Annotated in this window: 58 protein-coding genes (2 of these 58 cut by a window edge); 40 read left to right on the forward strand and 18 right to left on the reverse strand. The window is 40.6% G+C overall.

All coding sequences use genetic code 11. The features are described from left to right. On the reverse strand, window positions 1–289 hold the 5' portion of the coding sequence (gene ppk1 / locus CH352_RS03435) for a polyphosphate kinase 1 (RefSeq protein ID WP_423789684.1). 1,829 nt of this gene lie to the left of the window's left edge; only the first 289 of its 2,118 coding nucleotides appear in the window; its start codon is at window positions 287–289; its stop codon lies beyond the left edge, outside the window. Between the two features lie 410 nt (window positions 290–699). Between ppk1 and CH352_RS03445 the strand changes: the two genes are divergently transcribed. The 6 genes from CH352_RS03445 (at window position 700) to CH352_RS03470 (ending at window position 10,477) form a co-directional block, all read left to right on the forward strand. Further along, window positions 700–1,497 carry a hypothetical protein gene (locus CH352_RS03445; protein ID WP_100705643.1) on the forward strand — a complete coding sequence of 266 codons (798 nt, stop codon included), beginning with the start codon at window positions 700–702 and terminating at the stop codon, window positions 1,495–1,497. Between the two features lie 149 nt (window positions 1,498–1,646). Continuing rightward, a complete protein-coding gene (locus tag CH352_RS03450) occupies window positions 1,647–5,156 on the forward strand; it encodes a PAS domain-containing protein (RefSeq protein ID WP_100705642.1) in 3,510 nt (1,169 codons plus the stop codon). Next, window positions 5,146–5,553, forward strand: a complete 408-nt coding sequence (locus CH352_RS03455; protein ID WP_100705641.1) for a response regulator — start codon at window positions 5,146–5,148, stop codon at window positions 5,551–5,553. Before CH352_RS03450 ends, CH352_RS03455 begins: the two co-directional genes overlap by 11 nt. A 150-nt stretch (window positions 5,554–5,703) precedes the next feature. Next, window positions 5,704–7,464: an acyl-CoA dehydrogenase family protein gene (locus tag CH352_RS03460; RefSeq protein ID WP_100705640.1), complete on the forward strand. Its 1,761-nt coding sequence runs from the start codon at window positions 5,704–5,706 to the stop codon at window positions 7,462–7,464. A gap of 70 nt (window positions 7,465–7,534) precedes the next feature. Further along, on the forward strand, window positions 7,535–9,478 hold the full coding sequence (fliD, locus tag CH352_RS03465; protein ID WP_100705639.1) for a flagellar filament capping protein FliD: 1,944 nt from the start codon (window positions 7,535–7,537) through the stop codon (window positions 9,476–9,478). 30 nt (window positions 9,479–9,508) lie between these two features. Further along, window positions 9,509–10,477, forward strand: coding sequence for a hypothetical protein (locus CH352_RS03470; protein ID WP_100705638.1), 969 nt, complete (start codon window positions 9,509–9,511; stop codon window positions 10,475–10,477). On the opposite strand, the gene CH352_RS03475 is transcribed toward CH352_RS03470, so the two are convergent. Both CH352_RS03475 and CH352_RS03480 read right to left on the reverse strand, forming a co-directional pair. Beyond that, the gene (locus CH352_RS03475; RefSeq protein ID WP_100705637.1) at window positions 10,474–12,264 is read right to left on the reverse strand and encodes a SpoIIE family protein phosphatase; all 1,791 of its coding nucleotides are present in this window, start codon (window positions 12,262–12,264) and stop codon (window positions 10,474–10,476) included. The genes CH352_RS03470 and CH352_RS03475 overlap by 4 nt on opposite strands. Further along, window positions 12,261–14,006, reverse strand: a complete 1,746-nt coding sequence (locus CH352_RS03480; RefSeq protein ID WP_100705773.1) for a SpoIIE family protein phosphatase — start codon at window positions 14,004–14,006, stop codon at window positions 12,261–12,263. The genes CH352_RS03475 and CH352_RS03480 overlap by 4 nt, the downstream gene beginning before the upstream one ends. 219 nt (window positions 14,007–14,225) lie before the next feature. On the opposite strand from CH352_RS03480, the gene CH352_RS03485 reads away from it, so the two are divergent. Further along, window positions 14,226–14,783 (forward strand): hypothetical protein, encoded by a 558-nt coding sequence (locus CH352_RS03485; protein ID WP_100705636.1) that lies wholly within the window; start codon window positions 14,226–14,228, stop codon window positions 14,781–14,783. Between the two features lie 24 nt (window positions 14,784–14,807). On the opposite strand, the gene CH352_RS03490 is transcribed toward CH352_RS03485, so the two are convergent. After that, on the reverse strand, window positions 14,808–15,740 hold the full coding sequence (locus tag CH352_RS03490; protein WP_100705635.1) for a bifunctional riboflavin kinase/FAD synthetase: 933 nt from the start codon (window positions 15,738–15,740) through the stop codon (window positions 14,808–14,810). A gap of 35 nt (window positions 15,741–15,775) precedes the next feature. On the opposite strand from CH352_RS03490, the gene CH352_RS03495 reads away from it, so the two are divergent. Further along, window positions 15,776–16,399: an LIC10729 family protein gene (locus CH352_RS03495; RefSeq protein WP_100705634.1), complete on the forward strand. Its 624-nt coding sequence runs from the start codon at window positions 15,776–15,778 to the stop codon at window positions 16,397–16,399. A gap of 3 nt (window positions 16,400–16,402) precedes the next feature. Here CH352_RS03495 and CH352_RS03500 read toward each other — a convergent pair whose 3' ends face one another. Next, the gene (locus CH352_RS03500) at window positions 16,403–16,735 is read right to left on the reverse strand and encodes an STAS domain-containing protein (protein WP_008595407.1); all 333 of its coding nucleotides are present in this window, start codon (window positions 16,733–16,735) and stop codon (window positions 16,403–16,405) included. Window positions 16,736–16,852: 117 nt separating this feature from the next. Between CH352_RS03500 and CH352_RS03505 the strand changes: the two genes are divergently transcribed. From CH352_RS03505 to CH352_RS03520, 4 genes are read left to right on the forward strand one after another with little or no spacing between them, the layout of a single operon-like run. After that, window positions 16,853–17,545: an LIC_12936 family protein gene (locus tag CH352_RS03505; RefSeq protein ID WP_100705633.1), complete on the forward strand. Its 693-nt coding sequence runs from the start codon at window positions 16,853–16,855 to the stop codon at window positions 17,543–17,545. 27 nt (window positions 17,546–17,572) lie between these two features. After that, a complete protein-coding gene (locus CH352_RS03510) occupies window positions 17,573–18,241 on the forward strand; it encodes a J domain-containing protein (protein WP_100705632.1) in 669 nt (222 codons plus the stop codon). A gap of 6 nt (window positions 18,242–18,247) precedes the next feature. Beyond that, window positions 18,248–19,234, forward strand: coding sequence for a type I phosphomannose isomerase catalytic subunit (locus CH352_RS03515; RefSeq protein ID WP_100705631.1), 987 nt, complete (start codon window positions 18,248–18,250; stop codon window positions 19,232–19,234). Between the two features lie 3 nt (window positions 19,235–19,237). After that, entirely contained in the window at window positions 19,238–19,528 is a 291-nt protein-coding gene (locus CH352_RS03520; RefSeq protein ID WP_100705630.1) for an HNH endonuclease, read from the forward strand. A gap of 227 nt (window positions 19,529–19,755) precedes the next feature. Here the strand turns inward: CH352_RS03520 and CH352_RS03525 are convergent, their stop codons facing one another. Continuing rightward, window positions 19,756–22,242 carry an ATP-binding protein gene (locus CH352_RS03525; RefSeq protein ID WP_100705629.1) on the reverse strand — a complete coding sequence of 829 codons (2,487 nt, stop codon included), beginning with the start codon at window positions 22,240–22,242 and terminating at the stop codon, window positions 19,756–19,758. A 185-nt stretch (window positions 22,243–22,427) separates the two neighbouring features. Between CH352_RS03525 and CH352_RS03530 the strand changes: the two genes are divergently transcribed. The 3 genes from CH352_RS03530 (at window position 22,428) to CH352_RS03540 (ending at window position 25,985) form a co-directional block, all read left to right on the forward strand. After that, the gene (locus tag CH352_RS03530) at window positions 22,428–22,766 is read left to right on the forward strand and encodes a DUF1292 domain-containing protein (protein ID WP_100705628.1); all 339 of its coding nucleotides are present in this window, start codon (window positions 22,428–22,430) and stop codon (window positions 22,764–22,766) included. Window positions 22,767–22,859: 93 nt separating this feature from the next. Next, complete coding sequence (locus CH352_RS03535; protein WP_243396231.1) at window positions 22,860–24,347, forward strand: potassium/proton antiporter; 1,488 nt, start codon at window positions 22,860–22,862, stop codon at window positions 24,345–24,347. A 12-nt stretch (window positions 24,348–24,359) separates the two neighbouring features. Then, window positions 24,360–25,985 carry a hypothetical protein gene (locus CH352_RS03540; protein ID WP_100705626.1) on the forward strand — a complete coding sequence of 542 codons (1,626 nt, stop codon included), beginning with the start codon at window positions 24,360–24,362 and terminating at the stop codon, window positions 25,983–25,985. 166 nt (window positions 25,986–26,151) lie between these two features. Here the strand turns inward: CH352_RS03540 and CH352_RS03545 are convergent, their stop codons facing one another. Beyond that, entirely contained in the window at window positions 26,152–26,883 is a 732-nt protein-coding gene (locus CH352_RS03545; RefSeq protein WP_100705625.1) for a motility protein A, read from the reverse strand. A gap of 291 nt (window positions 26,884–27,174) precedes the next feature. On the opposite strand from CH352_RS03545, the gene CH352_RS03550 reads away from it, so the two are divergent. The 8 genes from CH352_RS03550 to CH352_RS03585 all read left to right on the forward strand — a co-directional run bounded on the left by CH352_RS03550 (window position 27,175) and on the right by CH352_RS03585 (window position 34,892). After that, window positions 27,175–28,719 (forward strand): cellulose synthase family protein, encoded by a 1,545-nt coding sequence (locus CH352_RS03550; protein ID WP_100705624.1) that lies wholly within the window; start codon window positions 27,175–27,177, stop codon window positions 28,717–28,719. A gap of 92 nt (window positions 28,720–28,811) precedes the next feature. Beyond that, window positions 28,812–29,093 carry a hypothetical protein gene (locus CH352_RS03555; RefSeq protein ID WP_100705623.1) on the forward strand — a complete coding sequence of 94 codons (282 nt, stop codon included), beginning with the start codon at window positions 28,812–28,814 and terminating at the stop codon, window positions 29,091–29,093. An 8-nt stretch (window positions 29,094–29,101) separates the two neighbouring features. Continuing rightward, window positions 29,102–30,253, forward strand: coding sequence for a 4Fe-4S dicluster domain-containing protein (locus CH352_RS03560; protein WP_100705622.1), 1,152 nt, complete (start codon window positions 29,102–29,104; stop codon window positions 30,251–30,253). Then, window positions 30,243–31,127, forward strand: a complete 885-nt coding sequence (locus tag CH352_RS03565; RefSeq protein WP_100705621.1) for a hypothetical protein — start codon at window positions 30,243–30,245, stop codon at window positions 31,125–31,127. The genes CH352_RS03560 and CH352_RS03565 overlap by 11 nt, the downstream gene beginning before the upstream one ends. Beyond that, on the forward strand, window positions 31,124–31,579 hold the full coding sequence (locus CH352_RS03570) for a PTS sugar transporter subunit IIA (RefSeq protein WP_100705620.1): 456 nt from the start codon (window positions 31,124–31,126) through the stop codon (window positions 31,577–31,579). The genes CH352_RS03565 and CH352_RS03570 overlap by 4 nt, the downstream gene beginning before the upstream one ends. Window positions 31,580–31,591: 12 nt before the next feature. Continuing rightward, window positions 31,592–32,494, forward strand: a complete 903-nt coding sequence (locus tag CH352_RS03575; protein ID WP_100705619.1) for an ABC transporter permease subunit — start codon at window positions 31,592–31,594, stop codon at window positions 32,492–32,494. Beyond that, on the forward strand, window positions 32,491–33,261 hold the full coding sequence (locus tag CH352_RS03580) for an ABC transporter permease subunit (protein ID WP_100705618.1): 771 nt from the start codon (window positions 32,491–32,493) through the stop codon (window positions 33,259–33,261). The genes CH352_RS03575 and CH352_RS03580 overlap by 4 nt, the downstream gene beginning before the upstream one ends. Beyond that, window positions 33,258–34,892, forward strand: a complete 1,635-nt coding sequence (locus CH352_RS03585) for a PEGA domain-containing protein (RefSeq protein WP_100705617.1) — start codon at window positions 33,258–33,260, stop codon at window positions 34,890–34,892. The genes CH352_RS03580 and CH352_RS03585 overlap by 4 nt, the downstream gene beginning before the upstream one ends. Here CH352_RS03585 and CH352_RS03590 read toward each other — a convergent pair. Further along, window positions 34,876–36,087, reverse strand: a complete 1,212-nt coding sequence (locus tag CH352_RS03590) for a glutamate ligase domain-containing protein (protein ID WP_100705616.1) — start codon at window positions 36,085–36,087, stop codon at window positions 34,876–34,878. The genes CH352_RS03585 and CH352_RS03590 overlap by 17 nt on opposite strands. Before the next feature lie 21 nt (window positions 36,088–36,108). After that, window positions 36,109–36,975, reverse strand: a complete 867-nt coding sequence (gene aroE, locus CH352_RS03595) for a shikimate dehydrogenase (protein ID WP_100705615.1) — start codon at window positions 36,973–36,975, stop codon at window positions 36,109–36,111. Window positions 36,976–37,042: 67 nt separating this feature from the next. Between aroE and CH352_RS03600 the strand changes: the two genes are divergently transcribed. Then, the gene (locus CH352_RS03600; RefSeq protein WP_036090145.1) at window positions 37,043–37,435 is read left to right on the forward strand and encodes a hypothetical protein; all 393 of its coding nucleotides are present in this window, start codon (window positions 37,043–37,045) and stop codon (window positions 37,433–37,435) included. A gap of 27 nt (window positions 37,436–37,462) precedes the next feature. Here the strand turns inward: CH352_RS03600 and CH352_RS03605 are convergent, their stop codons facing one another. Further along, window positions 37,463–38,233: a glycosyltransferase family 2 protein gene (locus CH352_RS03605; RefSeq protein ID WP_165780145.1), complete on the reverse strand. Its 771-nt coding sequence runs from the start codon at window positions 38,231–38,233 to the stop codon at window positions 37,463–37,465. Beyond that, complete coding sequence (locus CH352_RS03610; RefSeq protein WP_100705613.1) at window positions 38,230–38,922, reverse strand: ATP-binding protein; 693 nt, start codon at window positions 38,920–38,922, stop codon at window positions 38,230–38,232. The genes CH352_RS03605 and CH352_RS03610 overlap by 4 nt, the downstream gene beginning before the upstream one ends. A gap of 26 nt (window positions 38,923–38,948) precedes the next feature. Between CH352_RS03610 and CH352_RS03615 the strand changes: the two genes are divergently transcribed. From CH352_RS03615 to CH352_RS03640, 6 genes are all read left to right on the forward strand, one after another. After that, window positions 38,949–40,304 carry an amidohydrolase family protein gene (locus tag CH352_RS03615; RefSeq protein WP_100705612.1) on the forward strand — a complete coding sequence of 452 codons (1,356 nt, stop codon included), beginning with the start codon at window positions 38,949–38,951 and terminating at the stop codon, window positions 40,302–40,304. Further along, entirely contained in the window at window positions 40,301–41,452 is a 1,152-nt protein-coding gene (locus CH352_RS03620) for a S1 RNA-binding domain-containing protein (RefSeq protein ID WP_100705611.1), read from the forward strand. Before CH352_RS03615 ends, CH352_RS03620 begins: the two co-directional genes overlap by 4 nt. Further along, window positions 41,453–41,914, forward strand: a complete 462-nt coding sequence (locus tag CH352_RS03625; protein WP_100705610.1) for a tRNA (cytidine(34)-2'-O)-methyltransferase — start codon at window positions 41,453–41,455, stop codon at window positions 41,912–41,914. Between the two features lie 73 nt (window positions 41,915–41,987). Then, entirely contained in the window at window positions 41,988–42,653 is a 666-nt protein-coding gene (locus CH352_RS03630) for an ATP-binding protein (RefSeq protein ID WP_100705609.1), read from the forward strand. A gap of 59 nt (window positions 42,654–42,712) precedes the next feature. Next, window positions 42,713–44,710, forward strand: a complete 1,998-nt coding sequence (uvrB, locus tag CH352_RS03635) for an excinuclease ABC subunit UvrB (protein WP_100705608.1) — start codon at window positions 42,713–42,715, stop codon at window positions 44,708–44,710. Beyond that, window positions 44,707–45,315 (forward strand): rhomboid family intramembrane serine protease, encoded by a 609-nt coding sequence (locus CH352_RS03640; RefSeq protein ID WP_100705607.1) that lies wholly within the window; start codon window positions 44,707–44,709, stop codon window positions 45,313–45,315. The genes uvrB and CH352_RS03640 overlap by 4 nt, the downstream gene beginning before the upstream one ends. A 22-nt stretch (window positions 45,316–45,337) precedes the next feature. Here CH352_RS03640 and cutA read toward each other — a convergent pair whose 3' ends face one another. Beyond that, window positions 45,338–45,670, reverse strand: coding sequence for a divalent-cation tolerance protein CutA (cutA, locus tag CH352_RS03645; protein WP_008593982.1), 333 nt, complete (start codon window positions 45,668–45,670; stop codon window positions 45,338–45,340). A 69-nt stretch (window positions 45,671–45,739) separates the two neighbouring features. After that, window positions 45,740–46,216 carry an LIC_10730 family protein gene (locus CH352_RS03650; RefSeq protein WP_100705772.1) on the reverse strand — a complete coding sequence of 159 codons (477 nt, stop codon included), beginning with the start codon at window positions 46,214–46,216 and terminating at the stop codon, window positions 45,740–45,742. 199 nt (window positions 46,217–46,415) lie between these two features. On the opposite strand from CH352_RS03650, the gene CH352_RS03655 reads away from it, so the two are divergent. From CH352_RS03655 to CH352_RS03680, 6 genes are all read left to right on the forward strand, one after another. Further along, complete coding sequence (locus CH352_RS03655) at window positions 46,416–47,687, forward strand: serine hydrolase domain-containing protein (protein WP_100705606.1); 1,272 nt, start codon at window positions 46,416–46,418, stop codon at window positions 47,685–47,687. Beyond that, entirely contained in the window at window positions 47,688–48,437 is a 750-nt protein-coding gene (locus CH352_RS03660; RefSeq protein ID WP_100705605.1) for a type 1 glutamine amidotransferase domain-containing protein, read from the forward strand. 84 nt (window positions 48,438–48,521) lie between these two features. Beyond that, on the forward strand, window positions 48,522–49,223 hold the full coding sequence (locus tag CH352_RS03665; RefSeq protein WP_100705604.1) for an HAD-IA family hydrolase: 702 nt from the start codon (window positions 48,522–48,524) through the stop codon (window positions 49,221–49,223). A 77-nt stretch (window positions 49,224–49,300) separates the two neighbouring features. Then, window positions 49,301–49,846 carry an NADPH-dependent FMN reductase gene (locus tag CH352_RS03670; protein WP_100705603.1) on the forward strand — a complete coding sequence of 182 codons (546 nt, stop codon included), beginning with the start codon at window positions 49,301–49,303 and terminating at the stop codon, window positions 49,844–49,846. Between the two features lie 189 nt (window positions 49,847–50,035). Beyond that, a complete protein-coding gene (locus tag CH352_RS03675) occupies window positions 50,036–50,671 on the forward strand; it encodes a peroxiredoxin (RefSeq protein WP_100705602.1) in 636 nt (211 codons plus the stop codon). 198 nt (window positions 50,672–50,869) lie between these two features. Beyond that, entirely contained in the window at window positions 50,870–51,211 is a 342-nt protein-coding gene (locus tag CH352_RS03680) for an LA_3696 family protein (RefSeq protein WP_100705601.1), read from the forward strand. A 15-nt stretch (window positions 51,212–51,226) separates the two neighbouring features. Here CH352_RS03680 and CH352_RS03685 read toward each other — a convergent pair whose 3' ends face one another. Then, window positions 51,227–51,922: a DJ-1/PfpI family protein gene (locus CH352_RS03685; protein WP_100705600.1), complete on the reverse strand. Its 696-nt coding sequence runs from the start codon at window positions 51,920–51,922 to the stop codon at window positions 51,227–51,229. 195 nt (window positions 51,923–52,117) lie between these two features. Between CH352_RS03685 and CH352_RS03690 the strand changes: the two genes are divergently transcribed. From CH352_RS03690 to CH352_RS18995, 4 genes are all read left to right on the forward strand, one after another. Continuing rightward, window positions 52,118–52,414, forward strand: a complete 297-nt coding sequence (locus CH352_RS03690; RefSeq protein WP_100705599.1) for a helix-turn-helix domain-containing protein — start codon at window positions 52,118–52,120, stop codon at window positions 52,412–52,414. A gap of 110 nt (window positions 52,415–52,524) precedes the next feature. Beyond that, window positions 52,525–53,529 (forward strand): hypothetical protein, encoded by a 1,005-nt coding sequence (locus CH352_RS03695; protein WP_100705598.1) that lies wholly within the window; start codon window positions 52,525–52,527, stop codon window positions 53,527–53,529. A 96-nt stretch (window positions 53,530–53,625) separates the two neighbouring features. Then, window positions 53,626–54,138: an ankyrin repeat domain-containing protein gene (locus tag CH352_RS03700; RefSeq protein ID WP_100705597.1), complete on the forward strand. Its 513-nt coding sequence runs from the start codon at window positions 53,626–53,628 to the stop codon at window positions 54,136–54,138. Further along, window positions 54,135–54,470 (forward strand): hypothetical protein, encoded by a 336-nt coding sequence (locus CH352_RS18995; RefSeq protein ID WP_165780139.1) that lies wholly within the window; start codon window positions 54,135–54,137, stop codon window positions 54,468–54,470. The genes CH352_RS03700 and CH352_RS18995 overlap by 4 nt, the downstream gene beginning before the upstream one ends. Window positions 54,471–54,536: 66 nt before the next feature. Here the strand turns inward: CH352_RS18995 and CH352_RS03710 are convergent, their stop codons facing one another. The 4 genes from CH352_RS03710 to CH352_RS03725 form a co-directional block, all read right to left on the reverse strand. Continuing rightward, the gene (locus tag CH352_RS03710) at window positions 54,537–55,376 is read right to left on the reverse strand and encodes a sterol desaturase family protein (RefSeq protein ID WP_100705596.1); all 840 of its coding nucleotides are present in this window, start codon (window positions 55,374–55,376) and stop codon (window positions 54,537–54,539) included. A gap of 102 nt (window positions 55,377–55,478) precedes the next feature. Continuing rightward, window positions 55,479–56,594, reverse strand: coding sequence for a helix-turn-helix domain-containing protein (locus tag CH352_RS03715; protein ID WP_100705595.1), 1,116 nt, complete (start codon window positions 56,592–56,594; stop codon window positions 55,479–55,481). Further along, a complete protein-coding gene (locus CH352_RS03720) occupies window positions 56,591–56,962 on the reverse strand; it encodes a type II toxin-antitoxin system VapC family toxin (RefSeq protein WP_100705594.1) in 372 nt (123 codons plus the stop codon). The genes CH352_RS03715 and CH352_RS03720 overlap by 4 nt, the downstream gene beginning before the upstream one ends. Beyond that, window positions 56,959–57,064 carry the 3' portion of a type II toxin-antitoxin system VapB family antitoxin gene (locus CH352_RS03725; RefSeq protein WP_100705593.1) on the reverse strand. Its footprint extends 98 nt past the window's final position, so 106 of the gene's 204 nt are visible here — the last part of the coding sequence; the start codon falls outside the window, past its right edge; its stop codon occupies window positions 56,959–56,961. The genes CH352_RS03720 and CH352_RS03725 overlap by 4 nt, the downstream gene beginning before the upstream one ends.

A 57,064-nucleotide genomic window follows, 5' to 3' on the forward strand; every position in this document is an offset into this window, starting at 1 on the left:
AAGCCCTTTGGCCGTTCAGACTTTTTTCGTCGTTACCTTCTGCCAATAGGTTTCTTAAACCTGCGACTCGGACCATATAGAACTCGTCCAAGTTTGATTCAGTGATACATAAAAATTTCAGACGTTCCAGAAGAGGATTTTCGGGATCGTTCGCTTCTTCTAGGACCCGTTTGTTAAAATCCACCCATGAAAGTTCCCGATCAAAAAAGATATCGGAGTTACCGATATGGATCGGTCCCTTGTTTCCATTTCCCCCACTTCCTAAGGTTTGGTTTTCGGGCGATTTTATCTTTTGGGCCACTGATTTAGTCCTACTTTCTTCTGGTTTAAAATGGACGGGTCGAGAGTCAAGTCTGCTTTTCAGGACTATATGATACCAGAATACTGTGTCGCTATGGCAGAATGCAATCGTTGGCAAAACGTATCCTTATTAAACGTTTCTGAAAAATTAAAACCGGGAGAACTCAAAAGACTTAGGACCGAATTAGATTCGACGATTTCGGAATGGGTAAAAACCATTACATATTCACAGTCAAATCTCAACAGCATTGTTACAAAGCGGATTGGATTACGGAGTTACGGATATTCCTTGGGATCCTTTTTATCCAAAATCCAGATAATAAATTCGGCAGGTTTTTAGAATTTATCAGCGTCAAATATTTTATACTTTTTGAATATTCTCCTGTTTAAGGAATTCCATTGAGAAGATTAAGAAACCAATTTATAGATATTATTTCATTCCAAAATGCGGCCGGTTATTTCGCTGCAATTACGTTCTTTGTGAGTTTATTCTCATTATTGATCGATCCTAAGATCGGTGTATTGACTCCTGACATGCTGGAGGGGGGAAGATGGTGGAACGCAGGGTTATTTGTATTTCATCTACTTTCTCCTGCAGAGATCCAGGCAGGAACGTATATGCCTTGGATCTTTCTTATCTTTTACACATATCTAGTTTTTTCCGTTGGCAAAATTTTAGAAGAGGATATGGGTTCTCTTCGATTTAACCTATTTCTGTTTTCTTTAATGTTTTTCATTACGATTGGTGGGGTACTTTCTTTATATTATCCATTGTTTGTGGAGACAAAGATGATCTATGATTGTCTCTTGTTAGCTCTCGCAATTTGTATGCCCAATTTGGAATTTTTTATCATTCCGATCCGGATGAAATGGATAGGGATTGCATTATTCGTTTATCTGTTCTGGGAAAGAGGGGACGAGATGAGAATGTTCAACTCTATCCTACCATGGGCGGGATTATTTTTCGGATTTTCCAGCTTACTATTATTTTTCGGAAGAGATATCTTAGGCACCAAAATTAGGGAACACAAGACTTCCACTTGGAAGGCTAAAAAATCCGAGGTATTCATAGTTCATAAATGTTACGTTTGCGGAGCCACCGAGGCAACAGATCCTCTAATGGAATTCCGTTATTGTGTGGATTGTCAAGATAAGGAATATTGCGAGAATCATCTTCATAATCATGTACATTCTTAAGAGAACGTAATTTTGTCCCTTAAGAGCCCGGGTTAGAATTCGTTCAAATTTTTTTTAAACCGGATTGACTTTCTTTAGGTAAGATATGAAATTTTCCGGCACTCAAAAATTCCTTCAACCCGGAAAGGAATTTTGCAGGAAAACCTTCCGTGAATTCGATCGTTTACTGGTTTGAAGAATTATTCGCCTCCCTCCCTTTACCCTTTTTAGACATTTGGGGGAGGTTTGGCTATATCATCGGGATCTTTCTGATGGTCTGCGCCTACGGAGGTTTTACTTTTAATCCGGGAGGTAAATTCGGTTTTGGTCGTCAAAAACAAAGTTGGGATACCCAGGCTTTTTTAAGTATTCCATTCACTTTCGTTTTTATTTTTATCACCGGTTATATCGGATCCTTTATCGTTTTGGTGCCCGGGGCTCAGACATTCGAGTCCTTAAAAGATCTAACGGTTTTTCTTTGTATCCTTTTGTTCGGTTATCCCGCACTTCTTGCGGTTCCTTTTGCTTACGGGCTTTCGGATTTGATAGAAGGCGTTCCTCCTGATTTTCTATTCGATTGGATTTTAGGTTATTTTATCAATCCGTCCTGCTTTTGGGTCGCGTACCAGTTGATCGGAAGGGACCCCGATTTTAAAAAACTGAAAACCTGGGGATTATATTCGATTTTCGTAATTATCTTCATGAGTATAGAGCCTCAGCTTTGGGGATACATCTGCTCGGAACAATTCACCCGAGAAATCTCATATCGAAATATCACTCCTGCATTGTTCTTTACCACAGGAGTTACCTGGATAGTAGCTCCTTTTGCGATGTTAGTCGTGTTACCTCTGGCTAAGAGATACGGATTATTTTGGGCGGAAATTCCAGGCCATACTAGAGAACTGATATTAAGTTATAAAGAATGGTATTGGCAGGAGGAAAAGTTCGGGAAAGACGGAATTCCTTTTGGGCAAGGCCTTCCGATCCGGATGTTCTTGGTCACTCCTTTCATTCTTTTGGTCTTGATCATGGTAGCGGCCACTGCGTATCTCACCTTGAGAAGTTCAGAAGCAGCGTCAGGCAAACTCGCTTCCAGGCTGCATCAAGAGATCTCGGAGAATATTAATCTCAGATTGGATGATCATCTGGCTTATTCCGTTCAGAAAAAACCGGAAGAGATCTCTCTTTTATTAAAAAATACGAATATAGCCAGACATGGCAGGGCTTTTATCGTAGATAGGGAAACTAGGGTCATCGCTTCTTCTGATTTGCGTTTTAGCAATATTGGGTCGGCTGCGGAGAGTGGGGATCCGGTAATACGAAATTCTATCCTTTCCGTGCTTAAAGATTATGGAGATTTGTATTCTGTAAAGGTAGCATTTCAGTTTAGATTTGATGTAGTAAATGCAAAACCGGTTTCCAGGGAGACTTGGCTTACTCAAGTAACTCCTTACAGAGATAACGCGGGAGAATACGATTGGATCGTGATCACAGCAATGCCTGCTTCTTATTATCTTGAAGGAGTACAAATTGGAAATAGCGAGTCTGCGAAAGTATTTGCTGTCGCCTTGACTCTTTCTCTTTTGATTGCAGCATTTTTGGCCGGGATAGTTACATCACCAATCCGTAATATTTCAAGAGCTACTAGAGCTATGGCAGAAGGGGACTTCTCCCAAAGGGTTCCTTCCAGCAAATTGGAAGAGATCGGCACTCTCGCGTTTTCTTTCAACTATATGGCGGAGCAGCTACAGGAAGCATTTCGCAGGGCCAAAGCCAGCCAGGACCAATACAAAGATCTTGTAGATACAACTCCGGGTGTTGTCTGGGAAGCGGACGCAATCACTTTTAATTTTACATTTGTGAGTAAGCAAGCGGTCGATCTGCTTGGGTATTCCGTAGAAGAGTGGAAAACTCCCGGGTTCTGGGCGGACCATATTCATCCTGAAGATAGGGATTATGCGGTAAATTATTGCGTAGCTTGTACTGGAAGATTGGAAGCCCACGATTTCGAATATAGGTTCTTTAAGAAAGACGGAACTGTTGTTTGGCTTAGGGACATGGTGAAAGTGATCACCGAGGGCAATAAGGAAAAATGGCTTCGTGGAGTGATGGTAGATATCACCGAACGCAAAAATTTTGAAGAGAAGTTTTTAGAAAGGAACAGATTTATCGAATCCATTTTGGATATCAGTCCGGATATATTATATATCTATGATATAGAAGATAGAAAGAACGTGTATAGCAATATAGGAGTAGAAAGGCTGTTGGGATATTCCGTGGAAGAGATCCAGGGAATGGGAAATTCATTTCTTAGATCACTTATGCATCCAGATGATTTTCAGAATTATTTGACCGATGTTATCCCGAAATATTTAAACGCTTTAGACAAAGATGTAATAGAGCACCAATACAGGATGCGGCATAAAGATGAGAAATGGCGTTGGTTCGTTTCCAGAGAATTGATCTACAAGAGGGACTCGGAAGGGATCCCGACTCAGATCTTCGGGATCTCGAATGATATTACTAAGAGTAAAGAAGCGGAAGAAACCATCCTAGATCTAAATGCAAATCTGGAGCGTAAGATCGATCAGAGAACAGAAGAATTAAAAAGAACGAATGTAGATCTAAAAGAATCATTGGAATACCAGAAAAAAATATCCAATGAGCTGAAAGAAACGCAAAGCCAACTTCTTCTTTCCGAAAAATTAGCTGCCTTAGGCCAACTTGCTGCGGGGATGACCCACGAGTTAAACACACCTTTAGGTGCGATCGTCTCTTCGAATCGTGCCATTTTAGATATCTTATATGAAGAGATTAAGGAAATACCCGACCTTCTTCTTAGTTTAAACAAAATGGAAATCGAACATTTCAAATTTCTGTTAGATGAAAGTCTAAAGGAAATCTCTCAGGCGGAGATCTTGCCGAATCGTTCTTTGAGAAGGGAGCTCGTTCGAGTATTTAAAGAAGCTTCTGTTCCCGATCCGGAGAACGCGGTGAATATGATCCTAGAGTTGGGGATCCATAGATTGGGAGAGAAACTTCCTGATCTGTTGAAAACCGAAAATTCTCTAAAAATTCTGAATGCAGTTTCATCTATCGCTTCTGTCGTAAGGTTCAGTAATGTGATCTCTATCGCTACAGGAAAGGCGTCTTACGTTGTGGATGCTCTCAAAAATTATTTAAACCCTGGCACGCATAACGGAAATGAAGAGCTTATCCCGGTCGACATAGAAGTGGAATTGGAAACAATCATAGCTCTATATCATAATAAGATCAAATACGGGGTAGAAGTAGTTAAACATTATCGTACAAACGAGCTTTGTCTCGGAGATCCCGATAAGTTGAATCAAGTATGGATCAATCTATTAAATAATGGATTGCAGGCCATGAACTATAAGGGTAAAATCGAAATTTCGATAGAGAAAAGAGAATCTTGGATTATAGTTTCTTTCACTGATTCCGGCTCCGGAATTTCGAAAGAGATACAAGATAAAATTTTCGATCCATTCTTCACTACCAAAAATCCTGGAGAAGGTATCGGTCTTGGTTTGGATATATGCAAAAAGATAATAGAGAAGATGGACGGAAAAATAGAGTTTGAGAGCGAACCTGGGCGTACTAGGTTCGAAGTTTGGCTGAAACCGGCGAACCGTAAAAAAGAGGAATCTATTGGAAACTGAAACATCGCGGAATGCGATCCTATGCGTGGATGACGAGGCGATCATTTTAATTACCTTACAAAAGGAATTAAGGAAACAACTTGGAAATTTATTCCAATACGAGACCGCCTTAAACGCAGAAGAAGCTATGGAAGTTATAGATGATCTGGTGAGCGCCGGTGTAAATGTGATCTTGATCCTTTCCGATTGGTTGATGCCGGGGATTAAGGGAGACGAGTTCTTAATTTTGGTCCATCAAAAGTATCCCAATATTAGATCTATTTTGATCACAGGACATGTCGATGCCGCCGCAGTCGACAGGGTCAAAAAAGAAGCAGGAACTTATACAGTGATCCCAAAACCTTGGGACGTGAATAAACTAATGGATGCAGTTCGTGTTTGTTGTAATTTGAATTAGAGCGAAAATTACCTTCGGGAACGTCGCCCGTTTCGATATTTTGCCCTTCAAACTAACACCGGTTCATTCGCATGTTTCTATCTTGAAAACGAATTGACCTTTCTCTTTCTGAGAAGATACTCTATTATCTCCTAAAGGAATCTTCTGATCATGCTACAAAATAACTACTTTAACGATGTATCCGACTTGAGGTTACATTTCGATCATATTATCAATTGGAAGGAAATTGTAGATTCCTACGAAGGTGGGTTTGCCGACGCCGCAAAATATAAGGCAGGAGACGAAAGATTTGCTACCGCTCCTTCTTCTCATGAAGAAGCATTAGAATATTATAAAACATTACTGGATTCCGTCGGGGAATTTGCAGGTAAAGAGATTGCTCCTTATGTGGCCGAATTAGACAAGGTTGGAGTAAAATTCGAGAATGGAAAAGTTGTATTCCCCGAAAAACTTTTGGAAATTGTCCGAAAAGCCAGAGACGCGGGATTACAGCCTACAGGGTTTTCCAGAAAATACGGTGGTTTAGGAATTCCTTGGACCGTTCGCGCATTCTTTAGCGAAATCTTATATAGAGTGGATGCATCCGTTTGTATTTCCATAGGATGTGTAAACTTAGCGGAGATTGTCGAAAAAAACGGAAGTGAAGAATTAAAAGACGAATGGTTACCTCGTTTGGCTGCGGGAGAATTTGCCTGCGCGATGGGACTCACAGAACCCGATCACGGTTCCGATCTGCCAGGGCTTCGTACTAAGGCGACTCATAAAGAAGGAAATACTTATCTGTTAAATGGGACCAAAAGATTTATCACCCAAGGTTGTGGCACAGGAGAAATTCCCGCGATCCTTTTGCTCTTAGCTAGAACCGGAAATCCTGGAAGTGGTGCGAGAGGTCTTTCTTTCTTCTTGGTTCAATCTAAAGATGTGCAAGTTGCAGGGATCGAAAAGAAGATGGGACTACATTGTTCTCCAACTTGCGAGATCGTTTTAGAAAACACTCCAGGTATCTTGATAGGAGAAGAAGGTCACGGACTAATCAAACATACGATGGGAATGTTGAATGGTGCTCGTATGGGAATTTCTCAACAAGGAGTTGGGATCGCACAAGCAGCGTTATCCGAAACTAAAAAATATACTTCTGAAAGGATCCAATTTGGAAAACCGATTGGGACCATTCCTGCCGTTCGAAAAATTTTACGCAGAATGGAAAGAGAAACCATGGCGATGCGCTGCCTAATGTTGGAAGGCGCTCGTGCAATGGATCTATATTATTTTAGAGGAGATCATCTGAAAGAAAAGGGCGCTACCGAAAGAGATCTGAAATCGGATGTGGTCCTGAAATATTGGGAAAAGTTAGCCGGAATACTTACGCCAATTTCCAAGTTTTATTGCTCCGAGTCCTGTGTAAAGATTGCCGGTGACGCTGTTCAGCTTCATGGAGGAGCAGGTTTTACTGAAGACTATGATGTTTCCAGAATCTACAGAGACTCTAGGATCACAACTATCTACGACGGAACTTCTCAGATCCAAGTCAATGCAAGTATCGGTGGGATTGTCACAGGTATGAGCGGTCATGGTTTCTTGAGAGAATATATAGATAACGAATGGTCGCATTTCCCGACCGAAGAGACCAAGGTTCTTTCCGATGTTTGGGACGGTTTCCAAGAGGCCGTCACAATGTATAAGGATCTAGCCACTTCAGAGGAGAGAGAGGAAACTGCAGACGAGATCGTATGGGCAAGTGCCAGACTTCTTTCCGGTTTGTTATTCTATCGTTCTACGCTTCGTATTCCGGAAGAGCTTAGAGCAGATCGTCTGTCTCATGTCGAAGAGTATAACCTTGATAGCCTTGGCTATATGGAAGGTCTTAAGGCGAAATTGAAAGTAAAGGTTTCGGCAAGACAGACGGTTTAAGATCGAAAAAAAGCGTTTTTTGCCCTTATACTTTTAGGAAATCGGTCGATGGAATTAGAAGGAGGGGACTATGCCCGCATTCTCTATTCCGGGACTGAGTTCCGGCCAGGATACGAATCAGATCGTAAAAAAACTGGTAGAGCTGGAAGCAAAGCCGATTCGCCGTTTGGAAAGACAAAACGGTTTCAATCAGGCTCAGGTCAAGGCATGGTCCGATCTTAAAACTCTTACTACAGACCTCCAAAATAAAACTAGAGAAATTATTTCTTTCACTGCTCCTTTTGCGACTAAGTCGATCGTTTCCGATCCGGAAGGTGTGATTACCGGAGATGCTGCGCGCTCTGCAAGCAGTGGAAAACGTAAGATAGAAGTGAAAGAGCTCGCTACATTCCATCAGATCTCAGGCGATCCTATCGATTCTGAAAGAAAGATACCTGCAGGTACTTTTAAAGTTATTTCGGGAGAAATAGAGAAGGAGATAGAGTTCCAAGGTGGAACGATTCGAGATCTTTATCTCACGATTCGCACTGCTGCTGCGGGGATCATTCAACCTACTATCGTTAAAGTGGATCAAGATAAAACGGTCCTTACGTTAGCTGCTTCTCAATCCGGTAAAGACAATCAATTGAAGTTTGACGATCCGAATGGAGTGCTCAAAGCCGCTTCTCTTGTGGGAGGAATGCTTCCTCAGGATCCTCCGCAATCTTTTTATCTTCCTTGGGAAGCAAGCCAGACAAATCCATTTCAGCCGGACAAATACGGAATGACCGCGACTGCTAAACCTACATTTGTCGCAGCGGATCCCGAGAAAAAAGAACCATCTAAGATAAAATTAAGTTCTAAACAAGCATTCCAATTTCATATGAATGCAAGAGAAGGGAAGAAGGGAGCAAGAATTGAAGCTACTCTTTCTGAACCTTTGGAAGAAGGAGAGACGATCTCCTTGGGTGTGATCTACGACCAAGACGAACAGGATAAAGTATTTTTAGAGCAAGCTTATCATAAAGAAGGAAAGGTCCGTATTACATTTAAATCCAATATGGATGGAAAGAAGATCCATAAGGTAATCGTAATCAACCAAACCGGAAAAGAAAAGGAATTCTCTAATTTCAGATTCGTTCTTCCTGCTGAATTTAACGGAGCTAAACCTGCAAAGACAATTGTAGAAGCTAAAGATGCGGTCTTTTTAGTAGACGGGATCGAGATTACTCGACCTAAAAACGAGGGTCTAACCGATGTTTTGGACGGGGTTCTTCTAAACCTGAACAAGAAGAGCGAAGGTGGCCCTGCTACAGTAGATATTAAAGTCGATTCCGTAAAAGGGATCCGAATGATCAAAGAATTTATAGAAGCATATAATAATGTTTTAAAATACTCAAAAGACGCCACTGCGGTCAATAGAGAAAGCGGCATCAGCGACTCTAAACTGGAAGATCCTGATATTACCCGATCCTTCTGGGAAGGAAAAACTAAAACCGGTATTTTGGCCGGTGAGAATTCGGTCATCCGTTTAGTCGCAGGTATGAAAACAGTGACTACTTCTTCTTTTCCTGCTTACCCGAATTCTGAGATCAGAACTCTTTCCGATGTTGGAATTTCAACAGGTGACGTGGGAAGCAAATGGGCAGATATCCAAGAAGGTTTGCTTGCTCTAGATGAGGCAAAACTTGCAGCAAAACTTGCAGAGAATCCGGATGCAGTACGTCATTTGTTCGCCCAAGATACAAATTCCGATGCGAGAATGGATACCGGAGTTGGCGTAAACCTGGTAGAACATTTGAAACCTTATACTCAGTTCGCAGGCGGATTGGTAACAAGCAAGATCAAGTTATTAGAAGAACAAGTTTCCGATAATAATAAGAAGATCAAAAACTTTGAATCACACCTAATGAGTTACGAAAAAAAACTCAAAGAAAAGTTCCTGTATATGGAACAGGGTGTGGGTAGAAATAAGGCCGTCGGTTCCTATCTGAATAATAATCTCAGTAGGGGACAGGGCGGAGACGATAAATAAAGGAATTATAATATAAACGGAGGAATCACCGTGGAAATATTCGTAAACGAGCAAAAATTGGAAAGCGTCATTGAAAATGAAAAGAACCTTGGAGAGGTTTTCGACGCGGTACGTCGTTGGGTGGAAACTAACGGTAAATTTTTATTATCCTGCGTTGTGGACGGTGAGGAATTTACCCAGAACACAATGCGTGATTCTTCCATTTCAAATGCCTCCAAAATGGAGTTTTTTGTGGGAGAGGAATTGGATATTTTGATCAGTTCTCTTCACGAGTTGGATTCTTATGTTGATAAGGTCGGAACTACTTTACTTGGTAGAGATTCTTTGACTGAAAAAGAATCCAAGGAGTTAGGAGACGGGATCGAATGGATCCGAAGTCTTTTGGAATCTGCAGGTAAACTTTTAAAACTGAAATACGATCAGATCAAACCAATGGGAACCGGTTCTACAGTAAGTGAGATCCTAGATGAATTGAGTCGCAATTCTTCCAAACTGGATGGAACCACTGCGATCGAAGAATTTTTGGAATATTTGCGGGACCTGAAATTATTTGTGATGGATCTGGTCGCAAGGGCTTCTGTTCTAGATCTAGAACTTCCTACTCTAAGAGAAATTTTAGATACTTTCATCAAGGCAGTTCCTGCTTTGAAAGAAAGTTTCGTAAAAGTTAACGAAAGTTATCAGGCTGGAAAAGACGAGGTGGCAACACATCTTCTTACTCAGTCTGTTTCTCAGATCAATGTACTTCTGACTTCCTTTATCACTTTAAGACAAAAACTTCCAGGTATGGACTTCTCCAAGATCCAAATTGCAGAAAGGACTTTTGAAGAAAAGACAAACGACTTAAACGATACTTTGGCATCTGTTGCTTTGGCACTGGAAGAAAAAGATATCATTCGTGCCGGGGATATTATCGAGTATGAGATACCTGCCGTTCTGGATGAATTTCTTCCATTTTTGGAAAAAGTAAAAGAGCAAGCGGATTCTTTAGCGGTTTAATCCGTAATTTCTAAGCAGAATAACGTGAGATCGTCAGTCATGATCCCGTCTCCGAAGGATTCCGAATAGGATACTAAGGAGCGGATCAGGCTATCCGAATCTTGATAAGAAAGTTTTTTTACAGCTTCCACAAGAGTAGTATTGCCCATAGGAATTCCTTTTGATCCTCTGACCTCGAATAAACCGTCAGAATACAATAATACTCTATCTCCAGGTTTTAGTTGTATCTGAAAATCCTCCAAAATTGGAGTTCCAACCGCGAGTAAGACTCCTCCTTTTCCTTGTAGATCCAAGGTTTCTCCATCTCTGAGAAGAAGTCCTGCATGGTGTCCTGCATAACTATATTCTAATATTCTTGTATTCGGATCGTATCTAAGGAAAACTGCGGAGATAAAATGTTGGGTTACTACGGAAGAAAGTAGATCGTTCGTGAATAGTAAGCCTTCCTTAGGCTTATTTCCTTTTCTGGAAAATACGTTAAAAGAGATGGATGCCATTGCGGCCACCATTGCTGATGAAATCCCATGTCCTGAAACGTCTGCAAATAAGATCTCCAGGCTTCCGTCTGCACTTTCGGAACAATTCAGAACGTCCCCTCCTACGTGATCGTAAGGACGGAAATAGGAGAATATTTTGAATTTATGCGAAGAAGGAAAATCACGAGTTGTTATCGTATTCTGTACTTCTCTTGCGATGTCCAGGTCTTGGATCACTCTTGAATAGAGCATATTGATCCGTTCGGACGCCTCTTTTTTTTCAGTGATGTCTCGGAGAACATACACTCTCCCTAAGTCTTTGCCTGAGATCGGGATTTCCGATTTGGAAACTTCTAAATAAACTGAATTCGAAGAGGGGAGCATATCTTCGTCAGGAGAGATTTGTTTTGTTTCTGAAAATTTTCTTTTGAAGTCCATCCTGGAGAAGGGCCTTCTTGTAAATCCTTCTAAAAATTTTCCTAGATCCAGTTTTTCCGGAGCAGCAGTTATTTTAGGAAAACCTAACATTTCTTTTGCGCTTTCGTTCCAATATAGCAAATCGTCTGAAGCTGACAATAGGATAACGCCTTCTCTAAGTTTTGCATACAATTGGAGCGCTATCTTTTCTAATCGGATCTCTAAAAAGCCATACTTTGCAATTGCGATAAATACGCAGGCGGATTGGATCACACTTACACTTCCGCTCAAAGGAGGATAATGCAGATCTCCTTGGGATAAGATCCGAGGGAGTACTGTTGTCAAAAATCCAAGTACTGAAGATAGAAATGTTCCGAATGCCAAAAGATAACATTGTTTTCTGAATCCTATCTCTTCTTTTCTGGATTCAAAGATCAAAAGAAAGATGGCGTACACAGGAGGAGAAACAGTGAGAAGATTGATCCCATACACGTAAAGTGGGCCTTGGATGAGCATGTCTCCCCAGTATTTTCTTTCTACTCCTGCGATGATCCAGTCGGTCGTCAATGTGATCGGAAAAATTGCGAGCGCTAATCCTCTCAAAAGATATAAAACTATATTCGGGTTTTTTGATAAAAATGCGAATACGAACTCTAAAAATAAAGGACCAACTAATAACCAGGAAATGGAACTGATCTTAAAGATCCAAGTCATCCAATGGAAAGGTAAGAATGACCAATACAAAACGATGGAAATGATCCAGAGACTTAATGCCCCGGAATATAAAAGGTATAGATGAACTACTTTATGCTTTCCTTTTAACGCTAAAACATAAGTGAACAACCATAGATTGATAAATAATGCGAATAATGGAAGGATCAGATATGGATTCATGGCCCGATCTCCAAAGCCAACATCGCCAAATCGTCATTGTGTTTTCCGTTCCCGAATTCTAATGCCTTTCTATGAGCTGCTTCTAATAGAGATCGAGTATCTCTGTCCGCCATTGTTCCGATCCAGTCTAAGAATTCTTCGTAACCGAAAATTTCTCCTAGACCGTTCTTCACTTCATATAAACCATCAGAATAGAATAATAATCTGTCCGAAGGTTGTAGATCGAAATGATAATCGTTCAGATGTAGTTCCTTGACTGCGAGTAAGATCCTACCTTCTCCTTCCAGTGGATAAATTTTGCCTTCTCTGAATACAAGCATAGGATGATGTCCCGCATAAGAGAACCGGATTCTGTTTTCGTTAGGATAAAAACTTGTATAGACTGCGGAGATGTGATGGTGTAATACAACCTTAGAAAGCATTTCATGGATCTCGGATAAACTTTCCTTGGGAGAAAGTTTTTTATCCGACACGATCTGGAACGCGATAGAAAGCATTCCTCCGACCATCGCAGACGCTATTCCGTGTCCGGAAACATCTGCAAATAGTATATCTACTCTTTCTTCGGGATGTTCAATTACTCTCAGCATATCCCCGCCCACCTTGTCTATGGGTTGGAAAAAAGAATGGATCCTATAAGAACCCTTATCCGGAAATTTTTGGGTAATGATAGAAGCTTGAGTAACTCGAGCAATCTCCAAGTCGTTTACGATTTGTGAATATAGTTGGTGGATTTTTTCTTGGGCTGCCTTTTTTTCGGTGATGTCACGCAATAGATATAAGGTCCCCGATTCATTCTCCGTGATCCTGATCTCAGAAACAGTTAGCTCTATGAACTGTAATACTGAGTTGCCTATTAATTGGTAGTCTCTTGGAATATGATCCTGTTCTTCCCTATAATTTGCAAAATGCCATTCCGGTTTGAATAAACCTTCTTTAGAAGGAGAGCCGTCTAAGATCGCGATCGCCGCTTGATTTGCAAAAAAGAACTCGTGGTTTTCTTTTGTAAGAATAATTCCGTCGTGGATGTCTCGGAACAATTCTACAGCAATCCTTTCTAAACTGATATTTAAAAAACCGTATCGTGTGATCGCAACAAAAATGAAGAACGCTTGTATACTGATCGCTGCCGGACTCAAAGGAACGAATAAAAATCTACCTTGTTCGTCCAGGTTGAACAGTTCAGTATAAGCGCTGATCCCTAATGCGATCGTTGTGCCCCAGATCCAGTAATTTAATTGTTGTCTGATCTTTCTTTGTTTTGTCCTAAACCTTTCTTTTAAAAGAAGATATAGTCCCCAAATCGCAGGACCACTCACTGCGACCGTGCTGAATGGAACGAACAAAATCCCAGGCTCTAATTCGTATCCCCAATCGTATAAAATGGAACCTTTGATGATCCAATCAGTAGAAGCTGTCAGGAAGATGGTCAGCACCACAGCAAAGCGAAAGAATGGGAGAAGGATTGTCGAACGAATGTTTAAAAATCTATATACCGTTTCTAAAAATAAGAGGCCAACTGGGATCCAGGTAAAACAAGAAAGTTTAAAAATAGGAGTCATCCATTCCGGAGGAAGCATACTCCAATATAAAATATAAGAAACCAGCCAAAGATTTAAGAATAGAACGAATCGTAAAAAGTCTCGGATGACCGCACTTCGGAACCTTCTCGCGAAAACATATGAAATAAGAAGAGTATTTATGATTAGAGCGCTTATTGGCAGAAAAAGGTAATAATTCATAGGCCCGAAGCTTCGAGGCATCCTAACCGGGTCCTAATTCGGAATCAATCCCGAATGACTTGTCGACGGACCTTTTTTGGGCCGGAAAACCGTAGTTTTTGGAGAGTCAAAATCCCGAAAAATTAGGATTTGTTTATTAAGAAAATTAATTGCGTTAGACGACATTGTATATAGGATTGACGCGACTAACGCTCCGTCACGGCCTAAGAGGAAAATCGAATGAGTGGACTGGATTTGGTAGGAACGATGGAACCTAGCTCCGATTATTTGATCCAAGAATCAATATCGTATCCTTTTAAAGAAGCTCCCATACTTTCCCTGAAGGGAGTCACTCTCACTCCTGTATGTATCTGCCCTGAATGCGGGGTAATTAGCAAAACTCCTTGGTACAAGTCCAGAGGAAGACTCAGGGATTGGGCTGCATTCCTGGAAGAAGTCAGCTATATCACCTGTTCTAACGAGTCCTGTCAGGCAAAATACTCTCCAAAATACCTTTTGGATTTTTCGAAAGGGATCGGTGTTTTAAATAAATCAAATTTGCTGAATTCTTTAAAGTCTTGGTTCGAGGAATTTGCCGGAAGAGAGATTGTTTGGGCGGAAGAAGAGGACTCAGACTCCTTATATTGGGACCCATTCTTTCAATCCGTACCGAATTGGGCCGATCATATTCCTACTCATCTATTTGCCAATATTCTACGCTATACTCCTCCCAAGGATTTGGAAGGGATCCTTTTAGGAAGAAAGGGAATTCCTTTATTCGGCGGATTTAAACTTTAAGAAAATATTATACGATCCAGACTATTATCTTTCTTGCAGGATCCTTCTGGAAAGAGTCTCGTCCTTCTTCAATTGGGAGACTAAGGCATCTACACCGGGGAATTTGATCTCTTCTCTGATCTTTTGGGTAAAAATGACGTTTACCTTCTTCCCATAGATATCATCAGAAAAATCGAATATATGACTTTCTAATGTGACTGCTTGATCGCCAAAAGTAGGATTATTTCCAATATTGATCATAGAAGGATAAGTTTTACCTTCTATTTCAGTTCTTCCTGCGTAGACTCCAACTCCGGGAAGAATAAGTTCAGGCAAAGGTTGCACATTAGCAGTAGGAAATCCTATGGTTCTTCCTCTTTGGTGGCCATGGACAACCGTTCCTGTGACTGAAAATTCTCTTCCGAGACATTCTTCCGCATCTTCTACCTTACCTTCTCTCAATAAGGAGCGAATATAGGAGCTAGAAAGTTTTGTGGTGCCAAGAAACACAGGATCTAATTTTTGCAGATCGTATCCGAATTCGGAGGAGTATTTTTTGAGAAGTTCATAATCGCCTCTTCTTCCTTTTCCGAAACAATGATTGAATCCGATCAGAATGGATTTCGCTCCCAGTTGGTTAATTAGGATTTCTTTTAAGAATGTTTCCGCTTCTATTTGGGCGAATTCTAAAGTGAACGGAACAACGACTAGCCAATCGATTCCGTAAGATTCTATTAAACTTTCCTTATCTGCCTGGGTTGTGATCCCTCCTAGGTCCTTGTCCTTTCCTAAGACTAACGCAGGGTTGGGGTAATAGGTGACCACACAGGAAGGGAGTCCTTTTTCTAGAGAAATTTCCTTGGTTCTTTCTAAAAGAGCCTGGTGCCCCAGATGGATCCCGTCAAAATTCCCCAAAGTTACGACTGTGGAAGTCTTTAGGTTGCTTTTTAAGTTCTCCAGACTTCTAAGAATTTTCAAGTTTCTCTCCAAAGGACGGTCGATATTCTAAAAAGATGGACTGGCGCCGAATTGCAATTCTCTTATTCTTAATTCTTGCCGCTGCCGGACAGGGTCCGATCAGTCAGGAAAATCGGAAAACGAAAAATTTTGAGAATTTCTCCAAACCGATGGGGGGAGAAAACTATATTTCCGAGGATTATAGAACCTTCCCCGAACTTTCTATTTGGGCCTATCATAATGGTCTGAAATTAGCTCCAGATAGAAAAGATCCGGCTCCAGGTTCCGGGACAGGTCGACTATTCGACAACCAATGCAGAATGGTCCCTGAAACCGGGTTGGATATCCTACTCGTTGCCAATCCGAACAGAAAAGACATTATATACGTTTATTTCGATCTAACTTTATTTTCCAAGACGGAAAATGCAGCGATTTTGCCGGATAGAGAGCTTAGAATTTCTGCAAACGGGATCTTGAAAAGAACGATCCGCTTTCCGGATGTAAACTTATACTCCAAGTCTATCTACGCAGGAACTCCTCCAGTATATATCGAAGTTGATCCATCCGAGTTGAGGGAAGGAAGACTAAATTTGAATCTTACACCGTTAGCGGGAGAAAAGGGTAGATTTTGGGGAGTTTGGGACGTGTTTTTGTCGTACACAGCCCCAGAATATCCTTGAAGATCAGGGAAACTGGCTGGTGAATTCGGACTCTGAAAGAGTTTGGAAATAAGAAGTCAGTCCCGCCACTTTGAAAACTTTTTCGATCGCAGGTTTCATGTTCGCGATGAAAAATTTTCCGCTCAACTCTTGGACATAATTCAATTGTTTAATCAGCATCCCGATCCCGGAAGAATCGATATAGTTTAACTTTTCCAGGTTGATCACAACGTTATTGTTATTTCGATCAATGTTCTGTTCGAAAAAGTTTTTGAGATCTATGGACGTATAGATGTCCAGGCTCCCGGAGAGGCTGATTATATTTGTTTCGCTGGATTTTCTAATGCTGATTTCCATATCCGTCCCTTCCCTTTTCGTAGAATCCGGCCGGAATTCAACGAATTTTTAGGAAAATTCCGGGCTTTTTGACGGAATGGACGACACTAAATATAGGAATCGTCCGGACTCATACGAATGAAGAAACTGTCTATCTTACTTCTTTTGATATCCTTATTCACTTGGGAAATATTTTCTCAGGACTTCGAGAAGGACGGTCAGATCAAAGTTCTTCCATACGAGCCAATGCAGGTCCGTGACATAGAAGGACTGACCAAAGACATCAAAGATTTTCATAAAAGAATAGAGGATATGCTCCCTTTCCTTAACAGAAGGAAAAAAATTATTGATAATGAGTATTTCCAGTTTGTTCCTGCGATGGAAACTTTCAATTTTCCGGTCCGCGACAGATATTTAATCGATAAAAAGTTTTATCTAAAAGTTTCGGGGGGAGAAGGTTCCCTAAAACTGGATGGAGTCCGTTTTATCACTAGAAAATCGCTGGTTACTAAACTCAGACCGATCAACGATGAGATCGGAGAATTAAAAAATGAGAAGGTTGCCGCCTCCGATCCTTCCAATATTGTCTTAGTTGTGAAAAGAAAAACGGATGCCGGAACAAAAGAAGAAGTGTATAGTCTCGGTAATATCAGGAGCCCGAACCAAAGAGTTAAGTTTGTTCGTTCGTATCGTGACAATCTTGCAGAAGTGGTTCAAGCAATAGACAAGTATGTGGAAGGAACGATCCGTGCAGATAGGAAGGATGTGGACACTATGCTTGACGGATTGGAAAGTGGTGGTTCCTTCCAAGAATATAATTCGAATCGTTAAACCATTTTTAGAGTCTAAAATTTTATCATGAGTTCGGCCTGGACAGATCATTACAGGGTTCTGGGCCTTGGCTTCGGTGCAAGCCAGGAATCTATTAAACATAGATATAGAGAACTCGCCAAAATTTTCCATCCGGACAATAGGCTCACAGGTTCCAAACCTGTGTTCTTAAAAGTTTTAGAATCCTATCAAATACTTTCTAAACCGGAAGAACGTTCTCGTTTCGATCAAGAATTTAAGATCCGTAAAAGACAAGAACATGCAAAAAATGGAATCCATTTGATCCCACCATCTAGGATCTTATTTGCCACCCAAGCGGTTGAATTTGCAAGAAGGGGCCTTCTTCGCGCCGGAATGAGAAGCAGGGATCGCAAAAAATACACAGGTATCTATCATGATATTCGGATCTGCCTCAAACCGGAAGAGTTATTGGGTAGAATATTCGCTGCCATTCCTTTGGTAGTTAGAACCATGTGCCCTGAATGTAGAGGTTCGGATCTGAACTGCGCCTCCTGCGGTGGAAAGGGCAGTTACAAAAGTTACAGATACCTAAAATGGAGCCCCGAACCAGGGACTTTGATCCCGGGCAGGATCTACACCTTGGATCTATCCGGGTTTCGCCCCGATGTATTTACTCATTTCAAGAAGCGGATCTTAAAAGTTAAAATTGAACTCTTCCAGGGTCAAAAAAAATAGGCATATATGCAGAAGGTTTTAAAATTCGAGCCCATCTATAAGGAAAAAATCTGGGGCGGTAGAAAATTAGAAACCGTATTGGGACGTTCTATCCCTTCGGGAGATATAGGCGAGTCCTGGGAAATTTCGGATTACGGTTCAGATCTTTCCAAAATTACGAACGGAGAATGTTCCGGAAAAACCTTCAGAGAAGTATATACTTCCAATTACGAGACAGTGCTTGGAAAACCTTTTAAAGGACAGAACTTTCCATTATTGATCAAATTGATTGATGCTAAGGAAAAATTATCAGTACAAGTCCATCCGGACGACGCATACGCGGAGAAGTTTGATCCTGAAAGTGCAGGTAAAAAAGAAGCTTGGACAGTTTTACAAGCAGACAAAGGTTCTAAACTAGTTTGCGGATTCTCTAAACAAACAAATAAAGAAGAATTTTCAGAATACGTACAAACAAACAGAGTAGAAGAAATTTTAAACGAAGTAGAAGTAAAGGAACTGGATTCTTTTCTTTTAAACCCAGGAAGAATCCACGCGATCGGTGGCGGGATCCTTTTGATGGAAGTCCAACAATCTTCTGATTCCACTTATAGAGTGTATGATTACGGAAGACCAAGAGAGTTACATCTTAAAAAAGCATTGGATGTTTTGGATTTTTCTTCCGCAGATCCAAAAGACAGATTGGATCCTAAACGGATCGATTCTTTCGAATTTAATCGTTCGGTTCTAACTGCAAATGATAAGTTCAGAATGGAAATTTTAGAGATCGATTCTACTCAGAAATTTTCTCTTCCTTCTTTTTCGTCCGAGCCTGTGTTCCACGTTTTGATGGTATTAAGTGGAGAATGTAAATTAGAAGACCTGGATCTGAAAACAGGAGATACTGTTTTAGTTACTGCTTTCGGGATCAAAGAAGGAGTGACTTGCGAATCTAAATCTTCTTTCTTACGTTTGGCCTGGTCCGGTCCAGGTTCTGATTGGATCCAATATTCTTAATTTATGAGCGGTCCAGGAGAATATTCGGAAGAGCCTCTTCTTTGGGTAAGCGAATCCGAGATCAAAAAACAAAAACAAATCGCGAAAGAATTGCGCAAAACTCCTTGGTGGAGAAAAAAGAAAGCGGACGGGATCTGTCATTACTGCGGCAAAAAATTTCCGCCTGACGAACTCACCATGGATCACTTGATTCCTTTAGCAAAAGGAGGAAAGTCTATTAAAGCTAATTTGGTTCCTGCTTGTAAAGACTGCAATAATTCCAAAAAGAACAAACTTCCTTTCGAAGAATTCTGATTATCCTACCAGCAATGCGTATGGAAGACTGCTTCCAACAAATATAGATCGCAGATATTTTTATTGTTCGGATTTGTCAAACATGCTGCCTGTAACATCTCCCCAGTCTTTTTATCGCTAGGAGTTGCCCTACCACAATCTTGCCTTCCTCCGGAATTACAGTCGGAAGATCCAAGCAGCACGAGCGATACAAAAATAAAAAAGAATATATTACGCATTTTGAATAATTAACCTGCGGGTTTCGGTCTACTTAGCACATATCTTTCTAAAAATAGGATCCAATCCCTTTTAAGAGAAGGTTTTTTGAGATAAGAATCGAATCCTGAACTTTCAAAAAATTCTTCCGAACCTGGCAACGCGTGGGCTGTCCAGGCAACAAGATAAGGTGGATGAGCATAAGTTTCCTTAATTCTCTTTGAAACTTCTAAGCCGCTAATATCAGGAAGATCGATATCTAAAAGTATAATTTCGTAAGTTTCTCTATCTAATTGAACAAGTGCGTCTTTTCCCATTCCTAAAGAATGTACTTTCATTCCGAGCTTAGTGAGAATGTCGAATGCAACTCTTCTGGAAAATTCTTGGTCTTCCACGAGTAGGATTTTGAGAGGAGGTAGAATGATAGGAGGAGCTGCCTCTTCTTCCAATTCTTGTTTTTCAGGTTCTTCTTGCGGGAAGGGAAGTAAAAAGGAAAATTTAGATCCTTTTCCTGGAGAACTTGTGATTCGGATACTTCCTCCCATAAGCTCTACTAATTTTTTGGAGATAGTTAGACCCAGTCCGCTTCCTCCGAATTTTCTAGCGACAGAAGAGTCCGCTTGAACGAAAGGTTCGAATAATATTGCTGCTTGTTCTTCTGCGATCCCGACTCCATCGTCTTCTACCCAGAATTCCAAAACTCTGGAAAAAAGATCTTCTCCATAAAAACGAACTCCAAGGCTGACTTTCCCTCCGGAGCCGGTAAATTTGATAGCGTTACTCAAAAGATTTAAGAGTACTTGTTGGATCCTTCCTTCGTCTCCTAAGAATATTCCAGGATGATGCTCCGGATAAGAAATATCCACTAAAACCCTTTTCTCTTCCGCTCTGGCCTTTACCATCCTTGCGGCCCTTTGCAAAACGGCAAACGGGTCGAATGGCAGGATCTCCAACACGAAACGATGGTTTTCTATTTTAGAAAGATCTAATAATTGATTCACTAAGTGGAGAAGATTCTCTCCTGATGCTTGGATAATCTCCGCGTATTCTTTTTGCTCTTGGGTTAAGGAAGTTTCGGACAGAAGATTAGAAGTTCCCAAGAGTCCGTTCAGGGGAGTGCGGATCTCATGGCTCATAATTGCCAGGAAGTCGTATCTATATTTGGCTTCCCATTCCGCTTTTTCTTTTGCGGCAGTAAGCTGTACTGTTCTTGATTCTACTTTGTTTTCCAATTCCGTTTTCAATTCATTCAGGTTTTGGTTGGCGATCTGTAATCCCTTTTCTGCTTCCATAGAAGTCCTTAAAACTCTTGAGAAGGAAAATGAAAAGCCAAGGCTATGAAAGAATATGAACAGAAAGATTGCCGGTGCAAGTATGTAATGATTATTTAATATATAATTTGAGGACAGGATATCGTTTATTCCAGCAATGATTATGAACGAGATCCCAACTAAGAAAAATCTGGAACCTGGTCTTCCATGGATGACTGCTCTCGCGCAACCTAATAGAGTGTAAGCCCCGCCTATCAGAATTGTGAATTGGAATGGAAATAGTAATCTCGCATAATATTCTGCAGGCAATACCAGAGTGGGAATTGAGAAAAATAGCATTATGATCATAGAGATCCTTTCCGTTTTGGGATGGAAATCCTGTTTAAATGCTGTAGCAGAATAGGACAAAAATCCTGAACAAAGAACATAAGTACTCAAATATTCCAATCTATAACTGATTTCCCAAGGCACCTCTGGGAATATATAATTGAATAATCGATTTCCGGTTAGGAAAAATCGGAACACGGAAGCTAAGGAGAATAATGCAAAGTATAATTGGCTTTTTTCTTCCCTTGTTCTGAGAAAGGCCATGATCTGATAGATCGCAAGAACCAAAACCGCCGCAGAGCTTGCCACATCCATCGCTTGGCTATAATGCAATTTTTTTAATATAAGAGAAGGTATCCCGATCTCAGGAGTAAACCAGAGACCTCCGTTGATATGAGCGAAATTGGAGATCTCAAAATCCAATCTTTTCAAATTTTGAGGAAGAAGAACTATGGAAGTCTGCAGGAACGGTACCGAGGTCTCCGGAGTTTTTCCTACTTTACCCACAGTTTCTAAAAGTTTTCCATCCGCATAAATTGAGTAGGAAGTTCCTAAATCCGGGACTTTTAACATCAACTCAGGGCAATTTTCAGGAAGTTGCAGATGTAAGGAGTAGGTCCCGAAACCTTTTCCGTTTGGAAATAAAAGTTTTCCGTCTTTGGTGAATTCATTCCAGATCTGAGGAATAGGCGCGTAGATCGTGTCTTGGATCTGTAATGGCTCAGGTTCTGATGCCAAAAATTTTCCTGGAACCAATTCCCAATCTCCTCTCAAAGAAAGAATGGTTTTGTTCGGGTCCCAGGTTTTTGCGTCTAGTTTACCTTCTCGAATTTCTCCCAAATCATAATCTGTCCTACCGCAATTCCAGGAGAGTAGAAGGCAGAGAATAAAAATCGGGAAAATTACACGACTCGAATGCATATCAGTCCGTTGCCGGAGTATCACCAAATGCGGCATCTTTAAGATTTTTGCAAGTGGAGATTTGGAATTTCCGTCAAGAATGACGGAATTTCATCCTATAAACGACGGATTTTCAGGTTTGTCCACCTTTTACGGCAAAGCCGGATCCTTTTTTGGGCCGATCTTTATTACACGGAGCGATCTCTATGTTGGAATCTTACGATAAGGAAACAGAATCCACAGAGCATGAGGAGTTAGGCGATGAACTTCTGCACTTGTTGGATGAGGACGGAAATCCATATTCTTTTATCGTAGGAGAAGTAGTAGAGTTGGACGAGCACCAATATTTTTTACTCATACCCTCTTCAGAAGATGAAACTGATTTCATCAATCTAGATGTAGGATTTTTAAAAGGAGAAGAAAGTTTCGGATATTTTGCTGTGAAGATAGAAGCAGATGAATTCGGAGAAGACAGATTGGTAGAAGTCACCGACCCGAGAGAGTTAGAAGATTTATTGTACGAACTGAACTCTGATGTGGTCTAATGGGTCCAATGGTTTTGATTTTTGTTTTGAAAATAGTTTTTTTAACATGAAAAAAGAAATCGCATAATTTTCAACGGATTAGAATCTATCATAGTGGAATTGAACGCTCTTAACTTCGAGTTTCAAATTTTAGCTCTCTCCAGTCTCATCATCTTGAGCATTGGTTTATTGCGCGTTTCCACAAAATTTGGAATTCCTTCTCTACTTATATTTTTAACGATAGGAATGCTCGCGGGTTCCGACGGCATTCTAAAGATCTGGTTCAACGATGCGGATCTTACTCGCAAGGTCGGTTCCATTGCACTGGCATTTATCTTGTTCTCCGGAGGTCTGGAAACTGACTGGGTTAAAGTAAAGCCTATACTTTGGAAAGGTATTTCTCTCGGAACTTTGGGCGTACTTCTCACCTGTTTGTTCGTTGCCTTGTTTGCAATTTTTGTGATAGGCTTCGATCCTATTATAGGATTTCTTTTGGGTGCGGTAGTTTCTTCTACTGATGCAGCTGCAGTGTTTAACGTTCTCAGAACTAGCAATATAGGAATGAGAAAAGGGCTCACTTCTCTTTTGGAGTTGGAATCGGGCAGTAACGATCCTCTAGCAGTATTATTAACTACGTCCGTTTTAGGTTTTGTCGGATCTTCTTCTCCTTCTTGGGATGCGCTTATATGGACAGTTTTCCAGCAGTTTAGTTTGGGAATTATCTTAGGTCTACTTTTAGGATACTGGATCTATAGAGGTATGAACCGGATCAAACTCGATTATGAAGGTTTGTATCCGGTATTACTTTCAGCTTCCGTTCTATTCGTATACTCTGCTACCGATCTAATCGGAGGAAACCCGTTCTTAGCGGTGTATATCTCAGGGATCATCATCGGAAATAGATCTTTCGTTCATAAGCGAAGTAATGTTCGCTTTATGGACGGGATTGCATGGTTGATGCAGATCGTAATGTTCCTTACCTTAGGACTTTTGGTATTCCCTTCTAAAATGCCATCTGTTGCAATACTTGGGATTGCATTTTCAGTTTTTCTAATAGTGATCGCAAGGCCCGCTGCAGTGTTCTTAGCACTAACAGGATTCAATGTGGATTGGAGAGAGAAACTTTTAGTTTCTTGGGTAGGACTGAGGGGAGCCGCTCCGATTATTTTGGCAACCTTTCCCTTTGCAAAACAATTGCCCGAGTCGGAGATGATCTTTCATCTAGTATTTTTTACAGTATTGACTTCTTTGTTGTTACAAGGATCTACAATTCCATTTGCAGTTCGAATTTTAGGACTGGAAGCAGCATTAGAACAAAGGGCTTCTTATCCATTTGAATTTGAAAACAAGGACAAGAGCGATACTCAACTTCTGGAATATATTGTTCCATACGGTTCTGCTTCCGTAGGCAAATTCGTTTACGAATTGGATTTCCCTGAAAACTCGTTGATCACCTTGATCTATAGGGGAGATTCTCATTTGGTCCCAACCGGTAAAACCAAGATGGAAGATGGGGATGTTCTTTTGGTATTAACTCCTGAAGGTGCAGAAGGTAAGATCAGAGAAATTCTTTCCAGAATGGGAGAAAGAAAAGAAGCCTAGCTTCTCACTGCAATGGTTCATTTTGATTGGAAGAAGATCATTCGATCTAATTATTTCGAACTGACCTTAGTTCTTATCTTATTTTCCTATATTTCTTATCAGAACGCTTGGCTAAGCGATGATTCATTTATTAGTTTTAGAGTTTTGGATCATTTTGTAAATGGTTACGGATTGCGTTGGAATATCGCAGAACGCGTGCAAGCATTTACAAATCCACTTTTAATCTTAACACTTTCTCCTTTTTATTACGTGTATCAGAATATAGTTTTCTGGTCCTTCTTTAGCTCATTTATTTGGGGTCTCTCCGCATTTTATTTTTTAAGAAAGATCTCCGTTTCTAAAGCCTCCTTTTGGTTGGGCTTTGGCTTTCTTTTATCTTCCAGATCTTTTGTGGACTACTCCTACTCAGGGTTAGAAAATTCTTTAAATTATCTGATCGAAGCGATCTTCTTCTATTTATATTTTAGAAAAGAAGAAGAAACTGCATCTAAGCTACCAGGCCTTGTATTTCTTGCTAGTCTTGGTCTGGTTTCCAGGATAGATTTTATTTTAATTTTTATAATTCCTCTTCTAATCGTTTTTGTTCAAGAATTTAAGAAAGGAAAAATTAATATTTCATTAAGTTCTCGAATAGCTCTTTATAGTTTGCCCGCAATCTTTTGGTTTTTATTCTCCGCTTTGTATTACGGCTCCCTTTTGCCTAATACGTACTATTCCAAAACGAATGTGGAAGATTCTTTTATTCAAATACTTTCACAAGGGTTGCAGTATTATCTTTTTGAACTGAGGTGGGATTCTGTTATCTTTGCGTTTTTTCCGATTGTGGCGATCCTTCGGGCGTTTTTCCGGAAAGACTCGAGTTCTATTTTAATATCTCTGTTCTTTTCTTTGCCCTACTTGATATATATCCTCTTTGTAGGAGGGGACTTTATGGCCGGAAGATTTTTCACTTATGTGATCTTTCTTTTTGGGATTGCATTGGCCCGCCTTGAGAATATAGAGAGAAAAGAGATTTATATCTTAGGATCTGCTTTAATTTTATATAATATTCTTCTTCCCTCCACCCCTGTTCATTCTATTAAACAACAAGTGAGAAAAAATCCTTGGGTTTTAGATAGGGTAGGAATTACGGACGAGAAATTTTGGTATTATTTAGGCACCGGTCTCGCTTGGCATGATAACAAGGGCTCTCTTCTTTCTAATATGGCGAATAAAAAACCTTTTTTCCCAGCGACCGACCAAAGAGTGTTCATTAAATATAACACAGGTGTGATCGGATTTTTTCTTCCTGATCAGTATATTATCGATATCATTGCTTTAGGTGATCCGCTTCTTTCTAGGATCCAAGGAAAGGGTAGGGTAGGTCATAAGATCAGACATTTGCCTTCCGGCTATTTTGAATCCGTTGAATCCGGAGAAAATAAGATCCAAGATCCTAAACTTAAGGAATATTATGATTCTTTAAACCTGTTAACAAGGGGAAAAATACTCGACTCCAGAAGATGGGATTTGTTCTGGAAGTTCCAATTCGGTTCTCTTCGAAAATATAAGGAGCCTTATTTGATAGATGAGGTTCGTGAAAATAAAATGTGGGAAGAAGAGAATCGTAAAAAGAACGAAGGGATAAATTCGATCTAGAGCAATAATCTTGCATTAAAATGTAGGAGCTCCTACAAGTTTTCTACGCGAAAATTTGATTGAAGGAATTAGGATTTCATGATATAGGGAGCGAGGCTTCTCCCACGGGCCCTCCTCCACCACCCAACTCGGGTGGGGGCCGCGCTCCTCCCTTCTGTAGGAACTCCTACAAAAACGGAGCCATTCTCTCTACAAGGATCCTTCTGTTGTCTCCTGTTTGCAGAGAAATAATTCCTCGGATAATTGCCTGTCTTCTTCTGTCCCTGGAAAATGCCCAGGTCCTGAGTCTGTTTGCCAATGGAAAATAAGCTAAGTTTGCGAATGCGATCCCGTAGAAAGTTGCGATAAATGCAGTAGCGATCCCTTCTCCGAGCGCCCTTGTCCCGGCGCCTAAATTTTCCAGTACGCTCACGAGTCCCATCACAGTTCCGATGATCCCGATCGTAGGAGAAAATCCTCCGGCGGTCTCTAAAATTTTTGCGGAGCGGGTTTCCTTATTCTCCAGGCCTTCTGCTGCTTCGAATAAAATTTCTTCTACAGCTCTTGGATCTGTTCCATCTACAATGAGTTGTATTCCTTTTCTCAAGAAAGCGTCCGGCACTCCTGCGAGTTGGTCTTCCAGCGATAGTAATCCGTTCTTGCGGGCCTTCTCCGCGAAGTCCAAGAAGACGTCTGAAAGAGAAAATTCTCTCTTAGGAAAAAGAGATTCTCTCAAGTGAATGATCAGATTTGCAAATTCTTCAGGAGTGTAGCTTGCGAATGTCGCGCCTGCGGTTCCGCCTACGATCAATACGAGTGCTGATAGTTTGAGAAAGGAAAGAAAATGCGCTTCTTCCAATAAGATGGCTAATAGAACGGAAGCAAATGCGGCAATTAAACCAAAGATAGCCGAACGCATGGGAGCAAATTAGGTAGATTATGTCATGAAGACAAGCGTTTTCAAAAAATAAGGGACGGTTTCGTCCATCCCCTCTACAAGAAAGTGAAAATTCGCAGTGGATTGGCTTTAACCAGGGAGGTTAAAGGTCCATCCGATTTAGAATATCGGATTTCAAAGTTGGGACCTTAGGGTAGAAGGCCATTTTTTCGGAAAGGGGATCAATTTAATTTCGGGACGAAAAATGTGGCTTTGAATGTTGCGCTGCAAAATCCATTGACTTTTTAGGTATTTCCAAAATTTTTGTCCCAAATGCTCACTGTAGTCACCGTTCTGTTTTTGGGAATTTACGCCCTAGATATTCTAGGATTATTTTTCTTTGGAATTCACACGTATATCATGGTGTATCTTTACAAAAAGTACAACACCAATTGCGATACAGACCCGAGCAGAAACCTTTCTTTGGACGATCCAAGCCTTCCGGTAGTCACCGTCCAACTTCCGATTTTTAACGAGTTTTACGTAGTAGATCGTCTGATCGACTCCACAGTTGCATTAAAATATCCTAAAGATAAATTAGAGATCCAAGTTCTGGATGATTCCACCGACGAAACTATCCAAAAAGCTGCTTCCTTAGTGGCAAAATACAAGGCTCAAGGTTTCGATATTCATCACCTTCACAGAACCAATCGTGTAGGTCATAAGGCTGGTGCCTTAGACGAAGGGATGAGAGTTTCTAAAGGGGATTACATCGCTATATTTGATGCGGACTTTATGCCGGATCCTGACTTCCTTCTTAAAACCATGGCTTACTTTGACGATCCTCAAATCGGAATGGTGCAAGCACGTTGGGGACATATCAACGCAGATTATAATATTCTAACGAAAGCTCAAAGTTTCGGCATCGACGGTCACTTCATGATCGAGCAGGTCGCAAGAAACGGTTCCAAACTTTGGATGAACTTCAACGGTACTGCAGGTACTTGGAGAAAGAAAACGATCGAGGATGCCGGCGGTTGGGAGCATGATACTCTTACAGAAGACTTCGATCTTTCTTACCGTGCAGAATTAAGAGGCTGGAAGTTCCGTTATTTTAAAGATGTGGTTTGTCCTGCAGAAATCCCTGCGATGATGTCTGCATACAAGTCTCAACAGTTCCGTTGGTGCAAAGGCTCTATCCAAACTGCAGTGAAACTTCTTCCTCGTATCTGGAAAGCGGACCTACCTTGGAAAACCAAGGCTGAGGCTGTGACCCACTTGATCAATTATTCTGTTCACCCACTTATGATTGTGAACATTCTATTCAGCGCTCCGTTATTATTAATGGAATACTGGTCAGGTTTCAGCTTCTACGATCTTCCTCTGGAAGTATTATCCGGAACCGCAGCGGTCCTTTCTATAGGATCTGTTGGACCTCTATTCTTCTACGCATATTCACAGAAAACATTATACAAAGATTGGAAAAAGAGACTAGTGTATCTTCCAATTCTGATCATGATCGGAACTGGGATTGCGATCGTAAACACCAGAGCTTGGCTCGAGGCTGTTTTAGGGATCCAATCTTCTTTCAAAAGAACTCCTAAATTGAGAATCGAGAACAACTCGGACTCCCTAAAAGAAAGGCTGAAATACACCGTTCCTTTGGATTTCCATGTAGTTCTTGAGTTCTTACTTGGTTGTTATTGTGTGTTTTCAGTTGTGCTATCTTTCTTAGTGGGACGTCCTTATATCGTGGGCTTCCTATTGATCTACGGGATCGGTTTCTTCTTCGTAGCTTTTAAATCTTTCCAAGAATTTACCTGGAAATATAAAGAAGCAAGAAACGCAGCTCAGGAAGAGATCCCTCAGGAAGCCTGACACAGCTTCCGCCATACAAAAGGCGAGGAAACAGGTTGACTCCCTGTGCCTTCGCCTAAATCTGTCAAATACCCCAGGAAACAGGATAACCGATGAGTGAGAAAGTCTATTGCGCCAACTGCCTGCATTGTGTAACCGTCAGACAGTATGAATCCGAGGCGGACAAATACATCCTCCGGGTCAAATGTACCAAGAAAAAATGGTCCAAACGTTCCGGCGAAGAGAAGTTATACAAATACTTCACAGTGGCTCGCCGTATGCAGACAGATTGCGAATTCTACGAGCCGATGGGAGAAATTCTTCCTTATATCAAAAATTTAAAGAAAGAACTTCCCATTAAAGACGAAATCTATATGGTGAAGTCGCTTAGCTAAAAAGGACATTGTTCTCAAAACCGTTCCTTCTCCAGCCCAGGACCGTAAAAGAAACGGGAAATCGTAAAACGGTCCTGGACGAACCCTACACACTTTTCCCGGATAGAGATGCCTTATTACTTAAGGATTTTCCAGTCCGGGTAAGTGTAGGAGATCCTCTCTTCAAACAATCCTCAGGTTCAGTTCTCTCTCCGGTAAACGGGATCGCTTCATTAGAACATAGCGAAGAAGGATCTAAGATCCGTATCGTTCAAGATGGGAATTTCATAGGTTCCAAACCCTGGATCCCAAAGGCTCTCAAAAAAGAAGAAGTACTCGAACCGATGGACAGACTTGGTTTGGTCAGTCTTGACTTTCCGGAACATTCTCTTTTATCTTATCTAAAATCCAGACAGAAAACATCTTTAATCATCTTAGCTCCATTTACAAGAACGCAAGATGTGGATTATCTTCCCGAGCTAAAAAAGAACTTAGAATGCCATACTCGTTTTCTGGAAGTTTTAAAAACCCTTTTTCCGGAAGCTCAGATCAGAGATTATATTTCCGGCCTAAAATCTCCCGTTAAAAATTACGCATATCCTTGGGGAATTCCGGAATATTTCGTTTCCCAGACTGAAAAAATCCCTTTTTCTAAAATTAAAGAAATTTTATATTTAGGACCAGAAACATTATATAATCTTTATAGAGCTTTATTTGCCGATTTCCCTTTTATAGAAAGAGAGATCGCTCTTTATTTCTTAGGAAAGAACGGTGGACTTAGAAAGGCAGATTCTACTGTTCGTATTCGTAACGGTCAGAGCCTGAAATTTTTATTCGAAGAATACGGTCCTAAATATTCTAACTTCACTCTCAATTCCTTTTACGAAAAGAATCCAGTTCGAGAGATTAAAAAGGGATTCTATTGGGATATCAGGCAGAACTATTCCTTAGTATTTTTGACTAAACATGATTCCGGGAGAAGGGAGTTCCCTTGTGTGGAATGCGGAGAATGTTCTTATAATTGCCCTACCCAAGCAAATCCTATGGCCTTGGTTTCCAGTTTCGGAAATTTTAATTCTTCTCTTTGTATGGAATGTGGGATCTGCACATTCCTTTGTCCTTCTACCATTTCATTAAGAAATAAGATCAGAACTTGGAAGGAGGCGAATCATGGCTTTTAGTTACGTTCTCTCTACCCAAAACGGTTTTTTCAGAAGAAAGGACCTTCTTCTACCTGATATATTATTTGCGATTTTGGCGATTGGCCTTTTGATTTTAGGTTCGGGTGGATCATATTATCCGATTATTCCTGTTGGTTTTGGTCTTTTATTCGGAGCAGGCGCTTACTTTCTCCTTACTGGTGGGAAGTCCTACCCGTTGTATTGGGTGAATCATACATTAAGTTTCGCTCTTCTTCTTCCTAGAGATTCAAGATACGCTTTACATGCGGTTTTTGCTTTAGGGATTGGGCTTGGTCTTTGGTGGGTTTTAGAACAGAGATTTAAGGTCCGTTTTCCTTTGGCTTTATTACAATTTTTGCTTTTTCTAATATTCTACTTTTTGCCTGGAATAGATAGTTGGTCGAGCGAACCTTCTTCCGTGTTTAGAGGATCTTCTTATCCTGATATATATACTCCTGGTTTTTTCACAGAAGGTGCTTTGCCTGGGTTTAGATACTCCGCTTTAGAAGCATGTGGTGGATTTGGAATACTTCTGGCTGTTCCATTATTATTAAGAAGTAGTCTGGCTATTTTATTGCCTCTGGGATTTTCCATCCTTCTTTCCGTTTGGATCCATATCGCCAAAATCCCAGGTTGGGAAACTGTTTCCGGTCCGGTTTGGCTCGGAACTCTCTCCTTCATTTTACTTCTAAATTTGCCGGGAAGAAATACGGGCTCACTTTTGCCTCTTTCTTTTTTGAGTTTGGCTCCTCTCGGGTTGGCAATTTTTTTCCTTCCCCCCGCATTTGTTCCTACATTCCTGTGGGTCTCATCGTTTTTTTTCATTGAATCCATCCTGATTCGTATTTTCCTAGGAGATAGGACAGAGGCATGAACCAGCTCCTCGCTTTACTTAAGCCAGAGACTGTAATTTTTGAAATAGAAGGTTCCTCTAAGGAAGAAGTTATCAATCAACTTCTCCAGAAGGCCGTCGACTCGACGCTAATCGCTAGAGACGACAGGGACCTTGTGTACGAATCTCTCATGGCGAGAGAAAAGTCAATGTCTACGGGTATCGGAAGCGGCGTAGCGATCCCACATTGTTCGGTCAATCTGGTGGACGAACTTAAATGTGTAATGGGTCTTTCTCGAAAGGGCATCGACTTTGACGCAATCGACCATCTTCCCGTTCATATTTTTATTCTTCTGATCGTTCCCAAATCAAAATTCCAAGAACATATCAAAACCCTGGCGCAAATCGCAAAAACCCTCAATGTAAAAGAGGATCGTGAAAAACTGATCCTTTCCAAAAATTTCGAAGAGATCCGGAAAGCTTTCTCCGCGTGAGAGGGTGAGAGTTTGTTAGAAGAAGCGAAACGCTTTTTGATCTTTGCGGTTTTTCTTTCCGCAATTTCAGTATTTTTCTCGCAGCTCAGATCTCTAAATAAGGAATTTTTAGAGGCAGATTCAGGGATCCAAGTCCAGGATTCCGTAGATAAATCGACTAACACCGGTTTTGTGAAAGAATATCTTAAATTTTGGAAAGGTCTGGTCAGTTTCGATCTAGGAGAAACCGAATCAGGGGATCCTGTCCTTTCTCATATTCTTTCCAGATTTTGGCCCACATTACATTTGGCAGGATTCGCCGTTTTAACAGGCACATTCTTTTCTGTTTTTTTAGCATTGGTATCTCTTCTTCCTCGCTTTGGATTTGTGGGAAAAGTTTTCGGATTTATCAGCCAACTCATTTTATCTACCCCTGTATTCGTAGTTTCCGTTTTTCTATTAGTGTTTTTTTTTCTGGTACTTGGCTGGCTTCCTCCGGGAGGCTATGAGCCTGGAAATACTGCGTATGTGATCCTGCCTGGATCGGCGCTTGGCTCGAGAGTATTCGCTAGACTTTTTATTTTTGCCCACCAATTGGCCGGGACAGAAAAAAAATCCGCTTATACAAATGTTCTAAAGACAAGAGGATATTCAGAAAATCGAATATTGTTTCGGCATATTCTACTCAAAGTTTCACCAGTACTTCTCATCTTGATCTTATTGGATTTAAGTTCTTTGCTTTCGGGTGCAATCGTAGTAGAGGAGATCTTCTTCTTTCCTGGGATCGGTAAGTCCATGTATCATGCCATCAGGACTATGGATTCCGCATTACTTTCTGCACTTTTGTTTTATAGCGGGACGGTGTTCTATATTCTTACCAGAGTCTCGGAAAGAGTAAGGGATAATCTTTTGGGTTGGGAGGCAGGTGCCGCATGAAAACTCTAAACCTGCTTCGATATGGCACGATCTCTCTGTATTTAGGTTTAGTAATATTTGGGATTTTATTCAAGTCGGCTCCTACTGAATTAAATTTAAAAGAATCTTTTCTTCCTCCTTCTTTTGATTTTCCATTCGGTAAGGATAGATTAGGAAGAGATGTATTTTCCATGTTTGCTTATGGAAGTTTGGCTACCTTCTTGTTTGCATTTCCTGCAAGAGTTTTGACTTTAGTTGTGGCTTCCTTGATCGGTTTGGCTTCTTATACTAGTCCATTTTTTAAGAAGAATGTATTCTCTCCTTTGTCTTCCGTATTTGTTTCTCTTCCTTCTTTACTTTTGGCTTTGCTTGTTGTTCAAGTGTTCGGAGCCGGACCTGGTCCTTTGTTTTTGGCAATTATACTTGGAGATTGGGCGCAAGCTTACGAAACAGTTCGCGCGAAGATAGACGAGGTAAGCACAAGCGGATATGCATTAGCCGCTTCTTGTTTTGGAGCGAGCAAGTCTTATGTTTTTAGAGCACATCTTCTTCCTCAGGCATTTCAAATATTGAGAGTACTTTTATTTACGGGACTTCCTGCTGTGGTAATGACTCTTGCAATATTCGGATTTTTAGGAATTTCTGCAGGGGGAGAAGTATTCGGACCGGGGCTTGGAGAACAAATTGCGTTTTCTAAAGATTACGCTCAAAATGCTCCTTGGTCGTTGGTGTTTCCTACGCTTGGAATTTTAGGTTTAGTAATGACAGTGGGAGGAAAACGTCCTTGAACTTATTATTCTTCCGAAAGCTGTCTGCGCTTATATTATTAATTTGTTTAGCTCCTTTGTTTGTTGGAACTCCAACATACGGAAATGGGATAGATGAGTATTATCGTCTTCCTGAATATTCTTCTCCTGAAAAGATCCAATTCGAGAAAGAAAGAAAACTTTGTATTTTCCCTCTTAGAAATTTATCAGGAGATACATCTTTAGATTTTTATTCATCCGGATATGCTTCCGTTCTTTATTCGGGTTTAAAATCTTTAGTTCAGATTTATGACGAATCTTTAATCCCTAAATCCATCCAACATTCTTTTGGTCCGAATCCTTCCGAAGTTAGACCGAATTTAAGAGAAGGAGAATGGGATTATGCAGGACTCGAAAAATTAAAGAAGGGAGAACTTTCTTTAAATGTATCAAGGGATCCTAGATATTTAATTTTGAAAGTACAACCTTACGAAACGGAAACTGCTCCCGACGAGGGATTTCTTATTCCAATCTCCAGAAAATACGACTGTTTTTATTCTACTTATGGAGAGTTTGAGAAGAAGGGAGAAGAGATCCGAATTAGTATCCGGATGAGATCATCTAAAGACGGATCTAAAAAAGAATTTTCGCAAAAAACAAGCATTAGGCGTTCTTATCAGGAATTAAACCCTGTTATAGAAGAGATCCGCAAAACACTTTTAGGAAAACATACCAAAGCACTTTCCATAAAAACCGGAAACCAATACGATTCACTCGTATTTTTAGATGGGAATTATATCGGGAAAACGCCCTTAAAAAGAAATGATATTCTTTTCGGGATCCACGATATTCGGATCACTAAAAACGGATACTCAGATTGGGTCGGTCAAATAGATTTAAGAGAATCTCCTAAAGATCTGGATATTGTATTAGAAAAAGATAAAAAAGAAGGTTTTCTTTCGGTGGATTCGGATCCCCAGGGTGCAAAAGTATATTTAGGCTCGGAATATTTGGGTGTCACTCCACTTGTAAAGGTCCCAGTCAAAATAGGCTGGAATAGATTGAGATTCGTTTTAGGCGATCATGTGGATCAATTTAAAGGAGTGGAGATCAAAAAAGGAGAAGTATCCGAGATCAAAGCAAAGCTGAAAGAAGGCGAATCAGTTTCTTATTATAGAAATAAAAAGTATTTATTCTTAGATCATACCTATGATGATTTCGCGATCTATTCCCTTTACGGAAGTTTATTCTTCTACGCTGGATATTATTATTTCAATTTAAGAGCGGATCAAGCTTTGGAAAATGCAAGGCCAATGGTCCAAATCACGAATTTTGTGGCTCTACAGGAATTGCAGCAATCTTCTCCTAATACCCAAACATTCGCGCTTTCCTATTTTTATCAGGAAAGTATCTATAACGACGCCAAAGACAAGTCGGACTATTTCAGATCTATCTCCGGAAGATTTGGAAAACACCAAGGGATCCATGGCGGGCTCATGTTGTACGGGATAGGCACAATGCTGCTTCTATCTGCGACTTTTTATGCTCTAGGACTAGACTCTGAAACCTTGGAAGTGGGAGTTGCCCCTGTCAAAACTATGCCTACATTCGTAAGAGGTATAGAAGGACAGTATGAAACTGAGTCTTACGCAAAATTTAATATGAGATTTTGATGTAAGAATATAATCTAAAACTTCCTAATACTAAGATCCCATCTTCTTGTTCTGAAGGTTTTAGAATTTCTGAAAGTTTTTCAGGAGGGATGCAGTAAGGCTTGTAACCTTCCGGAAGTTTGAATTCCTTAGAATCTAAAAAATACAAATTTGTATTTTGATCTTTTGTATAATGCAAAAGTTTTTCCGCCATAGATTCTCCTTCTTTGTCGGGCAAAAATCCTGCTACGATGGAAAATCTTTTGCCTGGAAATGCAGAAGATAATGATGCAAGTGTAACTCGTATCGCATCCGGATTATGCGCTGGATCAAATACGATCATTGGGGAATTGGATACGATCTCTAATCTGCCAGGTGGACGGGGAAGAGGCTTAGAATTTGTTTGTCCAGTCTTTTCCAAAAAAGGCAGTTTCTTGGAAATAAATTCTTCTAATCTATGTACAATAAACTTAACGTATTCTTGATTATGATCCAAATAGGATCTTCCTTCCGGCAATGCAGGATAAAGATATAATTCTAGATTCTTTTCGAAACAAAACTCTCTTAGTATTTTTAAAAGAGAAGGTTCCGGCTCTAATGCGAATACGATCTTAGTTCTTTCGGAAACTATTCCTAATTTTTCCTTTAAGATGGCTTCTTTGGTATTGCCTAAGACTGCCTTATGATCTTCTCCGATCGCGCAGACAACGACAACATCCGGATCTGCCAGTTTCGTGGCGTCTAATCTTCCTCCTAAACCTGCTTCGTATACCTGGACTGCAATATCTCTTTTTTCGAATAAAACGAAAGATCCTAAAGTAAACCATTCAAACCAAGAAAGGAAAGAAAGTTCTTCTGCATTACTTTGTGAAAATAGTATATTAGAAATTTCTTTTAGATCTTCTTTGTTTATTGGATCAAAATTCGGACTAAGTCTGATCCTTTCTTTTGGATCGAATAGATGCGGAGAAGTATAAAGACCTGTTTTGTATCCTAGATTCGAAAAACTTCCCGCTAAAAAATGAGAGACTGAGCCTTTTCCGTTTGTTCCGACCACTGAGACTCTAAGTCTTTCTTTTTTTCTAGTTCTCCAGCCGTGCGAATCTACAAGATTTCGGAATTGATCCAAAGAATAATCCCCAAATACATTAAAATTCCTGGTTTTCTCTAAATTGGTTAATTTGGATCCGAATTCTAAAAAATCTGGGTTAGACATTTATGATTTTCTAATATTTTCTCAGGTGTATCCGAGAGCTTTTAACAGTCTGGATCTTCCTTTTTCTATCAGATCTGGGATTAAGCTTACGCCGGTGAACAATCTGAATTGTTCGACTGCTTGGTAGAGTAGCATTTCTGTTCCGGGAATGATCTTCGCACCCTTCTTCTTAGCTCCTAAAACTAAAGGAGTTTCTAAAGGATTATAAACTATGTCGAATAATACTTGCCCTTCTTTAAAACAAGACTCTGGGATTGCAGGTCCAGGATCTTTTCCTTTCATTCCGAGGGGAGTTGTGTGAATGATGAGCGAGTATTCCGCAAAATCCTTTTGCACTTCGGTTAGATCTTTAAACTGGATCTTTGCGGAAGAAATATTAGAAAGTAATCCAATCAATTCTTCAGAAGTTTTAGGATTTCTTGCTGTGATCGTAAGATCTTTTACTCCTGCTTCTTTCAATAGGGTGAAAGAAATTCCTCGAGCGCTTCCACCGCTTCCGATCAATAATACTTTTCCGTATAAACTTACCGGAAAAGATTCTTGGATAGATCGGACTGCACCGATCCCGTCCGTATTATGCGCGCTAATCGATCCGTTCTCAAAAACTAAAGTATTACTTGCTTTGACAGCTTGAGAAGTCTCGTCAGTTTTATCCGCGAATTGAAATGCAATTTCCTTATGAGGAATGGTGACTGACAAACCTCTGACTCCGAACTTGGACAAAGAAAGAAGTTCCTTTTTTTCCAAAGTTTCCACTGGAAAAACCAAATAGCCGCAGTCCAGACTCAGGTCTTCATACCATGAGGTGTGCAACATGGGTGATAATGTGTGAGATAGAGGCTGGCCTACGATCCCGAAGTATTTTGAGCTGTCTCGAAAGATTTTCAATTGGTTCCGCTTCTTTTTTACTAAAATTCTCGACTTTATCCGAAAACCCGGAAAACCTGTAATGCAGATGGGAATCCTGGCCTCGCTCAACGATTTTCTCCCTTTACTCGGCACTCAACCCTTTTTAGTTTTAGCTTCTTCTTCGGGTTGGTGGACGACATTCACGGATATACTGTTTGTTCTGTCTATTAGTGGCGGTTTAGCTTGGTATTTTTATTATTATAAAAGAAAGGATCTTTTAGGTGGTTACTGGGTGGCGTTTTTAGTCGCTATTCTGGGATCTCTGATCATTCTTTCTATCTTCCAAGATCTGATCCGAGAAGTGGTGTATTGGTTGATCTCACCAAAGATCGGGATCTATCAGGTTGCAAATGTGAATTTGATCGCGGTTTTGTTGGGCGGATACTCAATGCTCTATATTATGAACCGTATCAATCATAACAAAGAACGCAGAGACTGATTTAACTCGCCGTTCAAGGCGGAGTTTTCACTTTTTCTTCTCTTTTTCCGCCAAAGTCATTTCGAATACTTTGGCGTATTTTAGAAAATTATAATAGAACCCCATGATTGCGAGGATCAGTCCTCTTCTTCCATCCAAAAATCCTAATCTTACAAAATACATCCAAAAGGATTTGTATCCTGCTTCTAATAGGGCTAAGATTAAACCGCTACGTTTTCCTTTTCCGAATTTTTCAGTAGCAGCAAGTTCAGAGTATCTATTGATAAAGCTAACATGATCGAATAGATTTTCATAAGAATAATGGAATACTGGATGTTTTAACTTCTTCCTTTTTCCGGATAATTCTACTGCTTCGTGGACCTTTCCGCCTACAAATTTGCCTTTGGATCTTAAGAATAGTCTGGCCCTATAATTCGGATACCAGCCTCCGTGTCGGATCCATTTTCCCATGTACATCGTAAGTCTTGGGATTATAAATCCATCTTCTTCCGGTTCTCCGTTCTTGAATAAGTTTTTGATCTCTTCTTTTAGGCCTGGAGAAAGTTCTTCGTCCGCATCCAGAGTAAGGATCCAGGGACTCGCAGCTAAAGAGATTACATGATTCTTTTGAGAAACGTAATCGTCAAATTTCCGGAGAACTACTTTGGCTCCCTTTTGTTTTGCGATACTTTCCGTTCTATCCTTGGAACCTGAATCCAATACTATGATCTCGTTTACGAAATCTAGAGAAGATAGACATCTTTCGATATTATCTTCTTCGTTTAATGTGATGATACAGGCTGAGATTGGTAACATCAAGCGCGGGAAAAATCCTGATCTCTTACGGATTTAAAATTAGACGTAAGGGGAACTTCCAATCTGGCGATGGTTACGTCTTTGCGGATGATGATCCTGAAAAAAGAAGGATCGATACCTTCTCCTTTTAGCATGATTAATATAAGTGCGAGTCCCAATCCGGCTCCTTCCGTATTGTCAGCGTTATCTAAATAGAATTGGGCGATGTCTCCGTACTGCATTCCTTTTTCTAATTTTTCGCGGAGGGATTTTTCTTCCTCTATAGTGACTGGTGTATTGTTTGTAACCTCGACCCGAATTCCGTCCATGGAATAATCGAAAGTGATCAGACAGAAATATCCCTTCTTTTTGGATTTGTTTCCGTATTCTTCCGCCATACTTTCGGAGAATAATTGCTTATATTCGGAGACTCCCTTTTTGTACTGGATGGGATTTTCGATATCGTAGCCTTTTTCCTCGAAGTAGATCCTTTTTTGATTTGCCTTGCAGGCGTTGATCGATAATTCTTTTACGATAGTGTAAATCGTTGGAACAAGGGTGGGATAAGTGACCTTATCCAAGATGAGCTCGATCGCCTGTTGGATATGTTCCTCGACCGATCTGGTGATTCGATGGGTCTTTAGAGAGAGGATTCTTCCGTCCTCCACCGTAAGCCGGATATTGTCTGATATATCCCGGATTTCCTGACCCATTAACCTTGAACTTTTCGGAACTCGATTTGTTTGTCAAGAGACTCATTCTAATAGCTTTAAAAAAGGTCCGCTCTAATTCGGTCCGAATTTTGCCAAAATCCTTCCCTTATGTTTTGGGATGCCTTCTTTTTTCATGGAACATTCACGCGGATTCCTGGTCTTGGAGCGGTGCCTATTTGATCCAACCGGAAACCTTGGAATATTCCGGTCCTGTCCAGATCCAGGTGAAAGACGGTTTGGTGGAGAAAATATCTTCTTCTACTGCGTCAAAGGAACCTCTGTTCATTTTACCCGGATTTTGTGATTCTCATGTAACCTTAGGGGCAAATTCTCTAGGAGGTTGGAAGGATCGTACCGAATTGGAATCCGATCTGAAACAATTTTTGCTACATGGATTCACACATATCCAAAGCATTGCAGATCCTCCTTGGGCCTCTGAACTTTCCGAGATCAGAAAGAAAAATTCTCAATACCCTAGGATCTCAGTTCTTCCTCCCGTTTTACTTGCAGAGTCCAAAGAAATTTCTGCATCCAAATCTTCCGGTTATAAAATCCTAAAATCACCTGAAGAAGCGATGGCTTCTCTCTCCGGCAAAAGAGGAAAGATCCATTTATTCTTAAGGCATAACGAAGGAGAAACTTTCGAAGTAGATGGAAAACTTCTTTATCGAATGAGAAGTGAAGCGGAGAAGAATGGACTGGAATTATCTGTTTCCACTTTCGGAGAAGAATTTGCAAATTGGGAAGCGTTGTCTTCCGAAACGAAGGTGCTGTATCATCCTATTCCGGAAACTTCTTCTATTCGTCCTGTTGCTCATAATTTGGTGAAACAGATTTGGGCTCCTCTTTTCGGGATCTATTTTACTAGAAAAGGAATAGGAACTTCTTCTTTTGCAGAAGAATGGGAAAAATGGACCCAATGGAGTCCGACTTTCAAAGAGAGAGCGCTGTCTAAAGAAGTGCTATCTACTTTGCCTGCACTTTCCGAATCGGAAAGAGAAGAAGCGGAGAAAGAATACGATTCCTATCTTGCTTTCTTGAGGGCCCGCAAGAATCTGACCTTAAGGATCTTACTCGGTTCGGGCGCGGGTCACCAACTACAGTTCCCTGGAATTTCCGGCTGGAAGGAACTGAGAATTTTATCCGAACTTCTGGGACCCAAAGAAGCATTGAGAGCGGCAACTGAAACCACCTGCCAATATTTGGGGGCGGCTCATGAGGGGAAGATCCGAGTAGGAAAACCGGCTCATCTTTTGATTTTTAGGGAAGACCCTCTCCAAAATTGGGATAAACTAAAAACATTAAGAACGGTCGTGACGGAGAGAGTGAAAACCGAGATCTCTTCTCCTGAAAAAAAGAAAACAGAGAGGCGGAGACGATGAAAGAAGATCAAAAAGAACTGTTTCAAAAATTACTGGACGAAAGTTTCAGAAAGAAAGCGGCCTTAGAGCCTGGAGCAAAAGTTTCTGCGTTAGTCACTAGTTCTAAATCGGATTACGTTTTTATAAAGATCCAAGGAGCAGGTCTCTCCGGGATTATCGCCGCTGACGAATTCGCGGAAGCTCCCCCTAAACAGGGAGAAACTATCGAGGCATATTTCTTACAGGAATCTTCCGGAGACCAATATTTTACCACATGTTTGAATGGAGATACGATCTCCAAAGATATGGTATCTGTAGCTCATACTGCTGAGATCCCGGTCCTAGGTCATATCGTAGGCGAGAATGATGCCGGCGTAGAAGTCAAGTTAGGCGAACAAACGGGTTTCTGTCCATTCTCCCAATTGGATCCTGAGTTGAAAAAACAGAATAATGGGGTAGGCAAAAGGGTCCGTTTCCTCATTTCAGAAGTTGGAAATAAAGGAAAGATCATCGTTTCCCAAAAGAAAATCGCGGATAAGGAAAGAGAGGCCAAAATTTCCGTTCTGAAAGGCGAATTGAAGCCCGGGATGTTTGTTACCTGCAAGGTCAAATCCGTTCATAATTTCGGACTAATCGTGGAGGCAGACGGGCTGACTGCACTTGTTCCGGCTTCCGAGGCTACTTTCAAAAAGGGCGCGGATCTTTCTAAAGATTTTCATCCTGGACAAGTTCTAAGAGCAAAAGTTTTAAAATTAGATTGGGAAGAAGAAAAACACAGCTTTACTGTTAAGGATTTTCTTAAAGATCCTTGGGCCCAAAATGTTCCGTTCAAAGAAGGTGATTTGGTTACCGGAACCGTGGAAAGTGTAAAACCTTTCGGAGTATTCGTAAAATTGAATGAACAATTCTCCGGACTCGTTCCAAACAGAGAGACTGGATTACAAAATCGTACACCAGCTGCTCAACATTTCAAGATGGGAGACATGGTTTCCGCTTTTGTAACAGAAGTGAATATAGGCAAAAGACAGATCTCTCTTTCTCTTGTGAAAGCAAAAGAAGTTCAGGAAAGATTGGATTACAGCGGATATCTTTCCGAGGAAACTTCATCCACTGGATCTTTTGGTGCTATTCTTGCGAAATCCTTAAACAAGGGACAGAAAAAAGGATAAATGGCTCTCCGGATCGCATTGTATCGACCGGAGATACCTCCCAATACGGGAAATATCGCCCGACTATGCGTCGCTTTAGGAGCGGAGTTGCATATCGTAGGAGAACCTGCCTTCGAGTTGTCTGAAAAAGCAGCAAGAAGAGCAGGGCTAGATTATTGGGATAAACTAAAATTGACCCTTCATTCCGGTTGGGAAGCTTTTTCAAAGACCTTAGACACTGATTCTAAGTTATATTTAATATCCACGAAAGGAGAAGTCTCTTATACAACTCCGAAGTACGGGAAGAATGACGTATTTTTATTCGGAAATGAAACATCAGGATTGCCTCAGGAAATTTTTCAATCAGAGATCCCTAATGGGATCCTTAGAATTCCGATGGAAGAAGATTGTAGATGTTTAAATTTGAGTAACGCAGTCGCGGTAATCGCATACGAAGCATTGCGCCAAATTCGTCGTTGGTGATTCGGAAACTGTCTTCCGAAAAAAATCGGATTTACACCCCTCGAAAAAATCAGTCCTATGGAAAAATATGGGAATGTCCTTTTCCCTAGGAGAGATAGAAGCCCGAATTCGGGAACTCCTAGCAAACGGTTTAACAGGTAATTCCCAGGATTTCCATGCGTGGATCCGTATGGACACTCTTCGTAAATTCAGGGAAGAGCCTTCCTTCTCACCCGATTGGGTTCCAAAAGTTCTAGACGAGCTTGTTGCTTCCGGAGAAGCAGCTAAAAGTAAATTAGATCCGAGAGAATATACTCTCTCAGCAGAATCCTCTCTCCGCAAAAAAACTTCCAAGAACGAAGAGTACCTTCTTCTTGGCCGCACCGAATTCCAGCCTATGCAATACGTAAGAAGCAGGATGGAATCTTTCCTGAGAGCCAACGGAATAGACGAGGACATGATCGTGGATCTAACCATTGGTTCCATCGAAGCAGTTGAGAATGCAGTCAAATATGGGGACGGTGGCAACGTAGAAGTCGCCTATACAATCGAAAAAAGCGGAATTTTTAAGATCCGACTGGTGAACAATCTGAGAGAATTGAATATCGAAGAAGATATAGAAAGAGGAAAATTTTCTTCCACTGCCACTCTTATGAGAGGGATGATGGTTATGCAAAAATTATTCGATAAAATGGATCTCGAAATCTTAGAGGATAAAAGACAGGCCTTATTTATGGCCGAAAAAATCCTTCCGAAGTAAATTCTTCCTTTTTTTACGTTTTACACTTCTTCGATTTTCGGGTCTTTCTTTCTAAGAGTATGTCTTCGATTTTTAAAATTCATTCCAACTACAAAGCCGCCGGGGACCAAGTCCAGGCCATAGAAAAAATAGGCCAAGCCTTTAAAAGGGGAGAAGATAAGGTCACCTTAGTAGGTGTGACCGGCTCCGGAAAAACATTCACTATGGCCCAGGTGATCGCGAATATGGGACTCCCTACCTTGGTTTTGTCGCATAACAAGACTTTGGCGGCACAGTTATTCCGCGAGTTTAAGGAGTTTTTCCCGGAGAATGCAGTGGAATACTTCGTTTCTTATTACGATTATTACCAACCAGAGGCTTACGTACCTTCTTCGGATACGTTTATAGAAAAAGATATGTCAATGAACGAGGAGATAGACAAGCTCAGATTGCGAGCTACTTCTTCTTTACTGGAAAGAGACGATGTTGTGATCGTAAGTTCAGTCTCTTGTATTTATGGTTTAGGATCTCCGGAAGAATATGTGAACTCAGTTGTCGCATTGCAAAAAGGAGACATCATTGATAGAGATCAGGTCATTCGCAAACTTCTTCATATACAATACAATCGTAATGATACCGATTTCTCTCGTGGGAATTTCAGAGTAAGAGGAGACTCTATCGAAGTTTATCCTGCGTATCATACGGATGCTTTTCGGATCGAATTTTTTGGGGACGAGGTGGATTCAATTTCCAGAATACATCCGGTTACAGCTCAAGTGATCGCTAAGCAGGAAAAATGTTTTATCTATCCCGCAAAACACTTCATCATGTCCGCTCCTTTAGTAAAGGACGCCGTCAAAAGAATTAAAGATGAGATGGCGGAACAAGAGATCAAGTTCACTAAAGAGAATAAATTTTTAGAAGCACAGCGTATCGTATCTAGAACAAATTACGATATGGAAATGCTCCAAGAGATGGGGTATTGTAACGGGATCGAAAATTATTCTCGTCATCTTACCGGAAGAAAAGAAGGAGAAAGACCTGCTTGTCTCATCGACTATTTCCGCGGGGACTTCTTGCTTATAGTGGACGAGTCTCACGTTACGATTCCTCAGGTGGGGGGAATGTTTGCAGGTGATAAAGCTCGTAAACAAACTCTGGTAGATTTTGGATTCAGATTACCTTCTGCCCTAGACAATCGACCTCTAAACTTTTCTGAATTTGAATCTTTAACTCCTAAAACTCTCTATGTATCTGCGACACCTGCAGAATACGAATTGGAGAAGAGCAAAACAAGAGTAGAACAGATCATTCGTCCTACAGGACTTTTAGATCCGAATGTAGAAGTTCGACCTACCAAAAACCAGGTAGAGGATCTTTTAGTAGAGATCCGAAAAAGAATAGATCTAGGAGAAAGGGTTTTAGTCACCACATTGACCAAAAAGATGGCGGAAGATCTCTCCGATTATTATAAAGAATTAGGACTCAAAGTTTCATATCTGCATTCCGAGATAGAAACCTTAGAAAGAATAGAGATTATTCGAGATCTCAGAAAGGGAATATACGATGTTCTAATCGGGATCAACCTTTTGCGAGAAGGATTGGATATCCCTGAAGTTTCTCTCGTAGCCATTTTGGACGCGGACAAAGAAGGTTTTTTAAGAAATTACAAATCCTTAATACAGACGATTGGTAGGGCCGCAAGGAATATCAACGGAACTGCAGTATTATACGCGGATAAGATGACTGATTCTATGACCAAGGCCATAGAAGAGACCAAAAGAAGAAGAACGATCCAAGAAGAACATAATCTTAAATACAGGATCTCTCCTCAAACGATCAAAAAGGAAATTGCCGATATGATCGAAAGGACCGAAAAAGAATTAGCTCCGGAAGAATATGCGGCAGAAGAGATCAATAAAAAGTTCAGAGAGAAAAACTTCTCTTCTAAAGAAGTTATGAAAGAGAAGATCAGGGAAGAAATGTTAAAAGCAGCCAAGGAACTGGATTTCGAAAGAGCAGCGCTTCTCCGAGACAAAATGCTTACTATCAAAGTGAATCCTACAGAGGAAAAATGAGATTAGACATCACACTTATCACTATACTAGTCACGGGAGCCATAAGCTTTTATACATTGTATATGGATCAAAATCTTTTAGATAAATTGATCCTTAGGCCTTTCAGAGATTCTAAAGAAGGAAACTATTATACTTTAGCCACCAGTGGATTTGTTCACGCGGATTTTTCTCATTTATTCTTTAATATGCTGACACTCTACTTTTTTGGAAGGCATGTGGATATGGTGCTCGGGCCCTTGGGATTTATGGGCCTGTATTTAGCGAGTATCCTAATTTCGAATTTCATTTCTTTCCAGAAAAATAAAGCGGACGCAAATTATGCGAGTCTTGGAGCTTCCGGCGGAACTTCCGGGATCGTATTTGCTTCTATCTTATTCTATCCTTATTCTAAAATTTTCTTTTTCTTTATACCGATCCCGATTCCTGGACCTTTATATGCGATATTGTATTTAGGATATTCTTATTATGCTTCTAAGAATAGGCAGGATGGGATCAATCATGACGCTCACTTTTACGGAGCGCTGACTGGACTCGCAGTTGCAATCTTAGTGCAACCGCTTTCTTTGATTGCGTTTATCCAATATGTGCTGGGTGGGTTTATGTGAGGATTTTTCAATGCGAAAGGGTTTAACCTCCTTTCGCGATTTTGTCCTTTATAAAAGCCTTAAATTTATCGGAACCGAAACTAACATCCATTTTGATGATCTCTGGAGCGAGATAGGGATGTTTTTTCATAATATATTCTTCGATTGCGGCATACTTGTCTGCTTTTGCTTTTAGAAGAATTTTGTTTTCCGAATCGATCGTGAGTTTCCCTTCCCATTGGTACAAAAGAGCCACTTCAGGGAAAATGGTGCCACTTACTATGATTCCGAGCTGAAGCATTTCTGCGATATATTCTTCCGCTAGATCGCGATCCGCCAGAGTGGTGAAAACTAAAATTTCTTGAGATGAAGACATGGTTCCTCCGAGAAAAAGGAGGATAAGAAGTATTCATTCTTTGTCCAGTCTTTCTTTGGAAAGATCGGATTAGTATCTTGGAGCGTTCGGATCCGAATAATTTCCTTTGCCTGAATTCGGCATGGAACCTCTAGACGAAGAAGGAGTGTAATCATCACAAAGATTACTGCATTTTGCGATACAATCTTCTCTCTTACGATCCACAGTGATCGCAGTAAAAACAGTCTCCACTTTAGGGATAGGATATTGAGTCCAACATTGGCTCTTGCAGTTTCCATATTTTGCGGCACAATTCCGAGCCGTGCTTTGGTCCGCACCGGAAGAGATCATCATATCGAAAAGTTCCTGCTCTTCTCTGGTTTTGAAGCCTCCCTTGTTGGGCCTTTTAGAAAGTTCTTGTTTGCTTAGATTTGCATTTTCAGCTTCCGGAAAATCCTCCACGGAACCCTTTCCTCTCACCTTGCCGGATTCGTCGGAACTCCAATCCACAGCGAAAAAGCAGTTTAGTATAAAGAAGGATAATAATATTCCGAATTTAATTTTCATTAGGTTCCTAAAAACTAAACCTTTGGGATTAGGATTCTGCAAATATTTTCGTCGTTTAACAAATAAATACATAAATTTTGCACTCTTTTACCTAGAAATCGGCTGGAAAAAAATTTCCAACCAAGGTCTCAATAGTATTGAATGTAGGATAACCTACAATAGAGTCTGTCTAAGCAGTACTTAAGACCTAAGAATTTGAATGGGGGGTCTTTTAGTGAGTAGTTTTTTTGCAAGTACATCAGTAAAACGTTTCTTTCTTCTCTCCTTAGTTATTCTTTTTATTTCCAATTGCAGCGCCTTGGATTGGGGCTGGGTAAAACTCCCTTCCGGACTTGCCTGGGACCAAAACGAAACCTTAGATAGAAATCCTGTAGAAGGTTTCCGTGTAGAATTTCCGGAAGAATTGGGACTGGATTCCAGACCTCTAGTAGAACTTTCTAAAAAGCTCAGAAAAGATAAAACGGAGGTACGCTCTCTCCTCATCTTGAAAGAAGGAAACCTAGTATTCGAAAGATATGCCGGAGGGATCTCCAGAAATCATAATCATAATATGTATTCTGTGACCAAGTCTGTGGTCTCCATGTTGTTAGGTATTTGTTATACGAATGATTGTGGCTTGGACTTGGAAGACAGCCTGTCTTCTGCGGAGTCCAGTTTGCCTGGCCTTCTTCCTTCCGAATTAAAAGGAAAAGAATCTATTCGACTTAAAGATGCATTACGTATGAGTTCCGGAATGGGCTGGGATTCCTTTCCTAAAAAAGAAGATATCAGAACGGACGCAGACCCGCTCGCGATCGCTTGGATCCCTGTAGTATCTTCGGCTCCCGGAACTAAATTCGAATATTCTAATGGAGATACCCAGTTAGTCGCAGGTTACTTGGAAGCTAAGACTGGTAAAACCTTGTATGAATATTCTAAGAGCACTGCATTCTCCTGGTTAGGTTTTAAAGGAGAAGAATGGAATACGTCGAAATCAGGAAGACAAACCGCCGGTTTTGGACTTCGATTGAGACCGATCGATATGGCAAAGCTCGGGCAGCTTTATCTTGATGGAGGAAAATGGCAGGGTCGTCAGATCTTAAAACCTGAATGGATCGCTTGGACTTTAGAGCCGGGTGTAGAAAAAAGATACGGACTCCAATTTTGGATCCATGAATTTGAAGGAAAGCCTAGCTTCATGGCAAATGGAAAAGGTGGTCAGTTTATTTATGTGATCCCTCATCGTAAGATCGTTTTAGTGATGACCAGCGCCATTTGGGACAAGGCACCTGACTTAGTCTTAACTTCCGCGTTGGATGCAATCAAGGCCTCTTTAATATCTACGGATAAAATCCCTTCTCCAGACAGGGAAGAAGCGCTCCTGAAAGAGCTAAAAATATCTGCCAGAACTTCTTTAGATCCTAAGCTTAAAGAAGGAGCGGATGAAACAAGGATTGCAGCAGAACCAGGGATAAAACAAAATCATCCTTAAATGAAGACTGTTCTAATCCCAATTCCTCAAATTGATTTCGATCCCACGGAAGTATCCGTGCCTTGGAAGGTTTTAAAAGAAAACGGGTATAAGATCATATTCGCGACTCCGAGCGGAACCTCAGGAGAAGCTGACTTTAGAATGGTAACCGGAAAAGGTTTGGGTATTCTATCGTCTTTTTTAAGAGCAAAGAATGATGATGTTCTACTTTATAGAGAATTAGAAAAATCGAATGAGTTTTTAAATCCTAAAAAATACGAGTCTATCAAATTAGATTCTTTTGATGTTTTGCTTCTTCCTGGAGGACACGCAAAAGGGATGAGGGTTTATCTTGAATCGGAATCTTTGCAGAATTTGGTGGGAAACACATTTGCGGAAGGAAAACCTGTGGCAGCGATCTGTCATGGAGTACTTCTTGCTGCAAGATCCAAAAATCCAAAAACAAAAAAGTCCAGCTTGTATGGACTGAAAACCACAGGACTTTTGAAATCTCAGGAACTTCTCGCCTGGAATTTGACTCGGGCCTGGCTCGGGGACTATTATAGAACTTATCCTACTCCATTACAGGATGAGGTGATTTCTTTTCTAGAATCCAGTACTGATTTTCAAGAAGGGCCGATGCCTATCGCAAGAGATAGTTTTTCTAATATTAAACCGGGGTTCAGTGTTTTAGATAAGTCTTATCTTTCCGCAAGATGGCCTGGAGATGCACATAAGTTTGCCCGTGAACTTCCTGAATTCTTCGGTTAGCTCCGGTTTTTGATTTTCCTCTAATATAACCTATGCATACTGACTATAGAGGGTTCGGATCATGGTCCCTCTACCGATAACCGAATGAGTTCCAAAGAACATTACATTTTTCTAGATGTGGGAGATACTCTCCTTACGATGAAAAAGCCCGCAGGGGACGTGTATTTCGAAGTTTTGAAAGAATTCGGCCTAGACGGTTCCAAACATCCAAACGGTTATATGGAAAGAGCCTTTCGTAAGGCCTATGCACACATGACGCGTCATCCACTTCCGGATTTCAGGGATAAATTCCATGCACATGAAGATGGGAGCGAGGGATGGTGGAGAGAGCTGTTGGGCTTCTTCCTAAAAGAAATAGGATCCGATTTGGAACCGGACCCTATTTTCCAATCTATATTCAAACGTTTTGATGAACCTTCCGTCTGGGAAATCGATCCGGGCTTTTATGAATTAGTAGAGTTTGCAAAACAAAGAGGCTCCGGTCTCGGAATCATTTCCAATTGGGATCATAGACTCAAACAGTTACTTGCAAGCGTAGGCGTTTTGGATCATTTTTATCCAGTGATTGTTTCCGCTGAATTCGGATATGAAAAACCATCTCCTTTGATCTTCCAAGAAGCGGAGAAGCTTGTGGGACTTTCTCCTGACAAATTGATCTATTGCGGAGACAAGGTAGAGTTGGATATACTGCCAACTAGATCTAGAGGATGGACCGCATTTCATAAACATGTAGAAGGAGATATTAGAGATCTGGGAGAGCTTACTGCGATATTAAAAAAAGGGTGAGTTTATCCTCTTTCGAATTCTTTTATTCCTCCAAACAAGTCTAATCGAATACAAAAAAGAATCGAGTTAGAACAAAAATGAAAGTACTCGCAGTCTCCGGAAGTTTAAGAAAAGGTTCTTCCAATACGGCCTTATTACTCGCAGCAAAAAGGATCGCAAACGATTCTTTACAAATCACACTCGCAGATCCATTGGATCGGATCCCGCATTTTAATCCCGACCTAGATACTGATTCTCCTCCTAGAGAAGTTACGCAATGGAGAAAAGAACTGAAAGAAGCAGATGCGATTCTTTTTTCAAGTCCCGAATATGCGTTTGCGATTCCAGGTGTTCTGAAGAATGCATTAGATTGGATTGTTTCCAGTGCTGAACTTTATGGAAAGCCTGTCGGATTGATCAATGCATCTCCGGGTTATGGAGGAGCTTCAAAGGCTCAAGAAGCTTTTTTACATTTATTGAATGTTCTTACAGTTAAGATAAATGATGGCTGCGTTCTAAGTATCCCTTCCGTGAATAAGAAGGTGGATCCGGATGGAAATATCATGGATAGGCAAACGGAGAAGGAACTCAAAAGTTGTTTAGAAAGCCTGGAACGTTTGATCCAAGATTCTAAACTTTCTTAACTGCGCTTGCTCAGATTCATATAAATATCCCTAAAAGGATGCAAAATCGTTAGAAAAGGAAAGAAAATCTCTCGAAATTCTGTTTTATTGTCTTTTGTATATTATTTGAGATGAATTGTCCGCTATAGCGAATAAAATTCTTGCAATATTCTGTGAAGTTGATCATAATTAAAACTAGGAGTATCGATTATGGCACTTAGATTAGGTGATGTGGCCCCGGATTTCCTGGCAGAAACTTCCGAAGGACCAATAGAATTTCATAAATATTTGGGAGAAGGTTGGGGGATCTTATTCTCGCACCCGAAAGATTATACTCCTGTTTGCACGACAGAACTCGGTTACGTTGCGAAAATTAAACCTGAATTTGAGAAAAGGAATGTCAAAGTCCTCGCGCTATCCGTGGATCCAGTAGACTCACATAAAGGCTGGATCGGAGATATTAACGAAACCCAAAACACTACTGTAAACTATCCGATCATTGCAGACGCAGACAAAAAAGTTTCCGGTCTTTACGATATGATCCATCCGAATGCAAGCGAGACCACTACTGTTCGTTCCGTATTCGTGATCGGTCCGGATAAAAAAGTGAAACTAACTTTGACGTATCCTGCTTCTACTGGAAGGAACTTCGATGAACTTTTGAGAGTGATTGATTCTCTACAATTGACTGCGAATTACAGCGTCGCAACTCCGGCAAACTGGAAGCATGGAGAGGATGTGATCATAGTTCCTTCTGTTTCGGATGAAGATGCTGAGAAAAAATTCCCAAAAGGTTTTAAGAAGATTAAGCCTTATTTGAGATACACTCCTCAACCGAATAAGTAAGAAGGAAATATATTTCAGTTTCAGAAAGGAGTCTTCGGACTCCTTTTTTATTATATTCTATTTCTATAAAGTTTTTCTGGAATGTTGATTCCGGAATTAAATTTTCTAATAAAAAGTACGCGCGGAAATCAATATTCCGGACCCGAGCCTCATAACGGGGAAATTCGAATTGCAAGCTTCTCCGTTAGGAGCATAATTATGGCAACGCCTATGTTTCGCAGAATACCGCGAAAACTGGAAGAAGTTCTGGGTGAAAAAGGTGCGAGCGAATTTGTGGATTTTATCGACGATTCGTTCGCGGCTAATAGGGAGAATGTAATGGAACTCATTTTCGAAAGATTTGAAAAGAGGCTTGTGGAAGAACTGAACGCATTTCGCGTTGAATATAAAAAAGACCTGGCCGATTTCAGAGCTGAAGTGAAAGCGGAAATTGCCGAACTTCGAATAGAAATGCATAAACTCATCGCTTCTCAGACAAAATGGATGGTAGGCGCAATCATAGCTTTGACCGGTATTTTCTCGATCATAGTTAAATTATAATTTCTCGAAAGAGTTTCAAGTTTTGGAAAGTCTTTCGATGGATCTTACAGCGATTTCTTTTCTGAGATCTTGGGCCTTTTTCTTAGAGGATCTAGTTTCTGAAACTATATCTGGATTTGCGGTTTTAGGATGCCCACTTAAAAAAGGAGGTTCAGGATTGTATTCGATCATAAGTTGGATTTCTTCTGCGGCTTTTTGTCCTTGGATCTCTGCCACAACTCGGAGTGCAAAATCGATCCCTGCTGTAACTCCGCCTCCAGTAATTCTGTCTCGATCGATCATTACTCTATCTTCTTTCACGTCGATTTTGGGAAAAAGTTTTAGCACATCCAAAGAGAGCCAATGTGTGGTTGCCTTGTATCCATTCAATAAGCCCGCTGCAGCTAAAACCAAAGAGCCTGTGCAGACGGAGCTAATGTATTTAGAGGTTTTCGATTTTTCTCTTAGCCAATTCAGAACTTTTTCGTTCTCCATAAGTCGATTGACTCCGAGTCCTCCTGGAATTAAGACCAAATCCAGATCTATGTTTTCGTCCAGGCTTCTGTCCGGAAGAATGAAAAGTCCTCTTTCGGAAGGGACTGGATCTTTCGTTTCTGCAATAATATGAACTTTGGAATTTTTCATTCTGGAAAATACTTCATAAGGACCTACAAAGTCCAGTGGAGTTAGATCTGGAAAGATAAGTAATCCGATATTGAACGGTTCTTGCATAGATAAGATGGAATATGGCTCGTAAAAGTCTTTCAAGTCGAATTCAAAAGAAAAATTTTGAGGAGCGAGGTGAAGCCCTTTTTCAGAAATTCGAATAGGGAAGGAGTTTTCATATTGATAAAAATCAGTTAAAAAGACTTCTTCCTAATATCCCAATTTGGCATATTCTGAAATGGGAAGTAGAATTAGCTTTGCTTGGCTAAAACAATCTACACCGAAGAATATAAGATTTTCCAAAAGTTGCTAAAGAAGGCCCGGGAAGAAGCAGGTTTCACACAAGTGGATGTTGCCGAGGCGCTTAAAACACCGCAATCTTTCATTTCAAAAGTCGAGGCGGGAGACAGAAGGATAGACGTTATTGAATTCTGGAATTTGGCAAAACTTTATAAGAAACCTGTGGACTTCTTCTTTAAGTTTGATGATAAAGCAGTACTCAAATCCAAAAAGAAGTCTTTAAAAGCCGCAAGTTCTACCAAGAAAAAGTCCAAATAATATTTCTTTTAGATCCGTTGGTCTTCCAACAATCTATCTTTCTTAGAAAAGAATAGCCAAGAACAACGGTTCTTCTAAAAAATTCCAATTGCCTTTAGGCAAAAAGCTAAATGAAACCGAATCGAATTTTACGTCCTTGGATTTACGGTATCTTTCTGATCTTAACTGCTTTCCTTTCATTCTGGGTGGGAAGACTTGGTTTAGAAAATATGGAGATATCTTTTTCGGATATTGGATCCGAAACGGAAAGCGTCACTGAATTTAATTATTTCGCCAGGCCTCGCCTAATTCTCAAAAACGTTCGATTTTATTGGCAGAAGGATATTTTCGTGGAAGCGGATCGTCTCTCTTTGGAGGCCATCGCTAAAAACGGAGAAATTCTACCTTTTGATCGGCCGGAACTTTTTACTCTTAAGATCCTTAACGGAAATATCCATATCTCTTTTGAAAGTCTGGAAAAGCTGATTAACGGAAGATTGTTCTCTTTTCCAGGATCTACTCTTCGTAAAATTAAACTTCGCCCGATTTTTCATAACGGTGCCTGGAAACTTAAAATTGCTGGGGAGGTCAAATTTGTTGTTTGGGTCTCCTTCGAAGGCATTGCCACCGTTAAGATCGATCAGGAGTCCGGTAGAATCTTGCTGGAGAATGAGTCCGTTCGAGCATTATTAAATCCTTATACAAAGGAACTTTTAAATACTGTAGGTGTATCTATTGAGGATTTGGTCCGCTTTCCTAAGGGGAAGGGTCTTGTCTTTATAGGAAACAAGGTGTTCTTTGAACCTTTTTCTGTTTTTCCCGATCCGGAAGTGGAAGGTAAGATCAAAGACCTTAAATTGGACGAAAATGCGTTAGATATCGAGTTCATTGCGGAACAAGATATTCCCTCTCCTAAAACAAATTCTAAAAATTATATTTATGTTACTGGTGGAAAATTACTCTTCGGAGGGATTCAAGTTCACCAAGGGAAGGTCTTACTACTGGACAGGGATGAATCTTCCCAATTCGAGTTCTGTTTTTCGGAATTTAAAAAAGCTTTGTCTCTCTCCAACGTAAAGATGGAGGAAGACGGACGTATCCTTATCTTCATGCCTGATTCTCCTCCTCTTAATTGAACCTCTTGTAAATAAAATATTTCCAATTTCACAAAAATTTCACGAATCGGGAACATTCTTCTTCGAACCTGGTCCTCTTGTTTAAGAGGGATTTTTATGAATCTTTTCACTTCCAAGTTTACAGTTCTTCCTTTTTACGTAAGGAGCGCCTTGCTCGTTTTGGGAATTTTTCTGATGAGTTGCATTTCTACTCAATACGCAGGAGGAGGTGGTGGTGGGAGTCCTTATCCTTCCGACTTTGTTTATAAGGGAGATCTATTCGGTTTACAAAATTGTTTGAGAGCCGGCTATTCTGTGGATACGAGAGATCCTTTTACTAGAAATTTTACTCCTTTGATGATAGCAGCGAGAGAAGGAGAAGTAGAGATCGCAGAATTTTTAGTTCGGAACGGTGCGGACATTAACGCCAAAACTAGGGACGGCCATACGGCTCTTATGATGGCTGTTTACAACCGGAATCTGGATATAGTTAAACTTCTTTTGAAGAATGGTGCGAATGTACATATCAAAAGTAAACAAGGTCACACTGCATTTTCGGAAGCAAGTTTAGAAGAATCTATCCAGATCAAAGAATTGCTGGCTTCTCATGAGATCGGTCCAAAAAGATGAAATCGGCATTTCAGATAGTTCTTGTTCTTCTATTTATAGAATCTTGCATGAATGATGATCGTTGCGTAAGAGATTGTGATAAGAACTTTTCCATCTGTCTGTTGGTTGCGAACAATGAAAATTCTCTTGGAATTGGATTCATTTGTAAGGTTGTCTGCGACGACTGTAAATCGGACTGTCATACTGTAACTTCATCCTCCGGAAGAACAAGCAGTACTTCCAGGGGAGGATCATCCGGAGGAGGAGGTGGTGGCGGTAGTTCTGGCGGTGACGGTGGTGGTGGAGGAGGTCACGGTGGAGGTGGTCATGGAGGATCTGGAATTATATTCTAAATCCCAGTTACAAAAAAGGAAACCGAGTTATCTCGGTTTCCAGTTTGAGCTATTAATAAAATAGATCTACTTTGCGAATCCTATCTCGGAGGTTATAGGATTTTTTTCGTAATCTTCTTTCTTCGCTGCTACCTCGTCGAAATAGGTCTCGTAATTCGGGAAATTTGTTCCCATGATCCTATCCCAGAAATTGAAATAGAGACTATAATTCCCATGAAACTTTTGGTGATGAAGGTTATGATGGGTAGAAGTATTGATCCATTTTGTGATCGGATTACTTGCCCAACCTTTCGGGAAAAATTCATATCCTAGATGCCACCAGATATTCATCACCATCGCATAGAATGTATGGAATATAAACACTCCGAAATGGATTGGGACCAAACTTATGAATGGTACTACGTAGATCGCTTCCAAAAATGCTTCCGCCCAATGGAAATTGTAAGCAGCTAAAGGAGAAGGGTTTACGGATTTATGATGGATTGCATGTACGAATGTGTAAACTTTTTTGTGATGCATTAACCTATGAGCCCAATAAAACCAGGTCTCATGCCAAACTGTAATCAAGATATAACTTAAGATCGCGTAAGCCCAACCTCTTTCGGAGATATCAAAGTAGAGCGCTCTTGGAAGATATCCCAATTTTTGTAAGCTGAAAGAAACGACTGCAACCAAGCTGAACATTACCATTGTCACGGCAGATTGTTTGATCTCGTATACTACCTTTTCCCATTTTGGAAAACTTTTCTGGATCCTGTACTTTTCAAAGTATCCTTTTTTCCAAACCCAGAATATGAAGAATGCAAGCCCTGCCAAAGGGTAGTATCTGATAAAGTTCATTGATAGTTGGAATAGTCCGAAATTCCGAACGCATTCCCAACCGAAATCACAAGCGTTGATTGCCATTTTTCCTCCGATCTCTGTATTCAGTTTACGATGGATCCAAAAAGAAATCGTCCTCCCCGATCGGAGCGGAATAAAATATACGTCCGGATCGATCGAAACGGACTACTTGGACTTATTTTTGCGGATCTTGTTTCTGTATTCGGAGGGTGTAAATCCGGTCTCCTTTCGGAAAACCTCGTTAAAAGCGGATTTAGAGCCAAATCCTGAAGAGTAGGCGATGGACAATAAAACTTCCTGAGGATCTGATTCTATTTTCTTTTTGGCCTCTTCTACCCTGTATTCATTCAGTAATTGAAAGAAATTTTTTCCAATTTCATTGTTCAGATATTCCGAAAGTTGATGGGTACTAATCTCTAATTTGCCTGCTAAAAATCCGAGAGTCAGATCTTCCTTTAAGAATACCTTCTCCCTTTGAAATAAGTCTTCTAAGTTTTGTTTGATATCTTCAAGATCTAGTCCGCCAAGTTGAGAGGCCCTATATTTTTTTTCTTCTTCTACCACTCTTTGTACTTCTAAGAAAAATTCGGGGAATCCTTGGCGCAGAATGTACAAAGAACATAAGAAGATCCCGATTAAAGAACCTACACCTTCTAAACCTCTGATAGATCCTAAAAATACGGATATAGATCCGTATAATAAAATGATTAGAATGCTAACGCTTACTGCAAAGATCGTAAGCATTCTCGGGTCCTTGTATATGACTGAGAATCTAAAACCCCAAAACAAACGGAAGAATGTGGAAAACAGGAACGCGAACATGACTCCCATTGTGCTTAATACCGGAATTTTTAAGAATAAAGGAAGACCGGTGGTTTGTAGGCTTTTGAGTAATTCGATCTTTTCCGGGCCTCCTGAAAAATAGAAGGGCGCCATCCAAATAAATATCGCGAGTGCGGGAATCATCTTCAGATAAAATATTTTTTTAGACTCCGGGGTGTTTCCCATCGCAAGAAGAAGATAACGTTCTATAAAAGGTCCCATCAGTCCGGAAACAGGAAGATGTGTTAGATACAAACCTGGGAAGTGAATGATCATCTTACATGTTAGCAAGAATGCATGAGATAGAAAGATCCCTACTAAGAAAAAAATAAAGGCCAGTAAGTTTTGTTTTTCTCCTCTGGGAGAAGAGAATATTTCCCCTAAAGAAAATAAAAATGCGAGTCCGATCGAAAAGACTAAAAATAAAGAAGTATAAGATTGGATCCCGAACTCGTTCATGTTGTAATTTCCGCGATGCCAACCTTCTCCGCAGCCTTTACTAAAGACAAGTCTGCAGAATATAATTTTGCACTTCCTAAGACACAACTTGCAAGCAAATGTGCGTCAATCCAACCGATTCCGAGTCCCGCCAGGGAATTTCTTTCCGAAAAGATCATGGCTTCTTTATGGTTTGCGATCGGAACTTCTTTTAATTGGGCGTACTCAGTTAGAAAAAAGTTCTTATTCTTAAAATTTCCCAGGCTGAGTTCTCCCTCTACCATAGGATGACGTCTGACCAAACCTAGGCGGAGAAGTTCCGTAAGTTTCGGATCCGCTTTTCGTAGATGATTGATCCAAACAGAAGTATCTACAAGCACCGCCGTCATTTAGAAATTTTTTTGCGGGTAGGGCCTTCTGCTTTTGGATCGCTTCCACCTAAGAGAGCCATTCTTTCTGCGGATTTTTCCCGAATCAATGCACGCAATCCC

The sequence above is a fragment of the Leptospira hartskeerlii genome, assembly GCF_002811475.1.
Taxonomy (GTDB): domain Bacteria; phylum Spirochaetota; class Leptospiria; order Leptospirales; family Leptospiraceae; genus Leptospira_B; species Leptospira_B hartskeerlii.

Excerpts from the sequence above, each read along its gene's own strand:
- CH352_RS03625 (WP_100705610.1), top strand. The coding sequence starts at position 41,453 with ATGGCTCTCCGGATCGCATTGTATCGACCGGAGATACCTCCCAATACG.
- CH352_RS03510 (WP_100705632.1), top strand. The coding sequence starts at position 17,573 with ATGAGTTCGGCCTGGACAGATCATTACAGGGTTCTGGGCCTTGGCTTC.
- fliD (WP_100705639.1), top strand. The coding sequence starts at position 7,535 with ATGCCCGCATTCTCTATTCCGGGACTGAGTTCCGGCCAGGATACGAAT.
- CH352_RS03715 (WP_100705595.1), bottom strand. The coding sequence starts at position 56,594 with ATGAACGAGTTCGGGATCCAATCTTATACTTCTTTATTTTTAGTCTTT.
- CH352_RS03495 (WP_100705634.1), top strand. The coding sequence starts at position 15,776 with ATGGACTGGCGCCGAATTGCAATTCTCTTATTCTTAATTCTTGCCGCT.
- CH352_RS03710 (WP_100705596.1), bottom strand. The coding sequence starts at position 55,376 with ATGGCAATCAACGCTTGTGATTTCGGTTGGGAATGCGTTCGGAATTTC.
- CH352_RS03600 (WP_036090145.1), top strand. The coding sequence starts at position 37,043 with ATGGGAATCCTGGCCTCGCTCAACGATTTTCTCCCTTTACTCGGCACT.
- CH352_RS03485 (WP_100705636.1), top strand. The coding sequence starts at position 14,226 with ATGAGTGGACTGGATTTGGTAGGAACGATGGAACCTAGCTCCGATTAT.
- uvrB (WP_100705608.1), top strand. The coding sequence starts at position 42,713 with ATGTCTTCGATTTTTAAAATTCATTCCAACTACAAAGCCGCCGGGGAC.
- CH352_RS03555 (WP_100705623.1), top strand. The coding sequence starts at position 28,812 with ATGAGTGAGAAAGTCTATTGCGCCAACTGCCTGCATTGTGTAACCGTC.
- CH352_RS03695 (WP_100705598.1), top strand. The coding sequence starts at position 52,525 with ATGAAACCGAATCGAATTTTACGTCCTTGGATTTACGGTATCTTTCTG.
- CH352_RS03500 (WP_008595407.1), bottom strand. The coding sequence starts at position 16,735 with ATGGAAATCAGCATTAGAAAATCCAGCGAAACAAATATAATCAGCCTC.
- CH352_RS03515 (WP_100705631.1), top strand. The coding sequence starts at position 18,248 with ATGCAGAAGGTTTTAAAATTCGAGCCCATCTATAAGGAAAAAATCTGG.
- CH352_RS03630 (WP_100705609.1), top strand. The coding sequence starts at position 41,988 with ATGTCCTTTTCCCTAGGAGAGATAGAAGCCCGAATTCGGGAACTCCTA.
- CH352_RS03685 (WP_100705600.1), bottom strand. The coding sequence starts at position 51,922 with ATGCAAGAACCGTTCAATATCGGATTACTTATCTTTCCAGATCTAACT.
- CH352_RS03655 (WP_100705606.1), top strand. The coding sequence starts at position 46,416 with ATGGGGGGTCTTTTAGTGAGTAGTTTTTTTGCAAGTACATCAGTAAAA.
- CH352_RS03640 (WP_100705607.1), top strand. The coding sequence starts at position 44,707 with ATGAGATTAGACATCACACTTATCACTATACTAGTCACGGGAGCCATA.
- CH352_RS03540 (WP_100705626.1), top strand. The coding sequence starts at position 24,360 with ATGGTTCATTTTGATTGGAAGAAGATCATTCGATCTAATTATTTCGAA.
- CH352_RS03565 (WP_100705621.1), top strand. The coding sequence starts at position 30,243 with ATGGCTTTTAGTTACGTTCTCTCTACCCAAAACGGTTTTTTCAGAAGA.
- CH352_RS03460 (WP_100705640.1), top strand. The coding sequence starts at position 5,704 with ATGCTACAAAATAACTACTTTAACGATGTATCCGACTTGAGGTTACAT.
- CH352_RS03620 (WP_100705611.1), top strand. The coding sequence starts at position 40,301 with ATGAAAGAAGATCAAAAAGAACTGTTTCAAAAATTACTGGACGAAAGT.
- CH352_RS03650 (WP_100705772.1), bottom strand. The coding sequence starts at position 46,216 with ATGAAAATTAAATTCGGAATATTATTATCCTTCTTTATACTAAACTGC.
- CH352_RS03525 (WP_100705629.1), bottom strand. The coding sequence starts at position 22,242 with ATGCATTCGAGTCGTGTAATTTTCCCGATTTTTATTCTCTGCCTTCTA.
- CH352_RS03680 (WP_100705601.1), top strand. The coding sequence starts at position 50,870 with ATGGCAACGCCTATGTTTCGCAGAATACCGCGAAAACTGGAAGAAGTT.
- CH352_RS03550 (WP_100705624.1), top strand. The coding sequence starts at position 27,175 with ATGCTCACTGTAGTCACCGTTCTGTTTTTGGGAATTTACGCCCTAGAT.
- CH352_RS03530 (WP_100705628.1), top strand. The coding sequence starts at position 22,428 with ATGTTGGAATCTTACGATAAGGAAACAGAATCCACAGAGCATGAGGAG.
- CH352_RS03660 (WP_100705605.1), top strand. The coding sequence starts at position 47,688 with ATGAAGACTGTTCTAATCCCAATTCCTCAAATTGATTTCGATCCCACG.
- CH352_RS03590 (WP_100705616.1), bottom strand. The coding sequence starts at position 36,087 with ATGTCTAACCCAGATTTTTTAGAATTCGGATCCAAATTAACCAATTTA.
- CH352_RS03580 (WP_100705618.1), top strand. The coding sequence starts at position 32,491 with ATGAAAACTCTAAACCTGCTTCGATATGGCACGATCTCTCTGTATTTA.
- CH352_RS03700 (WP_100705597.1), top strand. The coding sequence starts at position 53,626 with ATGAATCTTTTCACTTCCAAGTTTACAGTTCTTCCTTTTTACGTAAGG.
- CH352_RS03475 (WP_100705637.1), bottom strand. The coding sequence starts at position 12,264 with ATGAATCCATATCTGATCCTTCCATTATTCGCATTATTTATCAATCTA.
- CH352_RS03675 (WP_100705602.1), top strand. The coding sequence starts at position 50,036 with ATGGCACTTAGATTAGGTGATGTGGCCCCGGATTTCCTGGCAGAAACT.
- CH352_RS03520 (WP_100705630.1), top strand. The coding sequence starts at position 19,238 with ATGAGCGGTCCAGGAGAATATTCGGAAGAGCCTCTTCTTTGGGTAAGC.
- CH352_RS03610 (WP_100705613.1), bottom strand. The coding sequence starts at position 38,922 with ATGGGTCAGGAAATCCGGGATATATCAGACAATATCCGGCTTACGGTG.
- CH352_RS03505 (WP_100705633.1), top strand. The coding sequence starts at position 16,853 with ATGAAGAAACTGTCTATCTTACTTCTTTTGATATCCTTATTCACTTGG.
- CH352_RS18995 (WP_165780139.1), top strand. The coding sequence starts at position 54,135 with ATGAAATCGGCATTTCAGATAGTTCTTGTTCTTCTATTTATAGAATCT.
- CH352_RS03570 (WP_100705620.1), top strand. The coding sequence starts at position 31,124 with ATGAACCAGCTCCTCGCTTTACTTAAGCCAGAGACTGTAATTTTTGAA.
- CH352_RS03670 (WP_100705603.1), top strand. The coding sequence starts at position 49,301 with ATGAAAGTACTCGCAGTCTCCGGAAGTTTAAGAAAAGGTTCTTCCAAT.
- CH352_RS03720 (WP_100705594.1), bottom strand. The coding sequence starts at position 56,962 with ATGACGGCGGTGCTTGTAGATACTTCTGTTTGGATCAATCATCTACGA.
- CH352_RS03665 (WP_100705604.1), top strand. The coding sequence starts at position 48,522 with ATGAGTTCCAAAGAACATTACATTTTTCTAGATGTGGGAGATACTCTC.
- CH352_RS03480 (WP_100705773.1), bottom strand. The coding sequence starts at position 14,006 with ATGAATTATTACCTTTTTCTGCCAATAAGCGCTCTAATCATAAATACT.
- CH352_RS03545 (WP_100705625.1), bottom strand. The coding sequence starts at position 26,883 with ATGCGTTCGGCTATCTTTGGTTTAATTGCCGCATTTGCTTCCGTTCTA.
- cutA (WP_008593982.1), bottom strand. The coding sequence starts at position 45,670 with ATGTCTTCATCTCAAGAAATTTTAGTTTTCACCACTCTGGCGGATCGC.